Origin of the sequence: Fibrella forsythiae (genome assembly GCF_017353175.1) — a bacterium.
GTDB lineage: Bacteria > Bacteroidota > Bacteroidia > Cytophagales > Spirosomataceae > Fibrella > Fibrella forsythiae.
The window spans coordinates 1-46,110 of sequence record NZ_JAFMYW010000014.1; the positions used below are offsets into that span (position 1 = coordinate 1).

The 46,110-nt window shown below is 53.1% G+C and carries 46 protein-coding genes and 2 pseudogenes; 15 read left to right on the forward strand and 33 right to left on the reverse strand.

Translation table 11 applies throughout. The features are described from left to right. The 6 genes from J2I46_RS29900 to J2I46_RS29925 form a co-directional block, all read right to left on the reverse strand. Positions 1-882 (reverse strand): hypothetical protein (locus J2I46_RS29900; protein ID WP_207332781.1); only part of this gene is annotated, 882 nt, incomplete at its 3' end. 618 nt (positions 883-1,500) lie between these two features. Continuing rightward, the gene (locus J2I46_RS29905; protein ID WP_207332782.1) at positions 1,501-1,929 is read right to left on the reverse strand and encodes a hypothetical protein; all 429 of its coding nucleotides are present in this window, start codon (positions 1,927-1,929) and stop codon (positions 1,501-1,503) included. Positions 1,930-1,932: 3 nt separating this feature from the next. After that, positions 1,933-2,265, reverse strand: a complete 333-nt coding sequence (locus tag J2I46_RS29910; protein WP_207332783.1) for a hypothetical protein — start codon at positions 2,263-2,265, stop codon at positions 1,933-1,935. 96 nt (positions 2,266-2,361) lie between these two features. Continuing rightward, entirely contained in the window at positions 2,362-2,652 is a 291-nt protein-coding gene (locus tag J2I46_RS29915) for a hypothetical protein (RefSeq protein ID WP_207332784.1), read from the reverse strand. Further along, complete coding sequence (locus J2I46_RS29920; RefSeq protein ID WP_207332785.1) at positions 2,645-2,860, reverse strand: hypothetical protein; 216 nt, start codon at positions 2,858-2,860, stop codon at positions 2,645-2,647. Before J2I46_RS29920 ends, J2I46_RS29915 begins: the two co-directional genes overlap by 8 nt. Positions 2,861-2,950: 90 nt before the next feature. Continuing rightward, positions 2,951-3,229, reverse strand: a complete 279-nt coding sequence (locus J2I46_RS29925; protein ID WP_207332786.1) for a hypothetical protein — start codon at positions 3,227-3,229, stop codon at positions 2,951-2,953. Positions 3,230-3,345: 116 nt separating this feature from the next. On the opposite strand from J2I46_RS29925, the gene J2I46_RS29930 reads away from it, so the two are divergent. From J2I46_RS29930 to J2I46_RS29955, 6 genes are all read left to right on the forward strand, one after another. Further along, the gene (locus J2I46_RS29930; protein WP_207332787.1) at positions 3,346-4,077 is read left to right on the forward strand and encodes a LexA family transcriptional regulator; all 732 of its coding nucleotides are present in this window, start codon (positions 3,346-3,348) and stop codon (positions 4,075-4,077) included. A gap of 22 nt (positions 4,078-4,099) precedes the next feature. Then, entirely contained in the window at positions 4,100-4,264 is a 165-nt protein-coding gene (locus J2I46_RS29935; protein ID WP_207332788.1) for a hypothetical protein, read from the forward strand. Positions 4,265-4,530: 266 nt separating this feature from the next. Next, complete coding sequence (locus tag J2I46_RS29940; protein WP_207332789.1) at positions 4,531-4,848, forward strand: DMT family transporter; 318 nt, start codon at positions 4,531-4,533, stop codon at positions 4,846-4,848. 9 nt (positions 4,849-4,857) lie between these two features. After that, positions 4,858-5,388: a GNAT family N-acetyltransferase gene (locus J2I46_RS29945; protein ID WP_229380025.1), complete on the forward strand. Its 531-nt coding sequence runs from the start codon at positions 4,858-4,860 to the stop codon at positions 5,386-5,388. Between the two features lie 244 nt (positions 5,389-5,632). After that, positions 5,633-5,854 (forward strand): helix-turn-helix domain-containing protein, encoded by a 222-nt coding sequence (locus J2I46_RS29950; protein ID WP_207332790.1) that lies wholly within the window; start codon positions 5,633-5,635, stop codon positions 5,852-5,854. A 145-nt stretch (positions 5,855-5,999) separates the two neighbouring features. Next, positions 6,000-6,236 carry a hypothetical protein gene (locus J2I46_RS29955; protein WP_207332791.1) on the forward strand — a complete coding sequence of 79 codons (237 nt, stop codon included), beginning with the start codon at positions 6,000-6,002 and terminating at the stop codon, positions 6,234-6,236. Positions 6,237-6,562: 326 nt separating this feature from the next. Here J2I46_RS29955 and J2I46_RS29960 read toward each other — a convergent pair whose 3' ends face one another. The 4 genes from J2I46_RS29960 to J2I46_RS29975 form a co-directional block, all read right to left on the reverse strand. Beyond that, positions 6,563-7,117: a hypothetical protein gene (locus J2I46_RS29960; RefSeq protein WP_207332792.1), complete on the reverse strand. Its 555-nt coding sequence runs from the start codon at positions 7,115-7,117 to the stop codon at positions 6,563-6,565. A gap of 28 nt (positions 7,118-7,145) precedes the next feature. Beyond that, on the reverse strand, positions 7,146-8,396 hold the full coding sequence (locus J2I46_RS29965) for a sulfite oxidase (RefSeq protein ID WP_207332793.1): 1,251 nt from the start codon (positions 8,394-8,396) through the stop codon (positions 7,146-7,148). Between the two features lie 107 nt (positions 8,397-8,503). After that, on the reverse strand, positions 8,504-9,496 hold the full coding sequence (locus J2I46_RS29970) for a YeiH family protein (protein ID WP_207332794.1): 993 nt from the start codon (positions 9,494-9,496) through the stop codon (positions 8,504-8,506). Between the two features lie 75 nt (positions 9,497-9,571). After that, positions 9,572-10,468: a LysR substrate-binding domain-containing protein gene (locus J2I46_RS29975; RefSeq protein ID WP_207332795.1), complete on the reverse strand. Its 897-nt coding sequence runs from the start codon at positions 10,466-10,468 to the stop codon at positions 9,572-9,574. 30 nt (positions 10,469-10,498) lie between these two features. Here J2I46_RS29975 and J2I46_RS33045 point away from each other — a divergent pair, with 30 nt between their 5' ends. Further along, positions 10,499-10,666, forward strand: coding sequence for a hypothetical protein (locus tag J2I46_RS33045; protein WP_229380026.1), 168 nt, complete (start codon positions 10,499-10,501; stop codon positions 10,664-10,666). Positions 10,667-10,678: 12 nt separating this feature from the next. Here the strand turns inward: J2I46_RS33045 and J2I46_RS33050 are convergent, their stop codons facing one another. From J2I46_RS33050 to J2I46_RS29995, 4 genes are all read right to left on the reverse strand, one after another. Then, positions 10,679-10,879 carry a TSUP family transporter gene (locus J2I46_RS33050; RefSeq protein ID WP_229380027.1) on the reverse strand — a complete coding sequence of 67 codons (201 nt, stop codon included), beginning with the start codon at positions 10,877-10,879 and terminating at the stop codon, positions 10,679-10,681. Next, positions 10,876-11,466 carry a DUF308 domain-containing protein gene (locus J2I46_RS29985; protein WP_207332796.1) on the reverse strand — a complete coding sequence of 197 codons (591 nt, stop codon included), beginning with the start codon at positions 11,464-11,466 and terminating at the stop codon, positions 10,876-10,878. Before J2I46_RS29985 ends, J2I46_RS33050 begins: the two co-directional genes overlap by 4 nt. Positions 11,467-11,554: 88 nt before the next feature. Next, on the reverse strand, positions 11,555-13,276 hold the full coding sequence (locus tag J2I46_RS29990; protein WP_229380028.1) for a PAS domain-containing sensor histidine kinase: 1,722 nt from the start codon (positions 13,274-13,276) through the stop codon (positions 11,555-11,557). A 159-nt stretch (positions 13,277-13,435) separates the two neighbouring features. Next, the gene (locus tag J2I46_RS29995; protein ID WP_207332797.1) at positions 13,436-14,443 is read right to left on the reverse strand and encodes a sensor histidine kinase; all 1,008 of its coding nucleotides are present in this window, start codon (positions 14,441-14,443) and stop codon (positions 13,436-13,438) included. Between the two features lie 54 nt (positions 14,444-14,497). Between J2I46_RS29995 and J2I46_RS30000 the strand changes: the two are divergent. Beyond that, positions 14,498-14,665: pseudogene (locus J2I46_RS30000) on the forward strand (hypothetical protein); the annotation flags it as partial. A 368-nt stretch (positions 14,666-15,033) separates the two neighbouring features. Here the strand turns inward: J2I46_RS30000 and J2I46_RS30005 are convergent. Then, positions 15,034-15,870, reverse strand: coding sequence for a DUF4198 domain-containing protein (locus J2I46_RS30005; RefSeq protein ID WP_207332799.1), 837 nt, complete (start codon positions 15,868-15,870; stop codon positions 15,034-15,036). 105 nt (positions 15,871-15,975) lie between these two features. On the opposite strand from J2I46_RS30005, the gene J2I46_RS30010 reads away from it, so the two are divergent. The 4 genes from J2I46_RS30010 to J2I46_RS30025 all read left to right on the forward strand — a co-directional run bounded on the left by J2I46_RS30010 (position 15,976) and on the right by J2I46_RS30025 (position 21,015). Further along, on the forward strand, positions 15,976-16,236 hold the full coding sequence (locus tag J2I46_RS30010; RefSeq protein WP_207332800.1) for a hypothetical protein: 261 nt from the start codon (positions 15,976-15,978) through the stop codon (positions 16,234-16,236). 347 nt (positions 16,237-16,583) lie between these two features. Further along, positions 16,584-18,959 (forward strand): ABC transporter permease, encoded by a 2,376-nt coding sequence (locus J2I46_RS30015; protein WP_207332801.1) that lies wholly within the window; start codon positions 16,584-16,586, stop codon positions 18,957-18,959. A 464-nt stretch (positions 18,960-19,423) separates the two neighbouring features. After that, positions 19,424-20,074: a CAP domain-containing protein gene (locus tag J2I46_RS30020; protein WP_207332802.1), complete on the forward strand. Its 651-nt coding sequence runs from the start codon at positions 19,424-19,426 to the stop codon at positions 20,072-20,074. Between the two features lie 263 nt (positions 20,075-20,337). Next, complete coding sequence (locus J2I46_RS30025; RefSeq protein WP_207332803.1) at positions 20,338-21,015, forward strand: DUF4369 domain-containing protein; 678 nt, start codon at positions 20,338-20,340, stop codon at positions 21,013-21,015. Positions 21,016-21,354: 339 nt separating this feature from the next. On the opposite strand, the gene J2I46_RS30030 is transcribed toward J2I46_RS30025, so the two are convergent. The 5 genes from J2I46_RS30030 to J2I46_RS30050 form a co-directional block, all read right to left on the reverse strand. Beyond that, entirely contained in the window at positions 21,355-24,360 is a 3,006-nt protein-coding gene (locus J2I46_RS30030; RefSeq protein WP_207332804.1) for a PA14 domain-containing protein, read from the reverse strand. Positions 24,361-24,551: 191 nt separating this feature from the next. After that, complete coding sequence (locus J2I46_RS30035; RefSeq protein WP_207332805.1) at positions 24,552-26,279, reverse strand: RagB/SusD family nutrient uptake outer membrane protein; 1,728 nt, start codon at positions 26,277-26,279, stop codon at positions 24,552-24,554. A 16-nt stretch (positions 26,280-26,295) separates the two neighbouring features. Next, the gene (locus J2I46_RS30040; RefSeq protein WP_229380029.1) at positions 26,296-29,535 is read right to left on the reverse strand and encodes a SusC/RagA family TonB-linked outer membrane protein; all 3,240 of its coding nucleotides are present in this window, start codon (positions 29,533-29,535) and stop codon (positions 26,296-26,298) included. Between the two features lie 236 nt (positions 29,536-29,771). Then, on the reverse strand, positions 29,772-30,881 hold the full coding sequence (locus tag J2I46_RS33400) for a FecR family protein (protein ID WP_207332807.1): 1,110 nt from the start codon (positions 30,879-30,881) through the stop codon (positions 29,772-29,774). A 55-nt stretch (positions 30,882-30,936) separates the two neighbouring features. Further along, on the reverse strand, positions 30,937-31,440 hold the full coding sequence (locus tag J2I46_RS30050) for an RNA polymerase sigma factor (protein ID WP_229380030.1): 504 nt from the start codon (positions 31,438-31,440) through the stop codon (positions 30,937-30,939). A 1,001-nt stretch (positions 31,441-32,441) separates the two neighbouring features. Between J2I46_RS30050 and J2I46_RS30055 the strand changes: the two genes are divergently transcribed. Both J2I46_RS30055 and J2I46_RS30060 read left to right on the forward strand, forming a co-directional pair. Beyond that, positions 32,442-32,681, forward strand: coding sequence for a hypothetical protein (locus tag J2I46_RS30055; RefSeq protein WP_207332809.1), 240 nt, complete (start codon positions 32,442-32,444; stop codon positions 32,679-32,681). Beyond that, positions 32,678-33,082: a PIN domain-containing protein gene (locus tag J2I46_RS30060; protein WP_207332810.1), complete on the forward strand. Its 405-nt coding sequence runs from the start codon at positions 32,678-32,680 to the stop codon at positions 33,080-33,082. The genes J2I46_RS30055 and J2I46_RS30060 overlap by 4 nt, the downstream gene beginning before the upstream one ends. Before the next feature lie 126 nt (positions 33,083-33,208). Here the strand turns inward: J2I46_RS30060 and J2I46_RS30065 are convergent, their stop codons facing one another. From J2I46_RS30065 to J2I46_RS30085, 5 genes are all read right to left on the reverse strand, one after another. Next, on the reverse strand, positions 33,209-34,153 hold the full coding sequence (locus J2I46_RS30065) for a DUF8464 domain-containing protein (protein ID WP_207332811.1): 945 nt from the start codon (positions 34,151-34,153) through the stop codon (positions 33,209-33,211). A 316-nt stretch (positions 34,154-34,469) separates the two neighbouring features. Continuing rightward, the gene (locus J2I46_RS30070; RefSeq protein WP_207332812.1) at positions 34,470-35,393 is read right to left on the reverse strand and encodes a replication protein RepA; all 924 of its coding nucleotides are present in this window, start codon (positions 35,391-35,393) and stop codon (positions 34,470-34,472) included. Positions 35,394-35,451: 58 nt separating this feature from the next. Continuing rightward, positions 35,452-35,736 carry a hypothetical protein gene (locus tag J2I46_RS30075; RefSeq protein WP_207332813.1) on the reverse strand — a complete coding sequence of 95 codons (285 nt, stop codon included), beginning with the start codon at positions 35,734-35,736 and terminating at the stop codon, positions 35,452-35,454. After that, complete coding sequence (locus J2I46_RS30080; RefSeq protein WP_207332814.1) at positions 35,702-36,370, reverse strand: AAA family ATPase; 669 nt, start codon at positions 36,368-36,370, stop codon at positions 35,702-35,704. The genes J2I46_RS30075 and J2I46_RS30080 overlap by 35 nt, the downstream gene beginning before the upstream one ends. Positions 36,371-36,842: 472 nt before the next feature. Further along, positions 36,843-37,127, reverse strand: coding sequence for an ArsR/SmtB family transcription factor (locus tag J2I46_RS30085; RefSeq protein ID WP_207332815.1), 285 nt, complete (start codon positions 37,125-37,127; stop codon positions 36,843-36,845). Positions 37,128-37,538: 411 nt separating this feature from the next. Here J2I46_RS30085 and J2I46_RS33230 point away from each other — a divergent pair. Then, a pseudogene (locus J2I46_RS33230) lies at positions 37,539-37,670 on the forward strand (HVA1 family protein); the annotation flags it as partial. A 66-nt stretch (positions 37,671-37,736) separates the two neighbouring features. Here the strand turns inward: J2I46_RS33230 and J2I46_RS30095 are convergent. The 8 genes from J2I46_RS30095 to J2I46_RS30130 all read right to left on the reverse strand — a co-directional run. Continuing rightward, positions 37,737-38,195, reverse strand: a complete 459-nt coding sequence (locus tag J2I46_RS30095; RefSeq protein ID WP_207332816.1) for an RES family NAD+ phosphorylase — start codon at positions 38,193-38,195, stop codon at positions 37,737-37,739. Positions 38,196-38,210: 15 nt separating this feature from the next. Then, entirely contained in the window at positions 38,211-38,666 is a 456-nt protein-coding gene (locus J2I46_RS30100; RefSeq protein ID WP_207332817.1) for an Xre family toxin-antitoxin system antitoxin, read from the reverse strand. 1,608 nt (positions 38,667-40,274) lie between these two features. Beyond that, positions 40,275-41,501 (reverse strand): DUF4249 domain-containing protein, encoded by a 1,227-nt coding sequence (locus J2I46_RS30105; RefSeq protein ID WP_310589129.1) that lies wholly within the window; start codon positions 41,499-41,501, stop codon positions 40,275-40,277. A 48-nt stretch (positions 41,502-41,549) separates the two neighbouring features. Beyond that, the gene (locus J2I46_RS30110; RefSeq protein ID WP_207332819.1) at positions 41,550-43,946 is read right to left on the reverse strand and encodes a TonB-dependent receptor; all 2,397 of its coding nucleotides are present in this window, start codon (positions 43,944-43,946) and stop codon (positions 41,550-41,552) included. A 327-nt stretch (positions 43,947-44,273) separates the two neighbouring features. Next, complete coding sequence (locus J2I46_RS30115) at positions 44,274-44,792, reverse strand: hypothetical protein (protein ID WP_207332820.1); 519 nt, start codon at positions 44,790-44,792, stop codon at positions 44,274-44,276. A gap of 124 nt (positions 44,793-44,916) precedes the next feature. After that, positions 44,917-45,189: a hypothetical protein gene (locus J2I46_RS30120; RefSeq protein ID WP_207332821.1), complete on the reverse strand. Its 273-nt coding sequence runs from the start codon at positions 45,187-45,189 to the stop codon at positions 44,917-44,919. A gap of 112 nt (positions 45,190-45,301) precedes the next feature. Next, entirely contained in the window at positions 45,302-45,676 is a 375-nt protein-coding gene (locus J2I46_RS30125) for a LytTR family DNA-binding domain-containing protein (RefSeq protein WP_207332822.1), read from the reverse strand. A gap of 172 nt (positions 45,677-45,848) precedes the next feature. Next, positions 45,849-46,110, reverse strand: a 262-nt coding sequence (locus J2I46_RS30130) for a hypothetical protein (RefSeq protein ID WP_207332823.1), incomplete at its 5' end; no start/stop codon positions are given.

Below are 46,110 nucleotides of genomic sequence, written 5' to 3' on the forward strand. Positions count from 1 at the left end.
CGAAAGGGTGGTGACCTCACCCTGCCACTTGCGGGGCGCTTTCAGGTTGTTCACGCTCGTAATGGCCCGGTCGATCAGCCGGGTGTGGTCCTGCAAGAGGGCCGCCTTCTGGTTGGCCAGCAGCCAGGGCGTGGTGTGGTGGAAGTTACCCCTGGCCCCGCTTTGCAGCTGGCCCTGGTAGTGGGCGTAGCTGAAGAAGCATTTGGGGGGCATAAACGAGGCCCACTGCTGGCGGTGGCCGAACTTCTCCACCAGCTCCAGCTGGGTGATGCGCTGGGCGTACAGATCGTGGCAGGCCTCGGGGCTGGGGCACCGCATGCGCCCGTAGAGCACATCCCGCCACAGCAGGTTGAGAATGTCCTTGGTGTGCTGCTCGGAGAAGCGCTGAGATGGCCACAGCTTCTCTCTGGCCACTTCCCAGAAGGCCCTGGTCAAATAGCGCTTGGTGGCCTCCAGATCAGCAGGGGCGCTGGCTGATGCTGCCGGAGCCGCTGAGCCAGGCGCGCTGGCACTTGGTTGAGAGCGCTCGCCGGTGGACCCGGCAGTTCCTAGGTGCCGGGTACCACCGGCTGAGCAGCCTCCCGTATCGCTAGAGGCCCCTACAGGCCCGCTGTGGCTCGTTACTTGCTGGATGAGGGCGGATAAGGGGCCCGCCGCCCCGCCCCCCCCAGCCCCATTTAATGTGGCCCTACCGGGATGGTGGGTGCCCGGGGCAGCCTCCCGTTTTAATGTCAAAGTTCCAATGTCAGATCGCGCGCCCCGTGGAGACGGTGGCACCGGACTTTCCCCGCCTCCCGAAACCTTATCCACCGTTTCCACACCGCCTTTAGGATAGTTAGTATTCCCTTTAAATGTGTTCTTATCCGGCGAAGTCTGCCGCATATGGGGGGAAAAGCCCGGGTGAACCCCTGTTGAGAGGTCAACTAAGGGGATCGGCTCAAAGGCATCACCCAGCATAATCCACGGGCTTATCCACAGGGTGAAGTCATGGCGGTGGCCCCGAAACTGCTTGCGCACGATCCCGGCGGCGATGAGCTTTTCTAAATGATCGTAGATGGTGCGCGTGCCCGCCTTGGTCAGAGAGGCCAGTAAGCGACGATTGGTGTAGAGCGGGGGCAGCTCGCCCGAGTCGATGGCCAGGGGGCTGCGCAGGTAAATACGTAGCTGCTGGCAGTAGACGCTCACCAGGGCGTTAAGCGTAAGCAGCGAGCCGTGGCGGATTTTGTGGAGCAGATTGGCCTGAAGCTCATTGTGGGCCTGCACGTGCTGGTTGAGGCGGGTGAAGACGGCTTTTTCGACGATACTAAGCATACAGAGGGGGCAAGCGGTTGGGGACGTAGTTGGGGCGTAGGGGTGAGACGTTGGCGGGCCGACGCGTCGGCCCGCCAAGCGCGACATACTCAACGATATGAAAGGGGGCAATGATCGGGCTGTCCCATTGGCTTGGACAGGTCACTACTGAATCTTGGACAAACCGGCACTTTAGGCCACCAGCTGGCGCTAGGCAACCAATTGTCGGGGTACGTGCCGCACGCAGGCCAGATGCCGGAGAATCGCCCTGGCCTCCCCGCCTTCCAGCAGGGGCACCGGCCCCAGCTGCTCCTGAACAATCTCGTAGGTGAGCAGCGCGTGGGAGATCTTCACCCAGGCTTCGTGGGTCAATACCACCATGCCGTACTCCTGGGGGATTAGGCGCTCCACAACGGTGAGCAGCCTGGGCGGCACATAGGTGGGCTGGCGATCCAGCCAGCGCAGCATATCCTGATCGATCAAGCGCCTGACGGTGGACAGGGCCTGGGGGCAGACAAAGTGAGTCTGCCAGCGCTGGGTGTTATCGATCACCGTAGGGGCAATGGGGGAGGCCAGGGGGCCGGGGGCAGCGATGTGCTGCTTGACAAAGGTTTTCAGAAGCGAGTGGAAGGTAGCCATCGGTTAGAAACGATGAAACTTGTGAAGGGAAGCAATTAGCTGTTGCTGGGACTCTGACCGCTGCAAGCTGGTGGCCATCAGCACATCGGGGTCTGGGCCGTAATGGTCGGACTCGTAATGAATGAAGCCCAGGTACTGCTCGGTGAGCGTATCGTAGCGGATTACACCTAGGATCTGGGTGAGGGTCTTATCAAACCCATCCAACTGGGGCTTGATAATCAGTCGACGCAATTCACAGGTGTGCTCATCCAGATGCAGCCAGTGCAGGGGTTGATGAGCCACCGGTTGGAGCGCAAGGTCTATGGCCTCCGCGTAAGGGAAGATGGGGCTAGTCATGAAAGTGCTTGTCCAGGGGGTTCTTAAAGGCTCCTTTGACACGGGGAATCAGCAGCGAGAAGACCAGCAGACTGATCAGGATGAGGGCCAGGCTCTTCATAGCGTGGGCAGGGGGATACCCGCCAGCCACAACACTTGCTCGTAGTGATCGATCAGCGCGTTCAGGGGCATCGCCATCAAATGGGCGTCAGCCTCCTCACTAGTGCCGATCCAGTGTTCAACGGGCGAAAGGCCTGGGCCAAACGAGCTGAAGGGAACGATATAAAGGGCCATGGGCTGGCCCTTCTGCCATAATTGGCGCTGGGCGTAGAGATCGCGCAGGCGGTGCAGGATGAGTCGGGTGTCCACATCGCGTGGGACCTCGGGCCGGTTGATAGGGTTAGGCATGGTGCTGGCGCTTGATAGAGGTGAGCTGATCCCGCATGAGTAGGTCATACAGCGTGGCGCTGGTGGCAGAGCCGGAGAGGCGCTCTTTGAGGCGCACCCTGGCCAGGATCTGGTAGTCCTGGATCTGCTTGAGGCGAATGAGAGTGCCTTTTGTGGGGGGAGGGGGCGTGGCACTTTGGCCAGGCTTGACTACATTTGTGCGATTCATACAGCGAATCAGTTTATAGCCCCGGCCCTGTCTACGAAACAGGTTGGGGCTTTTTTGTGAAAAATTGGGTAAGCTTGTCAAGAGGCCGGTTTACAACGGGGCCAGCGCGTCGGTGGAGTCAACCTCGCCTGTCAGTGTTTCCACGGCGGCCTCAACCAGTTCGGTAAGCTCTGGATCAGCCACGTGCAGCGAGTAGGCGTTCTTCCAGCGCACCAGGTTGGTGAGCCGGTCCAATTCAGGCTTCAGCTGCACCACTTGCCGGATCACAGCTAGCTGGCCTACTCCTTCTGGTAGCTTCGCCTTAGCCTGTTGCATACGCTGCTTGCAGGCTTTAGTGGCCGTTATCTTCTGCATAGGTTCGATTGCCATCAGGTCAAAACAGACCCGTTCACATAACAGAGATTTGGAAAACTGTAGTTACACCCTACTTTTACTTTTGTCGGGGACCCCAATTATGGACTACCCTTATTCGACACTTCAAAAGTATGGTTTTAACTGATAATATGGTTATACCATACAAATATTTTTTTGTGGAGCACACTGGCGTTATACTTAAAGAGTTGATGAAGGCCAAAGGCCTTAAGCAGAATCGCCTGGCTGAACTGATTGGCGTGACACCGCAATCAGTCACTGACTGGGTGAAAGGACGCACTTTGCCGGACGTGCGCAAGCTTCAAGAACTAGCCCGTATCTTGGGCACCAGCGTTGATGTGTTAACTCAATTAGGGGAGCCGGAGCCCACTGGATCGATCAGTCGTATCAGTCGCGTGAAAGTTGATTTGAGTCGGACCAAAAACCTACCACTGATCAGTATTAGAGGGCAAGCCTCTATTGTTGAGAAAAGCTTAGAAGGATGTCAACTCCAGTTCATTGAGGACTTTTATCAGCTCTTCCTTCCAGATATAGAGTTAGACGAAAAGAAACACGTTATCGTCGAAGTGGAAGGCGACTCAATGGAGCCAGACATTAAGAATCGGGCAAAGGTGTTAGGGGCCAGCGTAGCTAGTCAAAACATTAAGTACGAGTCAAACGCAGTGTTTGCTATTTTATATGCTGAGCGCTTCGTCCTTAAGCGTGTGAAGACAAATGACATTATCGAGAAAGGTCGTTTAGTACTCCACTCAGATAATGATCGATACGGTCCTATGTCAGTGGACGCTAATGATATTAAGTGTATGTGGAAGATTCTGCGAATTGTGGATTCTCCCGTTTACTAATCAAGTCTCTCTTTTTGAACACATGCGGCATACTAGACCAGTCATTCATCAGACTGAGCTTGACTATGAGCTGACGTGTACCCTGATCCCGGAAACCGAGCGCGAGCAGCAAGCCATCACCCAGTCAGAAGCAGGACTAGCCACTGAAGCCGAACAAGAGCTACTGGAACGCTACGCCAGGCTATGAAGTCATTGACGGGCAGGTAACGGGCAGTACCTACCGGGCTAAGGTTAGAAACCAGCTCAGCAGGCAACAGGGCTAGGGCGTTTAGAGGTTAACAAGACGTGGAATTTTGCTCTAAGACTGACCTGAAATTACAGTTGACTGGAGCGGCAGAACAATTTAACTTTGCCACGTTACGCAGACTCTTTCGGCTGCATAACAGCTAGGAGGACGACCTCCCCCATATGGGAACTGATCCGGGACGGCCCGATCGAATAACGGTCAATGTCATGTCTTGGATCTATTTAGTACTTGCAGGCCTGCTAGAAATTGTCTGGGCCTATTTCATGAAACAGTCGGCGGGTTTTACCCGGCTTACTCCCTCACTCATTACTGTGGTTACCCTGTTGGCCAGTTTCGGCCTGTTAGCCCTGGCTATGCGTACACTTCCCCTAGGCACGGCTTATACAATCTGGACAGGTATTGGCGCTATAGGCGCATTCCTGGTAGGCATTCTGGTATACAATGAACCGGCCAATGGAGCTCGTGTGCTTGCGGCCTTATTGGTTATGGCGGGAATAATTCTAATGAAACTCTCATCAACATAGCTCGTACTGATGATGAACATGGAGCCAATAACAATTCGAAAAGCAGGGCTGGAGGAACTAGCTACTGTGCAGCAGATTGGACGGGAAACCTTTTCCGAGACGTTTGCCGAAGCCAACACGGAGGCGAATCTGCACAAATACCTGAAAGAAAACTTCAGCGATGTAAAGATCTCGGCAGAACTGGCCAATCCTAAGTCGCTGTTCTTCGTCGCATGGGAAGGTCAAAAGCCCATTGGCTATTTGAAAGTCAATATGGAACAGGCTCAAACCGAAGCCCAGGGGGAGACGGGTCTTGAAATCGAGCGCATTTACGTCAAGAACGCCTATCACGGTAAAAAGGTGGGGCAACTTCTTTACGAGCAGGCCATAACTATCGCCCGCCAAGAGAGCAAAACGCATGTCTGGCTTGGCGTCTGGGAAGAAAACCACAAAGCGATTCGGTTCTACGAGAAAAATGGCTTCGTGGCTTTTGATAAGCACATTTTCAAGTTCGGCGATGATGAACAAACTGATGTGATGATGAAAAAAACATTGGCATAGATGTTACCCATCTAGCAGTGGTTTACCCATTTGTTCTGACAACGAAAACCAGTTGATCCGCTAATTACTGGCATGAACCTTCGGGACATCTCCTTTCCCTAAACCGGCTAACGTTCAAAACGAGTTTAGCAGATAATAGCTGGCGAATATTCACTTGGAAAAGGATAGAACCTAGCCGAAAACTAGTAGCATTGAGGTGACTAAGCAAACCCAACTTTATCTTTGGGAGTAAATAGCTAGGCGTATGACAGAGAGAGCAGCACAGACTATCAAGCAACAAGTGGGTGGCTTGATACGGGAAGCCCGTAAAGCAAAAGGGTTGACTTTGAAAGAACTCGGCGATAAGGTAGGTCTCCTTGAGCCTACCCTAAGTAAATATGAGACTGGCAAGATCAATCCAAGCCTTGATATGCTTGAGCGGATAGCACAGGAATTGGGCTTTAAGCTGGAAATCAAACTTAAATAGCCCCTTTTTTTTGATTCCAAACTTGCACTGTTAAGAATATTTATATATCTTTATAGAGTTGAAAGTCAACAAAAAAGCCCCAACGCTCTCATCCGGGAAGATCACAGCGAAGGGGCAGAATGAATCACTCAAACCATAAGTTCAAATGAACACGGTGCAAACTTACGCCCAATCTACGGGCGGTGCAACTCCCCTTGAGCCTACTGCTCAAACTCTACAACAGCAGCTAGAGACCCTGCAAAACGTAGTGTTAACGCTGGATAACCCGACTTTCCGGTTAAAGTATAGTTACGTGGCCATGGCCAGTGAGCAGCAGTTGAGCCAGACGTTGGCAAGGGTGATTGGTGAGCTTGATCCGCTGCTGATAGAGGCGCTAGCCTAAGAAGCTATTCAATCGATTTACCTTATCAAGCCAGCTTATCAGGGGATAGGCTGGCTTGTTGATTATAGAAAGCTGGTGAGGCCGTTTTACAAACAAGCGATCAATGTCGTACGCTCGTAAATCGTCTCACGAACTCAATTGTAACGCTGAAATAGGACGTTGATTTGCGAAACGGCCATTTGAGACGGTTGACTGAAGCTGGTAACCGCAGCCGAGCAGGGCAAGGTAATGTCTTTCAGAACGGGCGTTTTGTGGTGCAAGCAATTAATGACGACACATAATGCTAATTGAAGCGTAGCAAGGCTTACTTACAGGCAGTCCTCCTCTTAGCGCGTGTGCCAGTTGGGCGGACTAAGCGGCAGGCGACGACCATCGAAGTTAACGGGCAAGGGGCCGTAGTTCTTAACTAGATAATCCAGAATCGGCTTTTCCGTGTCACCCAGGTCCCAGAGCTCCTGGGTACGCTGCATCCAGCGAATACGTTCTACCCACTTACCACGATCGAAGTGGCTTTGCAGAATCAGCTTGCTGCTGTGGCAGACGGTGCATTGGCCTTTCACCAGCACCATGTTCTCGCCTAGGGCTAGCCCCGTTGCTTCATCGACCATCACCCCCTGCCCGTTGAGAGCCGTTGCATCTGTGGGGGCGGTTTCAGCAGCGGCTACCGCAGCGGCCAGTTTAGCTTTCGCGGGCTTTTTGGCCGTCGTGGTTCGGCGGACCGGAGCCGCCGTGTGCGCTTTTGCCGGGATCTTCTTCGCCGGAACCGGCTGTTGAGTTACCGGCTGCCGTGCCACCCACGCACACAGTAGCCACACGCACACACTAGCGATCAGCCAGCGGTACTTTGCCATACGCCGGAAATTCCCTGTTTCTTTTTCCATAGTCGTTTTCTATTTGTTCGTTTCCTCTTTACACCACTTTCACCGCTATCCGGTGGCAGGCATTGTTGATGTACCCTTCGGGGTTCCACTGCGGCATCACCATCGGCTGCGACACCCCCTTGTCATCAGTGGCCCGCGCCCAGACTTCGTAATAGCCCTGAATCGGGAAAGTCACCTCGGCACTCCACTGCTGCCAGGCCAGCCGGTTCTTGGGGGCCTTTAAATCGGCTCTCTGCCAGGTTTCGCCGAAGTCAATCGAGACGTGCAATTCCTTCGCCACCCGGTCGCCCGCCCAGGCGTGGCCGCGCAAGGCGAGGGATTTACTCATCGGCGTTTCCAGTCCCGTTTGTGGAAAAGTGATCACCGACTTGACTGGCATCGACTCGATAATTTTGAAATCGCTATCCGGCGGGTCGACGCCCGGCACCACCGGATGGATGGGTACGCGGTAGCTTTTCCCCGTCATCTTGGCACCGTCGTGGACTTTATTGCGAATGGCAATCGTGTGCAGCCATTTGCCCGACACCGACGCGGGCCAGCCGCCAATCACCAGCCGCAGGGGGTAGCCGTGTACCAGCGGAATGTCTTTACCGTTCATGGCCCAAGCCACCAGCGTTTCGTCTTCGAGGGCTTTGGCGATGGGAACGCCCCGCGAGATGACCGGCTGATTAGGATCACCACTCAGGTGCAGGTCCTGCCCGTAATAGCCAATATAAACGGCCGTGTCGGTGATGCCCACGTCGGCCAGAATATCTTTCAGCCGCACGCCCGTCCACTCAGCGCAGCTAACACCCCCTTCGGTCCACTGATTACCTGCCGTTTTAGGGAAATACCCCGCCCGTCCGTTGCCCCCGCACTCAACTACCAGTTGGTATGTATAGGGCTTGAACTTGGTTTTCAGGTCGGCCAGCGAGTAGGTTTTGGGTGCTTTCACCGATTCGCCGTTAATGGTCAGCTTCCAGTTGGCCAGGTCGATGCTAGCCGGAATTTGCCCATTGTTGCGAATAAACATCTTCTCAGCGGGCGTTACGTCGTCGTCCAGCAGATAGGCGGGCGTTTCGACGTTCCAGGGTTTGTCGTTGAGCACCACCAGATTTTTGTTTTTGGTGGCCATCGGGTTGGCGTCGTCCAGCCGAAAAGCCAGCGGTAGGTAGTGTTTGGGTAACCGGTCGGCAAAGGCGATGGGGGTACCCAGCAGGCTTGTTAGGGTGGCCAGCGAGGATGTTTTTAGAAAGCCCCGCCGGTTGAAGAGTGATGAGTTAGATTGATTGGTTTTCATACGAACAGAAGTAAAGGGATGATGTAATTTACGGGAGAAAGTGAAAGAGGATAGATAACAGAATGAACACGTCCTTCGTCTATTGTCTCGTTTCCTTCGTCTTTATACTAAAACGTCAGAATCGCCCAGAGGGAAGCAGCTGAGATGAACACCCAGAGAATCACACCTTGCGCCAGCGGCTGCCAGCCCACCGCTCGGATTACCTTGCCCGACAGCCCGGCCCCGATCAGAAACAGCGTCAGCGTCAAGCCAATATGCGCCAGCTTCACCAGTATATCGGCTGCGGGCTGAATAGCAGGTACGTAGGTGTGCACGATCATCGCCAGGATGAATAGGCCAATGAAATAGGGGATCGTAATGTTGCCCTTGCCGGTCTTGAACAGCGCCGTCGTACCCAGCGCGACGGGGATAATCCAGAGCGCTCGCGCCAGCTTGACGGTGGTAGCGACCTGAAGCGCTTCCGGCCCAAATTTAGTCGCTGCGCCCACTACTGAACTGGTATCATGAATGGCCAGCGCACACCACAGCCCGAACTGATTCTGGGTCAAGTGCAGCCATTGCCCGATGGCCGGGAAAACTAGTAGGGCCACTGAGTTAAGAATAAAAACGGTACCCAGCGCGACGGAAAGTTGCTTTTCCTCGGCCTTCATCACCGGCGACAGGGCCGCAATGGCACTGCCCCCACAGATGGCCGTACCGGCTGCAATCAGGTGGGCCGTTATCTTGTCGATTTTGAGCCATTTGCCCAGCAGAATCCCGACCGTCAGCGTACCAGCAATGGACGCGACTGTGAACAGCACCCCTTCTTTGCCAGCCTGTACCGCGCTGTGGACATTCATACCGAAGCCCAGCCCCACCACCGATGCCTGTAAGAGCCAGTGGGTGGCTTTATGATTCAGGTGCAGGTAGGGATGGCCGATGAACTGCGCGATAATCAGCCCCAGTAGTAGGGCCAGCGGGGGCGATATCAGGGGCATCAGGCAGAGGATAACGGCCCCGATAAATACCAGTTGACGAATAGTAAAGCGGTAGTCGAGCAGGTGTTGCGCCCTTTGTTTCCAGGGCTGGGCGTCGGGGCGTTCGGCGATTGCGTTATTCATAGCTTGTCCTGATTTGTATGCAACAAAGGTACTGCCTGCCCTTCGGCAGGACCAATCACGATTACTGATGCCCAATTACCGGGGGTTATACTGTCGCCGGACAAAGCGCATGAATGTATCGGCCAGCCCCGCGCCTACCCCCTGTAACTTAATGGCATAGAAGTCGCGCTGAATGGCCAGGTCCATCACGTCGAGCACGCATAGCGTCCCGTTTTTTAGTTCATCCTGCACGGCGAAGATGGAGACGAACGCCAGGGCCAGCGAACTGCCCAAGTACGTCTTGATGCCTTCAGTACTACCCAGTTGCATGGCTGGGCGCAACTCCGCCAGGCGCAGACCCACCCCGCGCAGGGCGTGTTCGACGACTTCCAGCGAACCCGACCCCCGTTCGCGCAGCACCAATGGAATTGTTTTCAATTCGTCCAGTGGCAGTTCGTCTCGCCCGGCCAGGGGGTGGTCGGCGCGGCAAACCAGTACTAGTTCGTCTTGCACAAAGGGTGTGTAGCGGATGTCGCTGTGGTGGGTACGGCCTTCCACCAGGCCTAAGTCGATCTCATCATGGAGCAGCGCCTGTTCGATCTGCTCGGTGTTGCCACTGAGTAAGGACAGGGTGACGTCCGGGAACTGCTCCCCAAACCGGGCCAACACCGCCGGTATGACGTATTGGGCGATGGTGGAACTGGCCCCTAGTCGCAGCCGACCGCCGGGCTTCCCTTTCAATTCGTTCAAGTCAAACTCAAGCTGCCGGTAGACACCCATGACCGTTTCGGCATGACGCAACAGCACCTGGCCCGCCGGGGTGAGGCTGATCTGGTTGCCCCTCCGGTCAAACAGGGCCGTTCCCAGTTGACTTTCCAACTCCTGAACGTGTTTAGTGATAGCAGGCTGGGTCACAAACAGCTCGGCGGCGGCTTTGGTAAAGCTCAGACGCCGGGCCACGGTATAAAAAACAGTTAGCCGAAAATCGAACATGGCGTACGTGTATAAGATGGGATTAATCGCTTGAAGTACGAACTAGTGGGCACTGCCAAACCAAAGCCTTGCGGCAATAAAGACCAGCAGCAGCGCGAAGCCTTTGGTCAGCAGGTTGACGGGGATCATCATGGCGATTTTAGACCCAAAAAAGCCGCCAATCAGAAAGCCCACGGCAATCCAGCTAGCCGCGTGTAGATCGATGGCTCCCTAGCGGTAGTAGGCGTAGGCTGCCAGCAGGCCCACGGGAGGGATCAGGGTGGCCAGCGCCGTTCCCTGGGCGGTGGTCTGGGAGAAGCCAAACAGCAATACCAGCGCGGGTAAGATAATAATGCCGCCTCCGATGCCGATCAGCCCGCTTAGTACGCCAGCTACCAGACCCAGCAGCAGTAGTAGCAGGATATGATTCATTCTGATTTAGGTTTTGCGTAGCGGATGGCATCGCGCTGAAGCCGGCGGGTCAATAGCCCCTGTACGAAGCCCAGTGCTACCAGAAATAGCCCGACGTACCGGAACGACGCGGGAAAACCCTCGGGACGCATGATGAGCAGAAACGAAAAGCCTCCGGCGATCAAGACGCAGATAAAATGAATAATCTCTACACCGTAATCTTTGTCTTCATTAGAGCGCGTGCCCAAAAAGTAGAAATTTGCTTCGATAGCCTGCAAGAAGGCGTATACGATCCCCCAGAAACCCAGCACGTTGGTAGTCGTTCCTAAGGGTTCGCTGATCACCGCTAACAGAGCTATGCCGAAGCCGATGTCACGCAGGCTGGACAGGGTAAACCAGTCGGTGTCGGTCTGATTCCGCTTGCGGCGGTGTAGCCCCAGCGTCAGGGTAGCGACTCCGGCCAGCAGCAGTAATCCTCCTAGCAACCCCGTATGTAACGAAGACGGCTTGTCAGGATGAATCAACAAGATTATGCCCATCAGCAGATATGCGGCGTTGGGCAGATACATGAGCCACCAGGGGGCGGCGGGTTGGGGAGTCGGTGTCATAAGCCGTGTGGGCGAGTTGTCCAGTTTGGTTGTGACAAAGATGATCCTGATTGCTCAACGGGACCAATCACGATTAGTTTGGTAAGCTTTACTCAGGCAGGTATACACAGAAGGTAGCTCCCTGACCCGGCTCGCTGTTGGCCGTAATGCCGCCACCATGATTCTCGACTACCCGCTGACAGATCGCCAGCCCCACTCCGGTGCCTGGATACTGATTCTTGCCATACAGCCGCTGAAACACTTGAAAGATGCGACTCAGAAACTTCGTATCAAAGCCCACTCCGTTATCACTCACACTGATCTGGTGATAAAAAGGCACTTGACTTGTGAGCCTTATCTCATCAGGTAATTCGTCAAAGGAGCGGTGGAAGTACTGAATCTGAATCACTGGTGCGCGCTCAGGGACAACAAATTTCATGGCATTGGACAACAGATTCTGAAACAACTGGCCTAGTTGCGACTCGTCGCCCTTGACGACAGGCAATGCGTCGATAGTAATTCGGGTCTTGGTGCGCTGGATGTCCCAATCCAAGGTCGAGAGCACCCCATCCATAACGGCCTCCAGCGACACCAGCCCGAAAGCTTGCTGGCGGGTAGCGATCCGCGAGTAGGTCAGCAGGTCTTTTATCAGCAGCGACATCCGCGCACCCGCTAACGTGATCCGTTCTAAGTGTAGCAGAACGGACGCGTCCGCCGAGTCGGTTAATTGCTCCGTAATCAACGTGCTGAACGCCTGAATCTTGCGGAGCGGTTCCTGCAAATCGTGGCTGGCGATATAGGCAAACTGCTGCAGGTTTTCGTTGGCGCGTATAAGGTCCTGCACAGAGGCTTCCAGCTCCGCCGTACGCGTTTGCACCTGCTGCTCCAGGCTGGCCGACAGATCGCGATACCGGGCTTCGCTTGCTTCGACTTGCTGGCGAGCCACGACGCGCTCGGTCACCTCTACACAGACCACCGTTACACCGCTGATCGTGCCGTCTAATTCCCGGTAAGGTTCGTACACAAAGTCAATGTAGGTGCGCTCCAGCCTGCCCCCCCGTTTGATGGTAACCGATAGTTCGTTGGCCACGAAGCGGTGCCCCTGGGTGTAGACATCCATCAGCAATTCTTCGAAGCCCTGATCCCGCGCTTCGGGCAAGGCGTCAAACAACGGCTTGTCCAGTACCTCAGCCAACTGACGTCCCCAGTAGGTCAGCACCTGGTCGTTGGCTTGTTCAATGATGAACTGGGGCCCACGGAATAAGGCGGTGGCTACGGGTGACATGGCAATTGAGTGCCGAAAAGCCTGTTGATTGCGTTCAAAGGCCCGACTGCCCAGAACTGCCTGGGTTGTCTCGGTACAGGTCACCAGCACCCCGCCGATATGCCCCTGATCGTCGCAGGCCGCGCTATAGCTAAATGTCCAGTAGACATCTTCCAGCCGACCGTTACGGTAGATAGGAATTAGCTGATCCTCACTCCAAGTGGCTTTACCCCCACCCATGACCTGATCGATCAAAGGCTTAATCGTGGGCCACGTCTCCGGCCAACACGCCTCCCCCCGTTGCCCCAGGGCTGTTGGGTGCTTGCCTTGCTGGCCCAAGCTGGGACGATACGCGTCATTATAGAACTGGATCAGCTCAGGCCCCCACCACAGAAACATGGGGAATCGGGAGCGTAGCACCAGGCCAACGGTTGTTCGTAAACTAAGTGGCCAGGAATCATAAGAACCAAGTGGTGTAGTCTCCCAGGCAAAGGCCCTGGTTAGTTCACCCATCTCACCGCCACCTTGCAGGAAATTGTAGCTGTCAGAAGAAGCGGTTAAGGGCATGGGTGGGAGTTAATTAAGCTATAAGGTAACTGATTGTATACCAATTGAGTATTGAATAGCTTGTTAAAAAGTGCTTAAAGAGCTTATCAGGCTTGGTTAGAAGCAGCATGGGGGTTGAACTAACAAACAGGTCAGGTAGCAGATCAACAGCCTTATGATCTAGCTAAGGTAGGTCTTTTCTTTCGGCAGATAAACGCTAAAAATCGCCCCTTCACCGGGGCTGCTAGTCGCCGTGATAGGGCCACCGCAATTAGTAACCGCTTTCTCGCAAATAGCCAACCCAATACCCCTTCCCGAGTATTGCTCTTTACCATGCAAGCGCTGAAAGACCTGAAAAATCCGCTGAGCGTACTGAGGCTCAAAGCCAATGCCATTATCGACCACATCAATCCGGTAATACGAGCGGGCCTGCCGGGGCGGCCTCACCTCAATGGGCAGATCAAATTGACTGATCTCGATCGCCTGAATCTGGATCATCGCGGTAACGTTAGGGCGACGGAATTTAATGGCATTGCTCAGCAGGTTCTGGAAGAGTTGACCTAGTTGACGCCCATCACCCCGCACGGTCGGTAACGGTTTGACCTTAACAGACGCCTCCGACTCACTAGTCAGCATCTCCAGGTCGGTAAGTACTACGTCGACGACCTCGTTCAAATCCGTTAACTGCTCCGCATCAGGTTGCGTAGCCAACCGGGAAAAATCCAACAGATCTTGAATTAGACTAGACATCCGAGTCGCTGCTGCCTGCATGCGCTGAATATAGTTGATTCCTTCTCCAAGCTGGGGGCCGTACTGAGCTTGGAACAAAGCACCGAAAGTTTGAATCTTGCGCAGTGGCTCTTGCAGATCGTGACTGGCAATGTAGGCAAACTGGCGTAAATTCTCGTTGGACAGATTCAACAGGTGGTTAGCCTCATTTAGTTGTTCATTGGCTGAAGCCATTTCTTCGTAGCTAGCCAACAATTCTTCGTTACTAGCGGCTAATTCCTCATTGGCAGCGTCCAACTCTTCGGTCCGCTCCTGAACCTGCTGTTCCAGCACTAGTTGCAATTCCTGTTGGGCAGTGATATCCTGAGCAGTCCCTTCAATTTTGAGCGGCATGCCAGCAGCATCGAAAAAGAACCTGGCCCAGCGCGTGAAGAATACGCTGGCGCCCAGTCTGACCATTGATGACCGAATGAACAACGTCACAACGCCCGTCAGGCTTGTACCAGCGAGGAAACTGCCCAGAAGTTGGGCCTTCCCCTGGGGACGGTAAAAACACGGCACCGCTTCGCTTTACAGCAACTCAGGCGCGTTCTTCGGCAAGATATCCATCACTACCACAAGAGTGCTTCAATTGGCGTAGGGCATCTACAGGGTAAGCAAGTTGCTGTCTCACCCCAATAGGATCAAAGATTATTCAGCTGGATAGGCCACTGGACAGTCAATGCCGGTTATACCTATAGACGCTGTTTTGACCGCTGTTGTCTGGTCGTCAGCAACCGAGGTGGTGAGAAACTGGCTTTTATAACCTACGTAGGACAACCCGATTTTGCAGGACGAGGCAATTAGGCCTTCGAAGCGATGCTGATCCAAGGGTAAGATTGCCGTAACCATTAGCTGCACGGTGACTTCACGAATTAGCAAGTTGGTCGTCTGGTCGTAGACCGTGCCAACTAATGTGACCTGATGGGCATAGGTAGGTGGTCTGCTGAGCAGCCAAAAAAGTCATTCACTACCTTACTCGGCTGCTCAGCAGACAGTAGAATTAGGAGTTATCGGCAGCCAAACGTCAGGCTTCCCCAGAAGCTCTGCCAGTCGGCTTCGCTGGTATCCGTTGTCGGTACCATGTGCACTAAACTAACCATGTTTTGGCCTTTCTTTAGCCGGAAGCGAACCAGGCCATCGGCATTCGTTCGCAGCTGTACTTCCGATAATCCGGCCGGTTTGGTATCTGGGGTAGTTTGAGTGCTACCAGCGGGCCGGTTCCAGTAACGGATCAGTGCGTTACGGAGTGGTTTATGTTCGAACAAAACCTGAAAGTCAACCGGCGCGCCAACTGCTACGGCATATGGATTTTGCACCGGGATTATTTCCAGCGGCATACCTGTATCGAGCCTATGCGTCTGATCGGAGGCTGTAACACCTCCGGCCTGAATCAACGTTTTGACGCACCGCCGGTAAGATTCCCGGCTACGGGTTTGGGCCAGACCGCGTTCTTGACGCAGCCGGATAATGTGATCCAGGCCTTCTTCCTGCAAATACAACAGAAAGCTATCGGCCCGCATCGAGAGTTGTTTGTTCGTATTGGCAAAGGCTATCAGGTGGGTTCCCAGCTTAGCTATTTTGAGCGGAACAACGCCGTAATGTCCCTCCCTTAAATCCAGTGATAAATCCGATTTTGTTCCGCTGACCCAATGGGAATACTCAACTATGCGGTGCTTCTTCCCTTCAGATCGTTCCCCATTAAAGTACTCGCCAACCAGTACTTGGATAGGCACAACCTGCCCCGGCTTAGCAAAGAACGTATCTGGCTGAAGCCAGAACTCATGGGCATTCGCCAGCACAGTGATCAGCACGAATAGACTGATGGTCAAGTATGTTTTTTTCATATTTATTGGTGGTCAACAATGATCAGAAGTATTCGAGAAAGGCAAAATAACTACTTTCACCGCGATTAGCATCCGAAAATCGGATAGTTTGAGCGGACCTATCGCATGAATCGCAACGATGCCGCCAATCAGTACGTGCTGCTTAAGGACCTTGAGCGCTACGGCTGGCCTATGGACTTTAACCAGCCCAAAACCGCCTTTGCGACCCGCTCGGTCAAGGCTTGGACAACCGTGCAGTATAGCAACGAAAATGCCCCCGAACTAGACGGGCAGCTACGGCCCTACCTGAAAGCGGCCTACAAGAAAGGGCTCATCAACAGGGAGCTGTGGGAGGCTTACGTAAGTTATCAGCCCCGGCGTTTTTAACGGCAAAGCCTGACTATATGGCGCGGCGGGCGAGTTGCTGATCCCAGGCTTTAGCCCGGGTTATGGAGAGCTAAATACGTTACTTATAGCAGGACTAGCTGCGTGCCTCTTTACCAGCGGTGAACCTGGACAGACTCTATTGATTTGTGGGTCGGTAAGCTAAGCCATCCCCGTCAAGCTCCTTTATTTGAGCATACCGCATGGCGACCGGGCCTAGTGCGGACAACCGTGTCCGAAAGCGTACAGCAGTCTGCTGGCTAACAGGCCCCTGGGGCTCACCAGCGGTTCTCGGTAGACTTGGTATGATCTTTGGCCGACCAGCAACATCGCGTCAACTCAGCCTGATCATGCTCAGTAATTACCTCAAAATCGCCTGGCGAAATCTGCTTCGTCACAAAGCCTTCTCTATAATCAATGTTGTTGGCCTGGCCACGGGCATGGCCGTGACCGTGCTGATCGGGCTCTGGGTACACGATGAGTTGTCCTTTGATCGACAGGGGGAAGAAGCAGATCGCATTGCTCAGGTTTGGCAGACGGTCCAGTTTGATGGCCAGAAGGCCGTCTATAATGTAGCTTCGATTCCACTGGCCCAGCAGCTGCGTAGTCACTATCCTGACTTTAGCCGACTCTCCATCACCACCGCTGACCGGGAGGCGGTGCTGGCCAGTGGTGAGAACCGCTTTACCCAGACGGGCCGCTTTGTCGAGCCAGACTTTCTGCCCATCATGGCGGTTCGGATGCTGAGGGGATCAGCCAGAAGCCTAACCGATGTCAATACGATCGTCCTCTCGCAATCGCTCGCACAAACCCTCTTTGGTGAGGGGGACCCCATGAATCACCTAATTCAGCTTGATGGGAGGGTAAACCTTCAGGTGACGGGCATTTACCAGGACTTTCCCGCTAACAGTAGCTTCAGTGCCGTGCAGTACCTGGCACCCTGGTCCTTGTTTCTACGCATCAATCAGGGCGCTCAGCAGGCCCAGGCTAACTGGGATGAAAACTCCTACCAGGTCCTGGTTCAGCTACGGGCGGGCGTAGCCATGGAGCAGGCTTCCGCCCGCATCAAGGACATTCGGATGAAGCGACAGAACCCACCCCCTTATAAGCCGGAGTTCTTTCTGCATCCCATGACCAAATGGCATTTGTATTCTGAGTTTGACAACGGGGTCAATGCGGGGGGACTGATTCAATTCGTGTGGCTCTTTAGCCTGATTGGCGGGTTTGTGCTGCTGCTGGCCTGCATCAACTTCATGAATCTGAGCACCGCCCGCTCCCAGCAGCGGGCCAAAGAAGTAGGCCTGCGCAAAGTGGTGGGCTCCCTGCGCGGGCAGCTGATTGCCCAGTTTCTGGGCGAATCCCTGCTAGTTACCAGCCTGGCTTTTATCCTGGCGCTCCTGCTGGTGCAGCTTAGCTTGCCCTTTTTCAATCAGATTGCCAGTAAGCAGATCCAGCTACCGTGGCAGAATCCCTACTTCTGGGCCATTGGCTTGGGCTTTAGTTTGCTCACGGGCCTTGTGGCCGCCAGTTACCCTGCTCTTTATCTATCCTCCTTTCAACCCATCAGCGTACTGAAGGGGACGCTCAACGCCGGGCGGCGGAGTACGCTGCCGCGTAAAGCACTGGTTGTCTTTCAGTTTACCGTCTCAGTCACGCTCATCATTGGCACCGGCATTGTGCGCCGCCAGATTGAGCACGCCAAAGACCGGCCCGCTGGCTATAGCCGTCAGGGCCTTATTGAGGTCAGTATGCGTACACCGGCTTTAGTGGGCCATTTCGACGCGTTACGAACTGACTTACTTGCCACGGGAGCCGTTCAGGAGATGGCGGTTTCCAACGGCTCGGTGACCACAGATCAGGCGGGGGTAACCAACGTGTCCTGGCCCGGCAAATCACCTGACTTGCATCCCCTGTTTATGACCAATCAAGTATCGCCCCAATTTGGCCAGACCATTGGCTGGCAGCTCAGCGCCGGACGTGACTTTTCAGCGGTGCTCAACCGTGATTCGGAGGCGGTAGTACTGAATCAGTCCGCCCTGAAACTGATGGGCCTTACCGATCCCCTGCATTCGATGATCAACTGGAATGGCCGGAATCTACCCATTATTGGCGTTATCAACGACCTGATCAAAGACAGTCCTTTCGGACAGGTTCAGCCTACGCTCTTTGTCTTATATGATGCGTCTGCGGGCGTGCTGACCCTGCGACTCTCCCCATCGATGGCCACCAGCGCCGCCCTGACCAAGATTACCGGTATCTTCCGTCAGTATGATCCAACCACGCCCTTCACCTATAAATTCGTGGACGATGAGTACAGCAAAAAATTTAGCAGCGAAGAGCGGATTGGCCAACTAGCCACGCTCTTTGCCAGCCTGGCCATTTTCATCTCCTGTTTGGGCATGTTTGGCCTAGCCTCGTTCATGGCCGAGCAGCGGACCAAAGAAATAGGCATTCGGAAAGTACTGGGCGCTTCAGTGCTGGCCCTATGGACGTTGCTGGCAAAAGATTTCGTTGGACTGGTGCTAATTGGCTGCATTGTGGCCTCGCCTATTGCCTGGTATTTTCTTCATGGCTGGCTTCAAAGCTACACCTATCGCACTGAGCTATCGGGCTGGATTTTTGTGTTGTCAGGCGCAGGGGCCTTGGGGATCGCTTTACTAACGGTGAGTTATCAAAGCATAAGAGCGGCTTTGATGAACCCAGTTAAGTCATTGAGAAGCGACTAACTAGCCAGAGTGGTGAGGAGTTAGACCCGCTGCTGGTAGAGACGCTAGGCTGAGTGAAGCAATCTGATATTTTTACAACAAACCGGCTTATTCGACTATGGCCGGTTGATTGCCATAAGCTAAGAGTGACTTTAGTACTAGTTTATGCCAGCACGAATTTTACCGGTTTAACTAGCTAAATCACGTTATTTGTAACTGTAGGTTGATAATGGAATGTAGGATTACCGACACACTAGTGTTTAAGAAACTTCCTTCTTCAGGTGCGTTAGTAAAGCCTATCCTTGGCCACTTAAACAGTTTTTTTACAAACCCTATTGGGGGTAATCAACTACGTATCATCAAACGGCGTAGGCAATGTACAGGCTCCAGTTGATGGAGAAAGCAGGTTCAGCCGACAATTATCACCCAGCAAGAACGTAAAAGTTTAGATGAACTGGTGGCTCTTACTTCAGCTAACTCATTGGATGGGTACCCTAGATGGTGTACCGGCCGGGTACTTGGTAGCCGACAGTACGTTTTTTAATCAGTCCATTGGCCAGCAGACCATCGATCTTTCTAAGCCAGACGCCCTGCTGCTTGAGGTGGCTTTGTTTCAGGCTACCAACGAGGCCCGTCGTAAAGCTGGTTTACCCCTGTTTCAGTATGACCGGGCTTTAAGCCAGGCCGCCAGAAGTCATGCTCAGTCGATGATACAATACGACTTTTACGGCCACGAAAACCCGGTCTACCTATGGGATCGTACGCTGCTTAGCCGCGTTCGACGACAAACAACCCGGTTTGGCAGGATGGCCGAAAACATTGGCGAGTATCAGACAATAAACACCCCTAAGTGGTTTTCTGTCCGCTTCAGCAGTCGGCATCAACGTTATGAATATTTTAGTGAAGAGACCAGTGAGGTTTATTCGCCCTACGGCTACGCTAGTTACGCCCGCTATGCAGTAGAGCAGTGGCTAAAATCACCGCATCACCGGGCTAATTTATTAAACCCTTTATACACGCACTTAGGCTGCGCTGCCTCCTTATCAGCTCATCCCTTTCAATCACGCCGGATAGTGCCATTTGGCCGACTGGTACAGAACTTCGGGGCACTAAAGGAGCCCATCACCCTAAAATGAGTTGATTTTCCGCCAGCCACTATAAGGCGTATAGACGAAATCACTAAGGATTGTCCTGACTATAGACACGGCAAACTAGGGTGGTATCCCACCTTACAGCTGACCACGGCCAGTAGGCTTCACCAGACTAGTTCAGCGAGTCTGATCAGTCTATAATTTGTATACCTATTACGAATCCTCATTAACATTTACTAAATAATGTTAATGAGGATTTATGGTTTTTGATACTACTTATCTTTAGCTGCACTTAATATCAATTTGACATGAGCTACTTTTTTACCGGGGTTTTATGGCTGATAAGTTTAATGAGTCAGGCGCAAACTATGTCTATTGCCGGCAAAGTCGGCGGAATATATAGCAGCGCTACACACTTTAAGCTCTACAAATACAAAACTCTCTTCGCCAAAGAGTTAATAAAGTCAATTGAGCCAAGAGACAACCAGTTTTCGTTTACCATGGCAGCTACCGAATATGATTTATACATGCTGCAAAACTCGGTAGATAATCGGTTTATTGTTTTCGTTTGGGATGGCGACATCCAGATACACGTTGACAGCCTTGAATTTGACCAATCCGCAATCCGTGATTCTCCGTTGACTGAACAATATGATGATTTTTTGCAAAGAAGGAACGAGTTATTTTTGGCACCACTCTGGCGATTAGATTCCTTAAAACAGGAATGGAAAGTAGGCGCTCGTTACTCAACGGCTCAAGTAGATAGTCTTAACTATTCGTATAATCAGCTATTCGAAACCAATAAGAAAGAATTCAAAAAATATACGCAGGATTACGTAGCTAAAAATCCTGGATCGCCTATTAGTTTGTTCATCCTAACCTTTACTGATGATATGGCCACAGAAGAAGAAAATAAGCGTTTATTTGAAGGGCTATCTACCGATTTAAAGAAGCACAGTAGAGCCAGAATATATCTAGAAAAATAAACGTCTTTACTGCTCTGTAAGCAGGGAACATAGTCGATTTCTTTACCTGCTTTCAATCAGACGCTGAGTGAAACATACTTTGTGATGCATCAGTAGTGTTTACGGGTAAGCCCAGCCAATAGATAGTGCGGGCGCTTTCTGGTTAATGGCAAAAAATAATCGTAGATAAAAACAGCCTGTTCAGAATGCTCCATTGCGACTCATAGCTCATGAATAGCCCCAAAACCCCAGTCTAGTCGTATAGAATTTATACGATTAGACTGGGGTTTTGGGGCTATTCATGAGCTATGAGTCCAGACTTGCCAAGATGATCCTGTAAAGGGAGCCACGCTTTACCCTTTACTGAGCCACCTCCGTAGGAATGGCGTTCATGGTGTACCAGGCTTCGGTCGACCAGAGTTTATTGCCGCTGGCACTGGCTACCGTTTTTCTGTTTAGCCGAACGTAAACGACGTGTTTACTTTGCATGCCCGGCAGTTCAAGAAACACCTTTCTTCGATCGCCCGATACATGAACCGTTTTGATGGCCAGCCGTTGATCGTCCATTTTGGGCCCGCCGTAGTCGGCCGTGGGTTTGAACCACCACTGCCGAATGGTGTAGTCGGCCACTGACTGGCCACTGCCCGCCTGAAGCGGTTCCGTAAATTCGATCTCGATTCCCTTGGGCCGGGCCCGTACGGCGAGCATTTCAAAGGTAGAGGTCTTGTTGAAGGTCAGCTTTTGCAAACCATACCCCAACTTACCCGTTTGGCCCCAGTTGCCCGTCGATCCGACCCCGCCAATGTAGAGCGATCCATCCGGCCCCCAGGCCAGTCGATTCACGCCTGCTTCCAGACCTTGAGTAAAGCGGAAGACAACGCCCTGATACGCCCCATTCACTTTTTCGGCGAATACCCGCTTCAAACCGCCATGGGTCACATCGCCATGGATCATCTGATTCTGATACGGACCCACGTTCAGGGTGGCGGGCTGGCTGGGTGAATTACCGATCTCATCCTGGGTTAACCACACCACCGGCTGGGTTTCTTTGGCCTTGGCCGTACCCGCGAAATCGACCGAGCGGGAGCCGTACCAGGCACCAGGCTGCAAGTGAACGATCTTATTAGCCGGGAGCCAGTCGCCCTGATTATCAGCAATAAATATCTCGTTGTCTACGCCGAGCCCAATGCCATTAGGCGTTCGCAGACCAGAGGCAATGAGCGAGAAGGACCCATCGTTGCGGTTTATTTTCACGACTTTCCCCCGGTCTGGAATCTGGGGTTGGGTACTGGCTCCGCCCGGATTGATAGCCGTAGCCAGCGTACCATAAAAGTATCCGTCCTTATAGACCAGGCCAAAGGCGAATTCATGAAAATTAGCCGACACCTTCCAACCGTTGCAGATGGTCTGGTAGGTATCAATGAGCTCATCCTTGTTTGAATCCACCAGCTTGGTCAGCTCCTGTTTCTGCATGACGTAGATTTGGTCGTCTACTACTTTGAGGCCCAACGGCTCGGCTAAACCGTAGGCAATTCGTTTGACCTGGATCTGCTGGGGAGTGGCCGCTTTTCGGGCGTCGATCAGATACACTGAGCCCAGCGAATCCCAGGTGCTGACTACCATCCGGCCATCGGAGAGAAAGTCCATACCCCCGACGCGGGGTTTAAACTGATCCGGCCGGGCCTGGCTCAAGACAAAGCTGGGATGCACGGCTACCAGCGGAGACTGATCCCCGGGCACCTCGTCCTTCCGAACTTCAATGGCTCCCTGCTGGGTTGGTTTGATGTCCTTGCCTTTGAAGGTAAATACCGCGGGCGGAACCACTGTAAAGGCGTTGCTACCATGCGGCATCCACTGCAGGGAAACGCCTTTATCATATTCACCCTGGTAGTATTCCATCCGAAATGGGTGCTTGCCCGCTTTGAGAATAATCTCCCCGTCGGTGGGTTTCAAGCCATGATTAACCCCGTTATCGACCACCAGTTTATCATCGATAAACAACCGGCCCCCATCGTCGCAAACCAGGCGAAAAACAACATTGGTGATCTTTTTAATGGTCAACAGGCCACTGGCGTGCATGACAAAATTGGCCTTCAGGCTCCCAAAATCCTTGTTGTCCCAGTGCAGGGCGTTTAGCGAACCCGATTGAACCGGTGCCATCTCGTCATTGATTTCAGGAATGTTGGACAGGCCACTGCTGAACTGGTAGACATTGACAGCCATGCCAGGCAACTCCGTATTTATGGCTACAGTAGCCGGATCGATCGGCTTGAAGGTAACGGGATAGGTGGGCCTGGGCATTAGCTTGTCCGCCATCTGCTTCCTTTCTTTCTCAGCGTCCAGATCCAGGATATACGAAACCAGTGTAGCGGCATCTTCCCGCTTTAGATCAGGATGGGGAGTCATGGGAATTTGGCCCCAGTTCCCCGCCCCGCCTTTGATTATTTTGGTGATTAGGGCTTCCTTGCTTTTGGCCGTATTATCATAGCGCTCGGCAATGGCCATGTAGGCAGGACCGACGGTTTTTACGTCGCGGTTATGACAGGTATTGCAATCACTTTTGGCAAACAGATCGGTTACCAGCTGCTCCCGGTTTTTGTACTCAGTGGCCCTCTTTACCGCCGGTTTTGCCGTAAAACTGACCTTGAAGGTGGTTTTACCGTTGGCCTTTAGCTGCAGGTCTCCACTACTGGTTTTAAATGCCTTGTCTTCGATTTGTTCGGTGCCCTCCTGAAGTACCGCAAACTTGCCGTCGGTTTGGTAATCGCTTACCGCTCCCAGCGAATTCAGGTGCATGGCCAGGCTAATGGCAACCCCAGCGGGCACGTTCTTCGTGACGAATACGCGCTCAAAACCAGCTCGATTCCCTCCGGGATCAAAAAAATCAGGCGTTTCTTCGATCTGGATTTTCTTGCCCTGATAAGCCAGCTCATAGGTTAAGCTCAACCGGTTTTGCAGGACGGAATGGCCTTTATAGGTAATGGCTGGCGTACTGACTTTCCCATTCTCGACGATACGCCATGGATTGGCATCCGGTTCTTCCATATAGGGAATTCCGGCCGAAACGGGCTGCGGTCCATGGGCAGACGTATAGACAGGACCGCCAAATTTGACGCTTCCCAGCCAGGCCTTGTAAAGCGAAGCGGTTTGCGTGTTATAAGCTAGCCAGAGTTTGTCGTGCAGGGCAACACTCAGCATGCGAGGGCGGCCATCCAGTACAGATCGTAGTACCCAGGCTTCCCGGGGCCGATCTACGGCCGTAGTCGGGTTTTTGCCTGACAACTGGGAGGGATTGATAAACGCTATATCTACTACCGCACCTACCAAGGCGATGAGAAGCAGCGGTATTCGTTTGACGTGATTCATTTTAATCTAAAAAGTAAACTGAACGAGTTTATTAACGGCTAACAGGGCGGTCTTAGGCTACCCCTCTTTGGTTGCCACCCAGCAAAACGTCGCTTTTAAATCCATGTTTACAAAAACTTGTATCATTTATGGATTTAAAAGCGACGATTCCTGGCGGCTCTTTTAGCCGCTTAATCAGCAAAAAACTGAGATCAGTATCCCGGATTCTGCTTTAACTGCGTAGAGACATTAAGTACGTTTTGCCCAATGGGGAAAATAGCCGTGTGATTATCCGCGTCTGGCTGCTTATCCCACCAGGTACCTGTATTGAACACGCCCCAGCGAATTAGATCCGTGCGGCGGCGAGATTCTACCAAGAATTCACGGCCCCATTCATCCAGCATCTCCTGATCGGTTAACTGGCTACCATCAACCTTGTATAGACTGGGCGAACCCGCCGGGTAGTTTCTGGCCCGAACCGCGTTCAACAGCACGGCCGCCCCGGCCTTATCACCCGCCCGGTACTTACACTCGGCTAGTGAATAATAGACTTCAGCTAACCGGATCTCGGCGTAAGCAGACGAAATCTTATTGGGATCGCTGCTGGGGTAATAGGGGTATTTTACAGGTGTAAGCCCTGAATTCTGGTCGGCATGGTTCATGTTGGATTCCTTGTCGGCAATCTTGGTTCCGGGCTTGGCCGCCAAAAACATACCTACCTGATCACGGAAAAACAACGGGTAAGGTCCCTTGGTCGAGCGAACCGTGTCGACCTTACCGCTTGAGTTGACGTAGGGCAGATACCCCTGCAAGAACATGCCCTCCCGTTTGCTGTTACCCAGATTCTTGTAGGTTTTCAGGCGCACATCATCGGGGTATTTGCGAAACTTCAGATAGGGCTTACCTAGGGCAAAGCTATACTCGGTGCTATCGACATCTCGGCCTGGCTGAAGGGCATATTTAGGGTTAGCCGTGCCAAAATCTGTAAATCCGAAATAAAACGTAGCGTTGACCGGAAGCATCCAGAAGTACATGCCGCCATCATATTGCCAGTGGGTCAGGCCAAAGCTACCAGGAAAGCCAAAGACCGTTTCGGGCGAGGTTGGATTGGTATAATCAAAGGGAGCGTCCCAGCGGGTCTCCAGGGCATATTGTCCGTATTTACCCGCCAGTATATCGGAGCATACCGTAGCGCAATCGGTAAAATGATCCGTACCGGTATACACCTTCGCGTTTAGGTATAGCCGTACCAGTAGCGAGGCGGCTCCGCCCTGCGTCCAGCGTCCAACGGCGTTAGCGCCCAGGCTCTGCCGGGTAGGCAGCTGAGGCAACGCCTCCTTTAGCTCCTGTTCAATGTAGCTAAATGTCTCCTGGGGCGATACCTGAAGACCGCCCTGGCTTTCACCTTTTACTTTTTTTACCAGCACAATGTTGCGGTAAAAGTCCAGCAGTCGCAGGTTGAGCCAGGCGCGCAGTGTCCGGGCTTCGGCAATCATCCCCGTCAGTTCTGCCTGGGTCATGTTGAACCTGGCTGGATCTGCGATAGCCTGTAAATCCTCGATGGTGTTTGTTGCCAGCGTAACCCCACCATAAAGCGCATTCCAGGCGTCGCTGGTGTAACCGTCGTTTGGCGTCCAGGCGTGGTTATGAACGCGCTGGAACTGCCCGCCGTCAAACCAGTCACCCTGCCGGTTGGGTGTCATCAACTCGTCTGAGCTGTCTTCCTGAAGCATAAAGGTTGACCCGCCCTGAATAGTCCAGTAACTGTGTTCAAAGGGCCGCAAAAAGTCACGAATGACATCTTCCTTGGTCTGAAGGAAGTTGCTCGATACAATGCGGTCAGAGAGTACTTCGTCTAAATTGGTACAGCCTTCAGCCGTAAGGACTAGTGAGGCGACCAATGCACTGCGTATGGCGTTGAAAAAAGGAGATCGTTTCATGAGTTGACTAAATGAATTAGAAGGTGACCTGAAGGCCCAGCAACAGCTGAGTCGTTGAGGGGAAATAGTTCAACGAACTGTTGATACCCGGATATAGGCCATTTATCTGGACTAAATCAGGATCGCCCCCTGTGTATTTGGTGAAGGTTTTCAAATTCCGGGTTGTCGCGTAGATCCGCGCCGAGCGAAGGAATTTGCTTGTGATCGGCTGCGTGTAACTCAGGGTCACGTTATCTATTTTAACGAAACTACCTGACTCCAGAAAGTAATCGGACAGAGACGAGTACGTAGCGGTATTGGTCAGTTTGGAGTATTTACCTCCGTCATAGGCTGAGGCCAGGGTATTGATGTTCTGCTGAGTCGCGGGCGTTCCTAAATAAAAGGCGTAGGTGTTAAAAATTTGGTAGCCAAACGTACCGCGCAGAAAGATGGTTAAATCCCAATTCTTATACTTCAGGTTATTGGTCAAACCGCCCGAGAAGGTGGGCAACCCATTGCCGACAAATTGCTTATCGTCGTTAGTGGCTCTATTGGCCTGAATGACGTCCCCAGCCTTGTTGTAAACCAGTAAGGCACCACTCTCGTTGACTCCAGCCGATTTGAGCATGTAAAAACTACCAATGCGGGTATCTTCTTTCAGCCGCTGGGCGTTACCGGGGCTACCCGGGGCGGGCAGTCCCACCACGTCAATAAAGGTCTGGCCTTTATAGGCATCACTGGAGAAGGAAACGAACTTGTTGCTGTTAGTTGCCCCAGCAAAGGTTACGTTGTAGCTAAAGTCCTTTTTAGTAATCACATTGGCGTTCAGCTGAATTTCAAGGCCCGAGTTCTGCATAGTGCCCACATTGGCAAAGGTTGATCCCTGTACGTTTGGCGGATTAGGTACCGCATATGACCCCAGCAAATCTTTGTTTGTGCGGATGTAGTAGTTCAAACTACCCGACAACCGGCTGCTCTTGAATAGATCAAAGTCGATGCCTACGTTAAAATTGATGGCTTTTTCCCAGCGCAGATCGTAGTTCGTGTTCTGACTAGGCCCCCAGACCTGATACGAGGTATTGTTATAGAGATAATACCCGTAGCCACCATAGGTGTCCAGGGAGAGGTAGTTACCAAAGTCCTGGTTCCCCGTCACCCCATAATCGGCCCGGAGCTTCAGTTCATTCAGCCACGGAATACCCTGCGCAAATGACTCCTGGGTGATGCGCCAGCCAACTGAAGCCGCCGGGAAATTACCCCATTTGTTATCGTAGCCAAACTTAGACGAACCCTCCCGCCGCAAACTGGCCGATAGGTAATACTTCTGATCGTAATCGTAGTTGACGCGCCCAAAAAAAGCGGCCAGCTTGGAGTTATTCCGGTAAGAGCCTACGTTATTAATGCCCTGCTGCAAATTCCACAGTCCCGTTCCCAGGTTATTATAGGTCAGTACATCGGAGGGGAAGTTTTCGTTGGCCGCGCTGAAACCCGACGAGGTAAAATACTGGTACGAATAACCGGCCAGTAACTTGATGCCATGCTTCCGAACGTCCAGCGCATAGTTACCTGTCCACTCAAAGCTTTTCTGATCGTTTTCGTCCAGTGACTGAGACGCCGAGTTCCGTTTCGAGCCGTTAACGACGGTCGTTAACGTTGAGGGCGTAAAGTTCTCATTTCGGAAGGATGAAGTCACTTCCCCAAGGGTAACCAGTGTCGAGAGGTTATCGAGCAGATTCAGTTTGAATGACCCATTGATATCGAGATACTTTACTTCCTGCTGGGCCAACACACTCTTAGCCCTTTCTACCGGGTTGTTGGCGAAAAAACCAGACGTTATGTACGCATACCGCCCTGCATTGTCAAAAACGGGCTGAGTTGGATTGAGCGTAAGTGCGTAATTGAACCCGCTGTAATCGGCCTGGTTTGTCTTTGTGTAGCGGGGGGCGGCCGTAAAGGTGATGGCGTATAGGTTATTGGCGGACGTGTGGTTTATGTTCACCCGGCCACCATACTCCTGCTTGCCAGACCGCAGATCGATGCCGGTAGCATTACGGTAATCCACCGACGAGAAATAATTGGTCTGTCCATTGCCACCAGAGAACTGCAGGGTGTGTTTTTGCGAAAAAGCCGGGTCGCGACTCACCACCTTGGCCCAGTCGGTATTACCCCCTAGATCAACGCCGCGCTTGTTGGCTAGAAATTCATCTTTAGATAGTAACTTCAGCTTGTTGGTAACAAAATCAAAAGAGCTATACCCGTCGTAGAAAATGCGGGACTCCGATGATCCTTTCTTGGTGGTGATGACGATAACCCCATTACTACCCCGTGTACCGTAAATGGCAGACGCTGCGCCACCCTTGAGCACATCAATTGATTCTATCTCATTCTGATTGATGTTATCCAGGTTTCCCCCGGGTATACCATTGATGACAAACAGGGGTCCTAATCCAGCGCTTCTTGAAGAAACTCCACGGAGCTGAATACTGGGCGTAGAGTTTGGATCACCAGCGGCGGTATTGGTAATCGACAAACCAGCTACCTTTCCCTGGATAGCCATCAAAGGGCTATTACTGCCCACCCGAAGCAAATCGGATGAGGATAAATGCGTAACGGCGCTGGTAACCTCCCTGCGGTTTAGCGAACCGTAGCCTACCACAACCACCTCATTGAGGGATTTTACATCGGACTTAAGCTGTAAGGACAGGGTTGTTTGATTCGTAACTGCCAGTTCCTGAGTAACGTAGCCAATAAAGCTAAAAACCAGCGTTTGCGCTCCGTCGGGAATAACTAACCGGTACGTACCCGACGCATCGGTTACAGCACCCCGGGATGAGCCCTTGACAATTACACTAACTCCCGGCAATCCTTCTCCTTTTTCATCCGATACAATCCCAGTTATCGTGCGTTCAACCGGCGCTTCGAGGCCGTCTACCAACTGGATATTAACGGATGTTTCAACAGTACGGGCCAGAACGATTTGTTCACCAGAAATATTAAACGTTACGTTCAGCGGGATGAGTAGCTTTTCCAGCACCTCTTTTAAGGAACTGTTCTGAACGCGCATCGACACAAGCTGTTTAGAGCGAACAATTTGCGGGCTATAGGAGAACTTAACGTTGGCGGCCTTTTCAATGCTGCGCAAGGCATTCTTCATGGTCTGATCCTGAATGGTCAGGCTCATTCGCCGGTCGAGTAATTCCTGAGCTGAAACATCATTGGCCCAGGCGCTCCCCACCAAAAGCAGCGCTATCAGGAGTTGCAGACAAGTGAGTCTCATAAACGTTAGTAGGTAAAGATTTACGTTTTTCATCGTGTTAATTGGTTTGATCGGGGAAGAAAATCAGCAAGGACGATCACCAGCCGCTGGCCAGGTGAGGTGTCGCCAAGGGGCAATTCACTACTTGGGGTAAACATGTAACAATGAGCATTTTATAAGTAAGAGTACGCACTATTGATTCGTCTATTGGTACACAATGGTGAGGAATGGCTATGGTATCCGCTACTGGCGGCGGCCTAGGGCTGCTGACAACTACCTCCCTTGATGATGACCTGGCCATCAACGAGTTCATAGGTAGCGCCAATGGTCGCGCAGACAACGGTTAGTTTCTGCTCAAAGGATTCGTTGACCATCGAGGAGTTCAATTGGCAATTGGCCAGGGCTTCTTTGTCGTAGAGAATGTCTATCCCGTAGGCTTCTTTCAAATCCTGTAATACCTGAAGGATAGGCGTATCATTATAGACAAATGCAGGCGCTTTGCGCTGGCGAGTTGGGGTAGCAACCAGACTGGGACTATCCACCAGCATTTTATCAAACTGAGCCGTTTCGCGGTTGAAGACAACTTGCTGATTGGGCAGCAGCATAACCTCTGGGCCAATAGACAAGGACGTTGACTGGTTATGAGAGACCGATACCTGGCCAGATTGAACCCAAATCCGAACCTTATCTTCCCGCTCAAACGCCCGCACGGTGAACCTGGTCCCTACTACCCTGGTCATTATTTCATTGGCATGCACCAAAAAGGGTTTGGCCTTATTGCTGGTTACCTCAAAGGTCGCTTCGCCCGACAGGTACACGACTCGCTTTTGCTGGCCAAAATCAGCCGGATAGCTCAAGCGGCTCTTAGCTGCCAGCGAGACAATTGACCCGTCAGGCAGGTGAATGATCTGGACTTGCAATGTGGTGTTTATCTTTTCGGAGAACGTGTGTTTCAACGTTGCCAGCTGCCCCTCGTAGGTTGAGGGGCGGGGCGTAGTTTGTCGCCAGAGGCCAATGCCGATCCCTAATGCCAACAAAAGGGAAGCAGCGACAGCCCATTTTTTCCAGCCTAGCCGATGAAGGGGACGGACAGTTGCGGGTAGCCGAGCATTCGTTCCTTGAATCCGGAGCAAGAGTTGCTCAACAGCCTGCTCGGGTAAACGGGTTTTGGCATACGAATCAAGGCCCAGTTGAATGGCGGCAACCAAATCAATAGCCTGCTGATACTCCCGCAATCGCTGCGGGTGCTGGCTGATCCAGTCCGCCCAAAAACGAGACGACTGGCTCGTCGGCCTAAGTTGGTGACTGACGAAGGCGTTGTCCGTTAGGAAGTCGGCGGTTGAAAAGTTTTCGTAAGCGGGCTGCACTAGTCATTGAATTTGTCAGTAGATGACAGAATTCAAAAAACGTACTCACTAAAACCTAAAAAAAAATGGAAAAAATTAAAAAAGGGAGAACAATCCAGCCGCGAAGCTTCTCAACAGCCCGAAAAACCAGGTTTTTAGCTGACTGCTGGTTAACGGCCAATACTTCGCCGATTTGATTATAATCCATGTTTTCAACGAAGCGCAATTTCAGCGCCTCCTGCTGACGAGGAGGGAGCTGGGCAATGAGTTGTTGCAATCGCTGCTGACGGCTGCTAGCCGCTTCCAGCTCTTCCATTATTTCCAGATCATCGGGTTCCGCCCAAAGCGCCTCATAGTCCGCCTCGTCTAACGAGTGCGTAGGGCGCTCTTTACGCTCGAGCAGGTGCATTATTCGATTCTTGAGCGCTTTGAGCAAATAATGACGAATATTATCGGGGATTATTAGCCGGGCCCGTTTGGCCCATAGGTCCGTAAAAACATCGTGTACGCAGTCCAGCACAAATGCCTCCGAAGCAGCTACCAGGCTCATTCCGTAGCGATACATGGCCTGAATGTGCAACTTATAAAGCTGCGTATACGCCTTTTCGTCTCCTGACTGAAAGGCAGTCCAAAGTTGCTGTTGGTTCACCCTGTGGCTCTGTACAATAAAAGTTGCCTCTAGTAGTCTGTTGATTGAGTTTACTGCTAACTAACCTGTTTCCGCAGAAGTGATACCGGTTGGATTAGTCTGAGTTTTACTTCTGTAAGGACTAGAAGTAAAGGCTATATATAATTAAAGGCAATAAAAATAACACATTTCTAACATAGTTAACGGCTAAAGCGACCAATTAATCCCCAAAAGCAGCATTATATACTGCTTTGCAGGGCACCCGGTAGCTAAGCAATCTGCGGGATAGCTGGTTCGGATGTTAGTTTTGTATTCCGCTCCTTTTGAAGGAGCGTATCGTTGGCCGCATCGATCTTACCCATCAGCACGTTCTGGTGGACGGGCTGATGAAATCAAGGCCAGCCATAGATGTAGTCAGCTTACGCCAGCCGGTGGGTAGCCCTTTAAGGGGCAGCTAGACTTTGCCCCAGAGGGAATTCGCTGGTCAATCTGAGCTTAGGATACCCAGGTGAGGCGTAAACAGCCCATACCCATTTTGGCGCGTTATGGGCAGATGAAGTATCTGATCCGTCTGGGTAGGCTGCTGCTGACAGGCCGCCAGGAGACTGTAAGCAGCAGGCCTGCAAGGTATGTTGGTACGGGGTTCATAGGCTGGGAGTAGCCTTGCCTTGGTAAGCCGGCCGAGAAAATGATAGGTCACCCAGCCAGGCTAGTTACCTGGCCGGATCCATTAGTCTGAATGCCGTCATAGACGTCCAATGAACCCTGTAGCTTACGGGCAAATAGATCTCATTTGGAGCGCAAACCAGGATTGATCAATAGGGGCTTTTTGGCCACTACCCAGCTCTACCCCATGCAATAGGTAATTGATCTCAACGGTGGCGTAGCTTTCCGCAAACTGACGGCGGTACTTTTCTGTTAAGGGGTTGTAACTTCGCCTCCTGCCTGCGCCAATGACGACTAACCACCCTTCTATTTCCGAGACGCCCGATGCCTTCATTGTCAACGGGATCACCCTTCACAAGATGAAGCGGGGGCAGATGAATACCTACAACCCGGCTATTATCAAAGCCATTGGAGCCGATCTGTTCTTTCAGCTGGTAGCGCCTAAAGATCCCCTACCCATTCCTGATCTGGGCTTCTCTCAGGCCGAGTGGGACGATATGGAGCAGCAGCTTCGGGCTGACCAATGATTTTTGATACTAACCTGATTATCCGGCACGTACGGACTCAGACGCTGCTTCCCCTGCGGGTAGTCATCCCCGTGGTGGTGGTGGGCGAGCTGGAAGCCCTGGCCTTAAAAAATGACTGGGGTTATCAAAAAGTAAAATTCCTTCAGCATTTGATCGACTCGTGTCCCATCGCGGATTTGAACCGGGAGATAACGCGCATCTACGCGGAAGTCGATGCCTTCAGTCAGGGCAAATCAAAACAGACGCCCCTGCCACCCCGAATCACCGCCCGCAACATGGGCAAGAATGATCTCTGGATTGCGGCCATCGCGCTGTATCTAGATATGGAGCTTCATACGGCCGATAATGATTTTGACCATTTAGTGGCTGGCGGGCTAAAGCTAATAAAGCATTCTGCCTGATTACCAGTATACTGTTAAGGAGTAAGATAGCGGCCCTGGCGACCACGCCATTCACACTTTAGCGGTAGCTGCCCTGCCTTTCCAGGCTAAGCTCGCCCTTTTGGCTGCCAGCCGCTTTTAATCAGGCTAGGGCTCTTGATTTACCGATCCGCCTGGGGCCGAAGGAGCCAGCTTCTGTTTGGCCATCAACTTCTCATTATAATCGCCGTAGCCCTGCCACTTATGATCGATATCGCCCGTTTGCCAGCCCTGGGCAGCGGCCCAGGCCAGCAGTGTCTCTTTGGCCTTTCTGGCCCCCTCCCCCGCTTGCGAGCAAAGGATCAGTGAGCCCGGGGGCTGGGTAGCCAGAAACTCGGTGGCCCTGGTGGTCATGCCCGTTCCATTGAGAATTAAATAATTGAACGTACCTACCGGGGGCCGGTCCACGGTAAGAAAACTGCCAAAGTCGGGCATACCTTCAAAGCAGAGCCAGGCCGCCGTGGGACTGAGCCTAAAGGCGCTGATGTCTTTGGGGCCCAGGCTCAGCTTGCGCCAGGGGGTCCCCCCCAGCTGACTGCGCAGCTCAAAGCCTCCCGAGGCATTAGCTAGGCCAATTCCGTATAGGGGCTGCGTCTGGGGCGAGTGGCCAGGGGTAAAATACACATCCGTTAGATAAGGCCTCAGCGCTAGGGGGTCCAGCGACCGGCTACGTAGAAACGCCCCGCCCCGCTCATCGGCCATCGGCTGGTGCGACTGAAGCTGGTAGGCAGCGGGCGCTGGTTGGGGCAGTGGCCGCTGCTTGATGGTGGCGGGACGAATAAGCTGTCCCTGCACGCTCTCCAGAAAGGCCAGGGCCTGGGCTACGCCTGAGCAGGGTCCCAGTAGCAAAGCCAGGTCAATGATGTTGCCTCCCTGCCCAGTGCCGAAATCAAACCAGGCACGGCCGTCACGAGAGACGTGAAACGATGCATGGCTCTCACTGCCGTAGGGACGGCGGTACCAAGTATCCTTGGCCGTGCGCCGGGTAGGCTGGTGCCCAAGCCGGGTCAGCAGCTCATTGATATCCAGTGATTTAGCGTCAGAAACGGTCATAAGCAAAGGCAAGCAAAATACTAATCCACAATACTATTAGTAAAATGCTAATTATTTACTAAATAATGCAATTTTATAACTAAGCTTTTAGTTGTCGCGCCCCTTGACACTCTTTTTTCATTAGCATTTTCCACTGCGCTTTAGCAGTAATAAAGGTTCTTTTTTAACTAAAGGGTTTAACCTAATGGTTTGTGTGAGTATTCCACGGTAGGCTATTGTGAGTATTCCACGGTAGGCTATTGTGAGTATTCCACGGTGAATAAACACTTGATTATCAGGCTTATCCACATAAAAATGGGCTGTTACCGTGGAGTTATCACACTTTTGGCGTCAACAAACTGATTACCAGTTGCTTAGGTATTGGCGTGGGGCTATTAAAGAGCATCAGACCACGGGTGCCTTTTTCCTCGATTCGCGCATCGGTGTAGAGGGATTTGACGATCTGCCAGGTGCGCTTAAAGCTGGCTCGAAAATCAACCATTCGGCTGTATTCCGTACCGAACTGATCCTTAAGGGTTTGCCAGGCCAGAAACTGAGGCTTGCCGCGCGGAATGCGGTGCAGCCGGTGGGCCAGGAAACAGTACAGATCAAAGGCGGTGGAATTATTCGACAGGGCGGCAATGTGCGTCCTTGCCAGGGGCACGGCGTGCTCCACCAGGTTGTTGAAGTACTGCTCGGAGAGTTCGATCTGCTCGGGCCAGCGCTGCACCCGGCCCCCATCTTTGAACACTGTAAAACGGCTAACAATGGGCATATTGGAATTGTCCTGCCACTCCTCCCCGTCGAAGGTCAGCCGCATGATGCAGTTGGAGAGGCGGGCAATCTGCTCCCTGACCATGGCAATCTGGGTGCCCCCATCGGTCATATCCATTTCCTTGACGAACTGAGTCAGGTTATGGCTGGATACGTCGATGAGCCTGTTCTGCTTCTGAACGGCTACGGTATTGATATTGGCCAGAATGATTCTGGCCCTGGTGCCGTAAGGAAGGCCAATAAACTCGCTTTTGTGGGTCGTTTGGTTGGTGATGGGCAGGGGAATCATCGACATGGAAAACTTGCCACTGTCGGTCTCCCAGAGCGCTGATGGATCGGCCAGCTCCTTTTTGGGCAGGTATACCTGGCACATGGCCGCCGCCTGAAACAGCATCTCCCGGTCGTCGGGCTCCTCCTGGAAGGCCTCGTAGATAAGCTTCCCCCGCCGCTTGGCCACCTTGGAAAGATCTTGCTTTTTATCGGTCATGGGTCTGGAATTTAAGCATCAGCACTAGGGGATAACATTGGCCACCAGCCGATTGGCCTTACTTGGCAGCCGTCTCTCGCTCCAGCTTCTCAACGACTGCTTCCACGATCCAGTCCCTGAGGCTAATGCCCATCTTGGGACTACCCATCTTGCGGGGGCGTGAGGCCCGAAGGGCGTCGATCTGGCGAATCAGCCCCTCGGTTAGCCTAGTATTGACGTGGCGTATGGTCTCGGGATTTACGTCCTGCTTGGGCGCTGGTGAGCCGCCCTTGTTGATGATGGCTTCAATTTCGGCCTCCGAAGTTGGTTTACTGCGCTGGGGCGGCAGGGATAGCTTGTTCATGGGTAATGGCGTTAAAAAGTGTATCAATCTCGGCTACGGCCTTTAGATCGGGCTGCTCAACCTCAAATACCGTCAGGCCTTTAGCGCCCGAGACCGGGTAGGCTTTGCGGTTCTTGATGGCGTGGGGCAGAAAACCCAGTTCGGGCATAGCGGCCAGCGCTTCGGCAGCCTCCCGGTTCTCCTGGCTGGTAATGTCGGCGCAGTTTAGAAAGGTGTGCACCACCAGGGGCAGTGGCCGGGCGGCCTGGATCTCGGTGATCATCTCAATCAACTTGGTCAGTGTCCACACGTCGTGCGAGCGGGGCCGGATGGGGATCAGGGCTACGTCGGCCACAAACAGAGCGGCGCGCTGAGAGGTGGTATCCCGCCCGCCCGTATCAATCACCACGTGATCGTATTTGGGCTTCAGGGCTTCAACCTGCTTGCGGACATTGCCGCCATCAAGCTTGACCATCGTGTAGCCGATATCGTCTTTGGTCGCTTCTCGCCAGATGGTAAAGTCAGCGACCGTACCCTGATCATCGGCATCGACCAGTAAGACATCATGGCCCTGCCGCATTAGCCAGACCGTCAGGTTCTCAGCGATGGTACTACGCCCGCTCCCGCCCTTCTGGCCGCACATTGTGTAGATCATAAACAAGCATCGTTTTTGGTGCGTAAAGCTGCACACATCTATGCACAAAACCAAGCTACCAAATAAGCACTCATTTAAGATTGCATTTGTATGCTAGTTCTGGTACCAGAACTAGCATACAAATGCAATCTTAAATGAGTGCTTAAACAGACATATATTAATATGCTAGTTTATGCACCAAAATTAGCATACAATCGTATGCCTGAATTTGTATAATCTACCGGCTAATCGTCGTTTCTGGCGAAATAGCCCCATCTATACGCCGTAAGCTCATTAAAGGCCTAGCCGTAGCGGGGAAGTCCCCAACCGGGTGTTCATCAATGTAGTAATTCTGAAAGTATAGTGAATGGTGGATATTAGAAAGCTTCGGTCTTTGATGAGCCGGAGCTTTCTCTTTGTTGGCTACCCATGCTTCAGTAGCCACCTGGCCTAATGAATACGCCCCACCGTTAGCTGGTCTACTCAGCAGCCCCTAGCTACCCATGACCGTATCGATGATGTCAACAAACCGTTGATCTGTCAGGAAATAGTAGACGCCTTTCCCATCACGATTACCCACTACGATTCCTCGTCTACGCATGCCTGTTAAGTGATGCGAAACCAGCGACTGCTCGGCCTGCAGCTCAGCCATAATGTCGGTTACGCTCAGGCCCGGCGTCTGCTCCAGGAGTTTAATGATTTGCATCCTAAGGGGATGCGCGATGCCCTTGAGCACGTAGGCCGCCTGCTTAAGGGTCTTAGTAGCGATCTGTTGCATGTGGAAGAGCGTAAACAAACGTACCTACGCCAGGCGGCCTGCAATAGATTAGAAGTGGATAGGCAAAAGATCTTATCCTGCCTACTAAATAAGTCAGCCAAGGCTAGATTAAGGAAGTGACCAGGCTGGAGGCGTTCAGCCAGCGTACGCCGTTTTCACTCATTCAAACGCTTAATTTATCGTTATAACGTATTAAGAACGACCGTTATTAGAACGTTATAAACCCTGCTGAACGCTTTCTTTGATAAGTATGGCCGTCTCATTTCTTGCACTTTACCAAGAAGAGCGCTTGCTGTGCCCTCCGTGCCCTCCTTAGCAGCAGGTAGCGCGATGACCTGATGCGCGTTATAACCTAGATAAGACTCAGCAGCCAATGAAAACACCAAAGACCATCAGCTCCAGTGGCAATTTGGTACAGGCAAAGCGGAGGGGGAGGTAACCCAGGTAAAGACCAAAGACGTAACCAAGAAAGGGCAGGGGCACACCATTAAGCGCAAAGGCTCCATGGGGGAGCCCGCCCCGGTCATCAAGCAGGACAGCGGTAAGAAGGTCTCAAGTCAGCCAGTAGTAGCTCAGGGGCGCAACCAGGCCAGGCAGTCCACCTGGCTTCTAGAGCCCATCTCCCAGCAGGCGGGCATCAAGCCGAAACGGTTGGTTCTCCACAATCCTGACCTGCTCGCTAAAGCCCGGGTAAAGCGTATGCAGCAGAAAATTACGCGACCGGCTAACAATGGCCGATGGCACGGATACCGTCAGCGTGTCGGGCTGTTTAAGCCAGTCGACCAGCGGCCCGGGCAGCGGATCATCAGACTCGGGCCACCGCGGGGAAAGATCGGCCAAGGCGATGGTCCGGTGATCCTGAGGTATCTCCAGCACCAGCAGATGGAAGCTGGGAATGAAACTCGGATTCAGATGGGCCACCACTTCCAGCAGGGCCAGCTCCGGGGTAGCCGAGGTGTAGAGGATAGGTATGCCCTTGGGGTTCCAGCGGCCACCAGCGCGCCGGGCTCCTTCAGCTGACAGCGGATCGGCCAGGTAGGTGCTTTTGTAGAGTCGATAAACCAGCATCGGACCAGAAAGAACTTAGGAGTAAACCCCGTATTCAATCCGGGTCAGCACATCATCGACCAGGCCAAAGCCACTGATGGTGGCCAGCAAGGCCAGGGGCGGCTGCTTACCCAGCTCCCGCAGGGGATAGCGCAGCCAATCGGCCAGGGCGTCGCTTCGGCCGTCGAAGACCAGCAACCCGTGGGCCGTTAGGTTCTCCAGCAGCAGCAGCCGCTCGGAGGCCTGCTGGTCCAGCTGTCCCTCACTGCGGAAACGATGCAGCGTCCGTTCGGCCAGCTGAAGCAGGGCGGCCATCTCTTTGAAGGAGACCTGCAAGAGTTTGGTCAGCTGGTCGACCTGCTGGGTAGTGACCCCCTGCCGGGCCTGTTCAATGATAGCCAGGCCAGACACCTGCCGGGGCTGATAAGTTACCACCTCGAGGGTAGAGGGGGGACCAGGCCTTCTGGTCGTTCGTGCGCTTGCGGTAGCCATATGGGGCACAAAGATAACTGCATTTAGACAGTAAGTCAACTGCCAAAAAGCAGTCCACTGGCCAGCCCCTGATGCCAGGGTCTCCAGGCAGGTGATCTTACCAGGCTGCGCTGATTCGACTTGCCCGTCAGGGAGCTCCACCAGGGGGTCACCAGGGCGGAATTGTAGTCACCCTGATTCGGGCTCCGGGTGACATAGATCGTCCAGGGGGAAAGCCATCCCTTAGGCCATCAGCGACCGGGTCAAACAGGGTGGAGCGCCCTCTCCAGCGCCGGTTTCCCTCGTTTTTGAGCCGGTCACTACTCAAGCAGTTAGGCAACGGTCAAGCCGCGATGTAACCAGTCTGTCATATATCACCGGGAAATGGCATTACAATTGTAATGAAGGGGTAGTGCGTGGCGGGGTCCTGTCTGGGATTTGGGTACAAGTGATCGAATAATTTTGAGTCATCTACCTGTAAATGAGCAAGATGACCGTTTTTTGCGGTGAGAAAATGGGAAGATCCACCGCTGACCTTGGGTAAGCAAAAAATTCTGGTTGATCCCGGGCGGGCAAAACAGGCCTGATCCAGGGACCAAGAGCCCTGGTTGGGCCCGTTTTCCGCTCTCACCCTGGCCAGGCTACAACGGTTCATCCCACCAACATTGTAGTAACCTCGTCTCGGCCCACGGGTGACATAGACGACCTAGGGTCTAAGTCGCTACGCAGGCCATCAACAAGCTGGCGGGGCAGGCTGGGGAATCCGTTCTAGCGCCCGTTTGCCCCCTTTGCCAACCGGTCACTACTGGATGAGTGAGGCAACGGTTAGCCCCCGATGTAACCACCCGATCATATATCACCGGGAAATGCAAGTACAATTGTAATGGCTCGGTAGTGCGTGGCGGGGTCCTGTCTGGGATTTGGCACTAAGTGAGCGAAGAATTTGGGCTTAGTTGGCTTATAATGAGCGAGTTGGCCGTTTTTTTGGGGAGAAAAGTCGGAAGATCCACTGCTGACCTGGCTTTTGTGGGAAATACACTGGCTCACCAGGTCGTCAAACCGGCGGTAAAACAGGCTGAAAACGCCTTGTTTAGCCCGCTTTTTGGCCCTTCACTGTCAGCGGGAAGGGCAGGTCTAGGCGAGCAACAACCAGCCAATTGTAGTAACCGCGTTTCGGCCAAGGGGTGACATCAAAGGGTGTTGACAGGCCTGGCGATAGCTGATTTTACAGCGGTACTACCAACGTCGTACGTTTGTAAAACTAGGGCCTGTTCACCTAATCGTTTAAATTTGTCACTGGCGTTGTATCTTGTTGGCTCAACGACTGCAAGCATTACGGTTAATTAAAGACCAGTCTAAAACTACCTGTATGTATAAAATTCGTCTCGCCAACATAGCGCGTTATTTGGCAGTGCCCTTTGCCATCATCGCTTTGTGGAGTTGGCTTCAACCCGCTTATTTTCCCTCTTGGGTTTTTGGAAGTGCACTCTTTTTGTCTTTTTGCTTACCCGCCCCCAACCTGTTTATTAGAAAAATGAACGATAAGACCCAGTGAGTAGTCTAGCATAACATCACTTATACAACTTGTCAACCGGGTGCTGACAATAGTATAGTTGTTCCGTTACAAATTTAATCTCGCCAACCGTCTGGTTTGAAGGGCGTCCGGCTATCGGTTGGTGAGCAAACTGCCGTGTAAGGGGGCTTGTCGGCTCTGGTCGTAATAATATAGATAGCTGGAGCGGCTGGAAAAGATGGTTCCGGAGTAGGCTCCCGGTCGTTCAGTGCCATGAACAGGCCCGGAGGGATTCCCTGGCTGTCCTTTCGGTCTAACCAGTAGCGATTCGTCGATACGGCCGAAGCCGTGAAAAACCCAACCACGCTTTCCTGCGGATCGGCTACGTTCTTTATGTTGCCGACAACAACACTAGGCGGCGAATCCGCCACCCCGCCATTGGTTTGCGTCTGGTCCTGAAATTGTTTATAAAATCGGTAGGCAGTGGGCGTTAGGCCCGATTGCCTTATCTCAACCAAACAGGGGGCACGCTGATAAAACGGAATTTGAGCTACTCTGCGGGCTGAGATCAGTCCCCCATTGCTATAGGTGTCCGCAAAGACGTTCAGCTCATGACTGTGCAGGATTGCCCAGCACTGGGTTCGGCATTTATAATCATAAACGAAGAACGGTAAAGAGGGCTGCATGGAGGAAGGCCGCGGATAGAAGCAGTCTTCAAATAAGGAATCGCCCGTTTGATAGTACTCAAGGCCGTTGCCCGAGATCAACGTCAGTACCTTATTGATTGAATATTGCCCCTGTACGCAAGTTCGACACCACTCCTGTTGTTCCCAGAGTTTCCAGTCCCAGCGGTAAAAATTAGCCTGACTACGCGGATCCTGCGTATCGATGTAGACCTCATGAGCGGCGGCATAGAAATTATTGATCCGCTGATTTTGAGGCAAACTTGTCGGATTGAATTGAGCTCTCACCCTGGCAATAGGCGGTACCGATGGCATAGTTTGCTGAGTAGACACGTAGCGAGCGCCGCCAGCTAAGGTAACCCGAAGTTGATAGGCATGCCCAATCTCACCGGCAAAGTCACTCGGCAGGTGATAGTGCCCGTCCAGGGTTTCGTGAGCCAAAACCACCTTCGCCGAATCGACTATTACTTCTACGACGGCTTTGGTGATAGGCACTGACCCTGGTAACCCAGTCAACGGATCAGCGGTAGAGCGGTTCAGTAGAATAACGTGCGGCTCGACTAAGTTGGTAATGGTGCCATCAATGACCACCACGTTCAGGGTACCCCGAAGTAGAAGATCAGCCGGGTCAACGCAGTTGGCAAGACCCAAGCAACACACCAGGCAACTCATTAGGACAAGCAAGAAATGCCGCATAACGCTGTCAGATTATTTAAACTCGAAATTGTAAGTCAAGCTGGGAATAGGAGCGCCAAAGATGCTTAGTTGGTAGGGATTAGTCGCCTGTCCTTCGGTGCGGTAGAAGATCGAATAGACGTTTTTACGGCCGTACAGGTTGTAGACGGTAAAGGTCCAGTGGCCCTGCCAGCGCCGGTTCTTCATGCTGGGGTTGTAGATATTCCAGGCGAAATCCAGCCGGTGGTAGTCGGGTAACCGGTATTGATTGCGTTCGTTATAGTAGGGATAGGTTCTATCCTGGTAGCGAATGAAGCCTTCCGGTGCCGTGTAGGGCCGACCCGAGCTATAGGAAAAAGTAAATGAGAAACTGTGCGTTCGTCCCTGGTTGATGGTCAGGCTCATGTTTAAACTGTGGGGGCGGTCGTAATTGGCCCGGTACCAGTCCCCCCGGTTTATTTGCTGCTGGGGATCAACGCCCCCGGCCACCTGATTTAGCGTGCGGGAGAAGGTGTAGTTGATCCAGCCCGTCAATTCACCCTTCTTTTTGGCCACCATGACTTCCAGACCATAGGCTTTACTCCTCCCCGGTAGCAGCTGGGCTTCAGGATAGGCCTGTAAGAGAAAATCGGCACCCGGTTTATAGTCCAGAATATGCTGCGTACTGCGCCAGTACGCCTCGGCAGACAGCTCAAAAATAGTGCTTTTTGAGTTTCGGAAATAGCCCACCGAAAACAGCTGGCTTACCTGGGGTTGAATATGAGTATCCGCCGTTTTCCAGCGTGAGGTAGGCAAGGGGGTCGTGGTATTAGTGATCACCTGCAAATACTGCCGCATCAGGTTATAGCCCAGCTTGAGAGATGCATTGGGTGTTAAGGCGTAGCGTATACCAAGCCGGGGTTCTAGACCGCCGTATTGGTTGGTTACCTGCCCGGACCGGTAAACGGTTGAATCCACCATCGTAGTGGCGTCGGCCACCTCGCCGCTGCGGTACCGCCGCACGACCGATGGCCCCAGGTTTAAAAAATGGGTGTAACGAAGGCCCGCCGAGACGGCCAGTTTGTTGGATAAACTGATTTCGTCCTCGGCGTGAATGCCTAGCTCCAGCGCCTGCTCGGCAGGCGTCTTCTGGTAGGTAACGGCCGGACTGTTGCCCGGGACCAGTTCGCCCGGATTCAGCCGGTACTGGATTCCGCTGACGCCCAGCTCGATCTTTTGGTTATCGAGCTGGTAGTTCAGGTTCGATTTGATCTGCCGTTGCAAGAGGGACTGCTTGAGCACCACCTGATTGCCGGTACTGTCTTCGGTCGATAAGATAAGGGGCGTGTAACGGGCCACTAAGGCAGTCGTTTGCACATTAAGCCGGGCATTGATAGCGTGAAACCAACGAACCAGCCCATTGGCCGTTTGCTGGGCATACTGGGTATTGACCGCGTTGACATTGGCCAGGCTTCCCAGTAGATTGGTCTGAAACAAGTCCTGACTGTAGTAGCCCGTCGCCGTCACTGTATTCTTTTGGTTGACCCGCCAGAAAAGCTTGGCGGTTCCGTCGCCGAATTTGGCCCGGATGTCATCAAACCGGGGTGAGACGGCCCGCAACAGAAAGTCGTTGAAGGCCCCCCTGACCGACACCAACAGCGCCAGCTTCTGCTTCACCAGGGGCATCTCCAGGGTGAGCCGGTTGGCCACCAGGCTCACTCCACCCAATAACCGGAATTGATTCAGGTCCGGATTGCGCAGGGTGATCTCCAGCACCGAAGCCGCCCGGCCACCGTACCGAGCTGGTACGTTTCCTTTGTATAAATCCAGGCTTCCCACCGCATCGGCGGGGAAGACCGAGAACAAACCGAACATGTGCGTAGGATTAAAGATGGGTGTATCGTCCAACAGAATAAGGTTCTGATCGGTAGTGCCTCCCCGGATATTGACCCCATTGGCCGCTTCGCCCACACTGGTGACGCCCGGCAGCAGTTGCAGACTCCGCAGAATGTCTACCTCGCCCAGGGCGGCTGGCATCTTCTTGAGCGTTGCGATATTGAGCTGACTCACCCCAAGCAGCGGCTGGCTAGTATGGCGGTCATATCCTTTACTGGTCACCACGACCTCTTCCATCTGGCTGGATAGTGAAGGAAGATCGATCGTTAAGTGGCGGTTTTCCTGAAGCTGCAACGTGGTACGGAACGGCACGTAGCCTAGGCTTCGAACGACGACAACATGCTGGCCCAGGCGGAGAGAGATGGAAAAGTGTCCTTGGCTGTCGGTGTACGTGCCGGTCGTGAACTTTTCGTAATCCAGCACCACGGCCGCTCGGACGAGGGGTAGTCTGCTGGCGGAATCCCGAACGATCCCCGAGAGTGTATAGGCCGTTTGAGCCAGCAGGGGACTGCTCCACCAAACGAACAGCAAGCTAATCAGTAGACGTTGAGGCATCGATGGGCGCAGACTTGACCAGGATAAGGCACCTATTTACACAAATTATCCTTTAAATAAGAATATATTTCGTAAAAGCGAGGGGCAATCTGAACCCCTAAGGACCGGGTCCGCCAGAAGGGTAATCATAACCAGACTGCGTCTCACGCAGTTGGCGAAGCGGGACGCTCGCTGAAGCGACCAAATTGTCAGGGCGCTAAGCAGCGCCGCACACAGCCGTCCCGCCCGTTAGATCGCCTGGCTACCGGTCCAAAAAAGAGGACCGCCCCAACGGAGCGGTCCTCTACCACATTACACGCAACTTGGCAACAAACGCTTACTGTAGACTCAGGCAATAGCTAATGAATCAGTAGAGATATCTGTCGTCCCGCTGCTCTCACTCCGGTGGCGGGTGTAGTGGCGGATCGCCGCGCTCAACGGATAAGTATCCTCATCTACGCCCCAGCGGGCCAGGGCCAGCTCAGTGGCTTGCTTCAGGCTTTTGCTGAACTCGATCCGCAACTCGATCTCCTCGCGCAAACGCTGACGAAACGAATTGGTCACAAAGGTGTTGAAGGCCACCGCCCGCGCCGGGGTAATCCCTTCAATGCACCCCGTGCGCATCTGCCACTCGGGGATCTGGATAGCCAGGCTTTCGGTAAGCGCCTCATCGGCCATCGCCTGCCCATCGGCGGCCCGGCGCTCGCGCTGAAGCAGGGCAAACAGATAGGCCGAATAGGGATTGAAGGGCTTGCGCTGCTCGCGAGAGACAAACAGAGCTTCACCCTTTGTAGAAGCCAGGATGATGCGTTTGACCAGGGGGGTGACGGGAAGCGACAGACTGCGGCAAGAAGCAGAGGAGGACATAGAAACCAAAAGCGGGGCTGATTCAAGACTAGGATAAAACTAAGATCGCTTCAGGGGGGCTGACAGGTCACCACTCTCACGCTGTGATAGTTCTGACCTGAAAAGCGCCCTGGGGAAGATCGGCTTAGTCCAGATCGTAGGGCTCATCGGGGTAGTCCTCCTCGTCGTCCTCCTCAATGGAGCGGTGGCGATCCTGGTAGGTGGCCCGGATGGATTGGCAGCCCTCCAGGATGGCCTGCATGGCGGGGGTTAATTGACTGACACTTGGCCCGGCGGCGATCAGCAGCTGACCCGTGGCGGGCTCAAAGCTGGTAGTAACAAACTCATCATACCCGTGCTGGCGGCAGAGCGCTGAGAGGGCCTGGGTAAAAGCGGGGGTTGGGGATACTGAAGGCATAAAAAAAGAGGCGAGTTAGCTGGAAGACGGGCAGCAGCGAGATTGACTGACACCGCTCTACGAATCTAAATCACCGCTTTCGTTACATCACAATAACTTTAGGCGCGTTACATCACGGTTCACTACACACCTGTCTGTCAACTACTTGACGCGCACGGCTCAGCTCGGCGGGTAGGCGCTTGAGATAGTGCCGGGAGAGCCACACCGGGGGGTGATTGCGCAGTTCCAGTCCCTGCTGGGTAACGGCCTGCACGTGCTGGGGATTGATGGCTGCTGACCGCGTAATGCGGGCCATAAAGGGGAACCGCTGGCACATCACCCCCAGCGTGTAGGCATACAGCAAGGGATGAACCTGACCCCGCACGTAGATGCGGGTGTAGTTGTCATCGGCCTCAAAACGCACGATCTGGCTGATGGGCAAAGGTCTGCCCAGCCCGCGCAGGTGCAGGCCGGGCAGGGGAGTAGGCGAAGGCGTAACGATGCTCATTCAAGAAGAGACAATGACTGGCGAAGCCAGCAGCCCAGCACGGGAAAGCCAGGCGGTGGATAAGCCTAGCCGGGTGTTCTTGTGCCAATGGCAAATGGATGTATCTTTGTTCTTCTAAGAGTGACTTTTGCCCGGCCAGCGTGTGGTGACGCAGCCGGGCTTTTTTTGCGCGCTACACCCAGCTGGCTACTTCTCCCGTGTAACGGTAGAGGGCGTCCATCTCCCCCACCAGCCGATCCCCGTCGCGCTTATCGTAGAACTGCACCTTGCGAAAGCGCCCGCCCTCCTGGGCCCTGACCCGCCGCTGGAAGTAGCCAAACATCTTACTGCGCTTGTGGGGGCTATCCCAGGGAAAAATCACAAACGTAGCCTTACTGCCATCAAGGCGAATCAAAAGCGCCTTGATAAAGGCATCGGTGTAAACCTGGGGGGGT

Bases quoted from the DNA above. Each gene is read 5' to 3' on its own strand.
- J2I46_RS29905 (WP_207332782.1), bottom strand. From the start codon at position 1,929: ATGGCTACCTTCCACTCGCTTCTGAAAACCTTTGTCAAGCAGCACATC.
- J2I46_RS29910 (WP_207332783.1), bottom strand. From the start codon at position 2,265: ATGACTAGCCCCATCTTCCCTTACGCGGAGGCCATAGACCTTGCGCTC.
- J2I46_RS29915 (WP_207332784.1), bottom strand. From the start codon at position 2,652: ATGCCTAACCCTATCAACCGGCCCGAGGTCCCACGCGATGTGGACACC.
- J2I46_RS29920 (WP_207332785.1), bottom strand. From the start codon at position 2,860: ATGAATCGCACAAATGTAGTCAAGCCTGGCCAAAGTGCCACGCCCCCT.
- J2I46_RS29925 (WP_207332786.1), bottom strand. From the start codon at position 3,229: ATGGCAATCGAACCTATGCAGAAGATAACGGCCACTAAAGCCTGCAAG.
- J2I46_RS29930 (WP_207332787.1), top strand. From the start codon at position 3,346: ATGGTTTTAACTGATAATATGGTTATACCATACAAATATTTTTTTGTG.
- J2I46_RS29935 (WP_207332788.1), top strand. From the start codon at position 4,100: ATGCGGCATACTAGACCAGTCATTCATCAGACTGAGCTTGACTATGAG.
- J2I46_RS29940 (WP_207332789.1), top strand. From the start codon at position 4,531: ATGTCTTGGATCTATTTAGTACTTGCAGGCCTGCTAGAAATTGTCTGG.
- J2I46_RS29945 (WP_229380025.1), top strand. From the start codon at position 4,858: ATGATGAACATGGAGCCAATAACAATTCGAAAAGCAGGGCTGGAGGAA.
- J2I46_RS29950 (WP_207332790.1), top strand. From the start codon at position 5,633: ATGACAGAGAGAGCAGCACAGACTATCAAGCAACAAGTGGGTGGCTTG.
- J2I46_RS29955 (WP_207332791.1), top strand. From the start codon at position 6,000: ATGAACACGGTGCAAACTTACGCCCAATCTACGGGCGGTGCAACTCCC.
- J2I46_RS29960 (WP_207332792.1), bottom strand. From the start codon at position 7,117: ATGGAAAAAGAAACAGGGAATTTCCGGCGTATGGCAAAGTACCGCTGG.
- J2I46_RS29965 (WP_207332793.1), bottom strand. From the start codon at position 8,396: ATGAAAACCAATCAATCTAACTCATCACTCTTCAACCGGCGGGGCTTT.
- J2I46_RS29970 (WP_207332794.1), bottom strand. From the start codon at position 9,496: ATGAATAACGCAATCGCCGAACGCCCCGACGCCCAGCCCTGGAAACAA.
- J2I46_RS29975 (WP_207332795.1), bottom strand. From the start codon at position 10,468: ATGTTCGATTTTCGGCTAACTGTTTTTTATACCGTGGCCCGGCGTCTG.
- J2I46_RS33050 (WP_229380027.1), bottom strand. From the start codon at position 10,879: ATGAATCATATCCTGCTACTACTGCTGCTGGGTCTGGTAGCTGGCGTA.
- J2I46_RS29985 (WP_207332796.1), bottom strand. From the start codon at position 11,466: ATGACACCGACTCCCCAACCCGCCGCCCCCTGGTGGCTCATGTATCTG.
- J2I46_RS29990 (WP_229380028.1), bottom strand. From the start codon at position 13,276: ATGCCCTTAACCGCTTCTTCTGACAGCTACAATTTCCTGCAAGGTGGC.
- J2I46_RS29995 (WP_207332797.1), bottom strand. From the start codon at position 14,443: ATGGTCAGACTGGGCGCCAGCGTATTCTTCACGCGCTGGGCCAGGTTC.
- J2I46_RS30005 (WP_207332799.1), bottom strand. From the start codon at position 15,870: ATGAAAAAAACATACTTGACCATCAGTCTATTCGTGCTGATCACTGTG.
- J2I46_RS30010 (WP_207332800.1), top strand. From the start codon at position 15,976: ATGAATCGCAACGATGCCGCCAATCAGTACGTGCTGCTTAAGGACCTT.
- J2I46_RS30015 (WP_207332801.1), top strand. From the start codon at position 16,584: ATGCTCAGTAATTACCTCAAAATCGCCTGGCGAAATCTGCTTCGTCAC.
- J2I46_RS30020 (WP_207332802.1), top strand. From the start codon at position 19,424: ATGGGTACCCTAGATGGTGTACCGGCCGGGTACTTGGTAGCCGACAGT.
- J2I46_RS30025 (WP_207332803.1), top strand. From the start codon at position 20,338: ATGAGCTACTTTTTTACCGGGGTTTTATGGCTGATAAGTTTAATGAGT.
- J2I46_RS30030 (WP_207332804.1), bottom strand. From the start codon at position 24,360: ATGAATCACGTCAAACGAATACCGCTGCTTCTCATCGCCTTGGTAGGT.
- J2I46_RS30035 (WP_207332805.1), bottom strand. From the start codon at position 26,279: ATGAAACGATCTCCTTTTTTCAACGCCATACGCAGTGCATTGGTCGCC.
- J2I46_RS30040 (WP_229380029.1), bottom strand. From the start codon at position 29,535: ATGAGACTCACTTGTCTGCAACTCCTGATAGCGCTGCTTTTGGTGGGG.
- J2I46_RS30055 (WP_207332809.1), top strand. From the start codon at position 32,442: ATGACGACTAACCACCCTTCTATTTCCGAGACGCCCGATGCCTTCATT.
- J2I46_RS30060 (WP_207332810.1), top strand. From the start codon at position 32,678: ATGATTTTTGATACTAACCTGATTATCCGGCACGTACGGACTCAGACG.
- J2I46_RS30065 (WP_207332811.1), bottom strand. From the start codon at position 34,153: ATGACCGTTTCTGACGCTAAATCACTGGATATCAATGAGCTGCTGACC.
- J2I46_RS30070 (WP_207332812.1), bottom strand. From the start codon at position 35,393: ATGACCGATAAAAAGCAAGATCTTTCCAAGGTGGCCAAGCGGCGGGGG.
- J2I46_RS30075 (WP_207332813.1), bottom strand. From the start codon at position 35,736: ATGAACAAGCTATCCCTGCCGCCCCAGCGCAGTAAACCAACTTCGGAG.
- J2I46_RS30080 (WP_207332814.1), bottom strand. From the start codon at position 36,370: ATGATCTACACAATGTGCGGCCAGAAGGGCGGGAGCGGGCGTAGTACC.
- J2I46_RS30085 (WP_207332815.1), bottom strand. From the start codon at position 37,127: ATGCAACAGATCGCTACTAAGACCCTTAAGCAGGCGGCCTACGTGCTC.
- J2I46_RS30095 (WP_207332816.1), bottom strand. From the start codon at position 38,195: ATGCTGGTTTATCGACTCTACAAAAGCACCTACCTGGCCGATCCGCTG.
- J2I46_RS30100 (WP_207332817.1), bottom strand. From the start codon at position 38,666: ATGGCTACCGCAAGCGCACGAACGACCAGAAGGCCTGGTCCCCCCTCT.
- J2I46_RS30110 (WP_207332819.1), bottom strand. From the start codon at position 43,946: ATGCCTCAACGTCTACTGATTAGCTTGCTGTTCGTTTGGTGGAGCAGT.
- J2I46_RS30115 (WP_207332820.1), bottom strand. From the start codon at position 44,792: ATGTCCTCCTCTGCTTCTTGCCGCAGTCTGTCGCTTCCCGTCACCCCC.
- J2I46_RS30120 (WP_207332821.1), bottom strand. From the start codon at position 45,189: ATGCCTTCAGTATCCCCAACCCCCGCTTTTACCCAGGCCCTCTCAGCG.
- J2I46_RS30125 (WP_207332822.1), bottom strand. From the start codon at position 45,676: ATGAGCATCGTTACGCCTTCGCCTACTCCCCTGCCCGGCCTGCACCTG.